We start from the raw sequence: 40778 nt of genomic DNA, 5'->3' as shown, positions 1-40778 counted from the left end.
TACGCTTTTCCTGCCGAGCAATCGGCAGGAAGAAACTTTCTAATACTTTTTATTTTCTTTATCTCAGTATGTTAAGAAATTATGTAACTGATGTTTATAATATATAAACAACATTACAGTAATTGCACAAAGCAATTATAACCTCTTAAGGTGGTTATTGCGGCGGGGCTCACCTCTTCCCATCCCGAACAGAGTAGTTAAGCCCGCCTGCGCAGATGGTACTGCAGTTATGTGGGAGAGTATGTCGTCGCCTTTCTTTATTTGAACCCCAGTCTGAAAAGACTGGGGTTCTTTTGTTTATAGATACCACGTGTTCGCCCTGCGGGCTCGGTTCGTCGCCTTTCTTTATTTGAACCACAGTCTGAAAAGAATGGGGTTCTAAAAACTCTTTAACGAGTGATCCTTACGATCAAACCCAAAATCATGCTAACCGTCATAAACTCAAAGCTACCCATGCGCAACAAAGCGATTACACGGGATTTCTATGTGAACCACTTGGGTTTTCAAGAATTGGGTAGTGCTGACTTTGACGGGTATTTGATGGTGTAAAAAGACACGATTGAAATTCATTTTTTTGAGTTTATAACCTATCTAAATTTAAATATGCATCTGTCTTAAAGGAGATTAATACAAGTATAAGTTTAATAGAAGAGAATACCAAGACGAACTAGGGGATCAATCCCAAAACCTGTGGAGCGATAAAAATTAAGCATAAATATTTGTTAGTCTAAAAAGGAAAAATTCTATATTTCTAACCGCTCTGAATTGAGATCTAAACGCTTTTATTTTAGCATTGAATGACTTAGCCGATGAATTTGTGCTTCTATTATCAAAATAGTTTAATATTGTTTGGTAGTGATTCATTATTGATCTTGAGATTGTATTGAAAGATTTAAAGGTTTAAACCCTGATTGATTTACTTTTTCATGCCATCTAGCGAGCCTTGAAAGACCATTAATTTTATCGGTTGTTCTCTCAAAGATGGTTCTTAAATCTTGAGCTAAGTCATAGGCTTTTTCAATATAGGGATACAATTCAAACAACAACTTGGCACGTTCTGCTTGATTTTCGGACCATTTTGATTTGTTTTTATATAAGAAATAGCGACTTCTTGCCAATAATTGTTTGGCAGTATCATCATTTGCTAATAGTATAGGGTTGTATTTTTTCTTTGATGATTTTGCTTTTTCTATAGCTTTATTCTGGAGGTCAATTGCTTGCCAACGATACTAGATTCTGATTTCTTGTAAAGCTTCTTAAGCTAACTTTTGAACATGAATTTAGCGAAGCGGTATCTCGAATTCCAAAATTTCAATGAAAATATATGAGTAAACCGGTCGGTTACCCTTGTGGCATTTGGAAAGCACATCTTGGCAATTAATGCCATATTTGCTGCCATGTACAATGTAATTTCCGAGACTTGATTGCGTTGTTTTAGAGAGATTTTTTTGATAATTGCAATAACAGTATTGGCTTTAGTTCCGGCAATCATTGCAACTATAGTTCCGTTCTTTCCTTTTGCTGCTTTATTGGTTAAGATAGTATAGAATTCTGCGTTGGAGAGAGAAGTTTCATCAATCGATAAACGTTTGCTTAAGTTTTTTGGAAAAATAAGCCATTGTTTGGCGTGTGATAGTTCATCCCACGTTTTGAAATCACTTAGGAAATCTTTGTATTGATGTTGCAGATTTTTGATACTAACTCCATAGAAAGAAGTAATGGCTTTACAATCATTAGGCTTCGAATCTATTGATCTCTTTTAAAAAATACGCAAACTTTTTACTGATGACGCTGCTAAACAAATTCACGAAAATAGATACGGTGGGCAAATAGCTTGAGGTGATTATGATATTGATATGAGTAGTAGTGTAACTAGTGGCACTTTTGGAGTTAGTAAGGAAATAGACGCTTATAATACACAGTATTAATTTGAGGGTAATATTGAATATTGTACTTGCTAACTTTACCCGCATAAAAGTTAAGAATAAAAGCCTTAATTTTAAATTATGAAAAAGAAAAGGAAAATTTATTTTAATCAACAGTAATAAGTGCCAAAAAATTGAAGTTATTGTCTAAAACAGAATGTTACGCCAATAAAAAACACTTCTTATTAAAAATAGTTGCTAAATTGAATTTATAAAACCAATCAAACGCTTATTTTTGCGCTATGGCAAAGAAAAATACAGACAAAGTTGTCTTTCATCAAATAAAAGTCCTTGATGCTGGTGCAAAAGGCGTATCGGTAGCAAAGGCTCCCGATGGTAAAGTAGTTTTTATCCCGAATGTGGTTCCGGGTGACGTGGTTGATGTGCAAACTTTTAAGAAGCGCAAGGCGTATTACGAGGGAAAAGCAGTTCATTTTCATGAATATTCGGAGCATCGTGTTGCACCTATTTGCGAGCATTTTGGTGTTTGTGGCGGTTGTAAATGGCAGAATATGAAATACAGCCAACAATTGCATTACAAACAAAACGAAGTGAAAAATCATTTGCAACGCATTGGAAAAATAGAACTTCCTGAATTTGAGTCAATTCTTGGTTCGGAAAAGCAATTTTTTTACAGAAACAAAATGGAATTTTCATTTTCTAACAGCCGTTGGTTGACCGAAGCGGAAATTGGCAGCACCGAAGATCTAGGAAATAGAAACGCACTTGGTTTTCATATTCCGAAAATGTGGGATAAAATTCTGGACATCAACAAATGTCATTTGCAAGAAGATCCATCGAATGCCATTAGAAACGAAGTAAGAGACTTTGCCAATGCGCATGGACTGACTTTTTTTAATCCAAGAGCACATGAAGGTTTGCTTAGAACGCTGATGTTGCGAACCGCTTCTACTGGTGAAATCATGATTTTGATCCAGTTTTTCGAAAACGATAAAACCAACAGAGAATTACTTCTGGATCATCTTCACAAGAAATTCCCACAAATCACTTCGTTGCAATACGTTATCAATAATAAAGCCAACGATACTTTATACGACACCGATATTAAATTATATAAAGGAAGAGATTACATCTTGGAAGAAATGGAAGGATTGAAATTCAGTATTAACGCCAAATCTTTTTATCAAACCAACTCTGACCAAGCCTATGAATTGTATAAAATAACGCGCGATTTTGCCGGACTTACCGGAAACGAAATCGTGTATGATTTATACACCGGAACTGGAACAATTGCACAGTTTGTATCTAAGAATGCCAAAAAAGTTATTGGAGTTGAAAGTGTTCCAGAAGCCATTAAAGATGCCAAATTAAATGCGGAACGCAATGAAATTACTAATTGTGAGTTCTTTGTAGGTGATATGAAAGTGGTTTTCAACGATAGTTTTATAGCACAAAATGGACACCCTGATGTGATTATTACTGATCCGCCAAGAGACGGAATGCATAAAGACGTAATTGAACAAATCATGAAGATTGCGCCTGATAAAGTAGTTTATGTCAGTTGTAATTCGGCAACACAAGCGCGTGATTTGGCGTTGATGGATGAGAAATACAAAGTGACCCGGGTACGTCCTGTGGATATGTTTCCACAAACACATCATGTAGAGAATGTTGTACTTTTAGAAAGAAGAAAATAGTGGTCAGTTTGCAGTTTTTAGTATTCAGAACTTAAATTACGGAACACTAAAAACGGCACACTGAACACTGAATAGTATTATATGAAAAAAACATTTTTATTGTTATTGTTTTTCGTTTTCGCTTTCTCCAGTTGTGAGAAAGATGATATTTGTGATGCAAATACCCAAACTACTCCAAGATTAGTGATAGAGTTTTATGATTTTTCAAATCCTTCTGTTCTAAAAAATGTAACAAATCTAAAAGTAGTTGGTGAAGGAATGACGGATGGAATTGTTTTTAATGGTCTCCAAACTACAAGTGCAAATAAGATTTCGATTCCATTGAAAACAGCCAAAACTAGCACCAGTTATAGTTTTACGCTGAACTCTGGAAATCCTAATTCAGCATTGGTTGATGAAGATAATATACAATTTAAGTATACTACACAGGAACTTTTTGTCTCCAGAGCCTGTGGCTACAAAACAATATTCACATTGGATCCAACAAATCCATATACACATACTGATGCAACAACGGCAAATCAAAAATGGATACAATTTATATCGGTTGAAAGAAGTAACATCGAAAATGAAAATGAAATACACATTAAGATCTTTTTTTAGTTTTGGTCTCCTGTTGTCGTTGACTTTGATGCAAGCGCAAGAGAAAACACCTGTGAAAGATAGCACGAAAACTACCCAAACAGATGAAATCATTCCCGAAACTCCATTGCAGCGGGTTGGAATCAATACGGAACCAAAAAATAACGATTCGATTCCCATAAAAACAGATCGCTATGGGATACGTGTAGGAGTTGATTTATTCAAACTGACGCGAGCTTTATACGACCAAAATTATAAGGGAATTGAATTTGTAGCCGACTATAGGTTGACTAAAAAATATTTTTTAGCGGCCGAAATTGGTAATGAAAATAAAACTACAGCTGATGATCGCGTCAATTTTACCACCAAAGGTTCCTACATAAAAGCCGGTTTTGATTATAATGCTTATGAAAACTGGCTGGATATGGAAAATGTGATTTCTATAGGAATGCGCTACGGTTTTAGCACATTTAATCAGGAATTAAACAGCTATCGCATCTACAATGCAAACCCTTATTTTGGTGAAGTCCCGGAAATTGTATCCGGCAAAAAGTTCAGTGGACTATCCGCCAGCTGGATTGAAGTGGTGGCTGGAATAAAAGCTAAAGTATTTGACAACGTATTTATGGGATTCAGCCTTCGATTGAACCGATTAGTAACCAATAAAGAACCGGAAAATTTCTCTAACTTATATATTCCCGGATTCAACAGAACTTATGATGGCAGTTTTGGAGTAGGCTTCAATTATACGGTGACGTATTTTGTCCCTATTTATAAGAAAAAAGTAGCACCTTTTGCAGTCCCAAAAAAGTAGATAAAATATAACCGCCAATTTGCTAATTATTAGTTTTATAAGAATTAGAGATTTAGCGGTCACTATTTTAAAAATTGAATGTCTTAGGATTTCTAAACTATCCTATTTCCTTAATTCCTTTCATCAAAATCCACTTCATGAATAATTTCTCTCCGTCTTTGGTTTTTATCGCATGGAATTTTGGAGATAAAAGTGTTCCTATGACAAATGCAGTTAACGGAATCCATAATCCGGTTAAATTCGTGTAATGTTCCACTACATATCTCGCAGAAATAAATAAAATCGCAAAACATCCCAATTGATATAAGAATGCTCGTATTTGTAATTTAGTCATTTTTTAAGTTTTAAAATTTTAAATTCAAAGGTCGAAAGTAAAAACAGAATACTAGTTTATTCAGCATTATCAGTTGTTACCTGAAACTTTGTTCTTTTACTGCCTTCATACATTTCGTATTTTACCAAACGGGCTTCTAAGCCGGCATTGAAAAGTTTAATTTTTCTGGAAGGTTTTAGCCCTACATATTTCAAAGCTTCCAAGTTTGCTGTAATCATCCAGGCATTCGTGCCAGGATAGTTTTTCTTTAAAGTATCGCCAATGTTTTTATAGAATTCTTCCATGTGAATATCCAATCGCTCATCATACGGCGGGTTGAAAACAATATGAAGTTTCCCTTCGGAAGACTTCTCGGTATCAAAAAAGTTTTGTTCCTCGATAGAAATATACTCCTCCAGATTGGTATTCTTGATATTGTCTTTGGCTTTTTGAACGGCACTTGGTGCTTTATCATAGCCTTTTATGGTGTAATGAAACTCCCTAACGCGTTTTAGTAAACTGTCTGAAATACTATCAAACAAATCATTGTCCCAATCGTTCCATTTTTCGAAAGCAAATTCCTTACGGTTGATATTTGCCGGAATATTACAGGCAATCATTGCTGCTTCAGCCAGAAATGTTCCGGAACCACACATTGGATCTAAAAAATCCGTTTGACCGTCCCAACCAGAAAGCAGTAAAATTCCTGCAGCCAAAACCTCGTTGATAGGAGCAATATTGGTAGCAGTTCTATATCCACGTTGGTTCAACGGATTACCTGATGTATCCAGTGCTACTGAAACCTGGTCTTTATCAATATGAATATTGATTCTCAAATCAGGATGTACTTTATCAATGCTAGGTCGTTGCCCAGTTCTCTCTCTGAACTGATCTACAATTGCATCTTTACATTTTTGAGAAACAAATTCCGTGTGATTAAAATATTCTGAATGCACGGTGGTATCAATCACAAAAGTCTGATTAGCACCAATCAATTTAGACCAATTGACTCCCGAAATTCCTTTGTATAAAGCCTGTTCATTATTAGCCTTGAAAAAATAAATTGGCTTTAGGATTTTCAAAGCCGTGCGCAAAGATAAATTCGCTTTGTACATGAACCCTTTATCGCCTTTAAAACTTACCATTCTCACACCTTGCTCTACGTTTTGTGCACCAAGGATTTGCAATTCTTTTGCTAATATTTCTTCAAAACCAAAAAAGGTTTTGGCAATCATTTTATAATTATTTTCCATTTGCGCCCTTTACCCCTCAAAGGGGAAATTGTTATCGTTATATTCGGCAAAAATACACTAAATTTGCATCAATCGAATTAATTGAAAAAGAATAAATGTCTGCAGCACAAAATCCGCCAACTGAAAACCAACTTAAATCAACTGAAAACTGGTATACTTCCTGGTTTGACACTCCGTATTATCACATTCTGTACAAAGACCGAAACTATAGAGAAGCACAGATTTTCATGGATAATTTGACGCATTATCTCAACTTGCCTGAAAAAGCTAATGTATTGGATTTAGCCTGTGGCAAAGGCAGACACTCTATTTATTTGAATCAATTAGGTTTTACGGTTTTGGGTGCGGATTTATCAGAAAACAGCATTGCTGAAGCTACTAAAAATGCAAATGAAACCCTTCATTTCAAAGTACATGATATGCGGGAACCTTTTGATGAAAAATACGATGCCATTTTTAATTTATTTACTAGTTTTGGTTATTTCGAAAATGACCAAGATAACCTGACTACGCTAATCGCAATCAAAGAAAGCCTATCGGAATATGGATTTGCTGTGATTGACTTTATGAACGTCACCCAAGTTATCGAAACACTGGTTCCCGAAGAAACTAAAACGGTCGAAGGAATCGATTTTCACATGAACCGTTATCTGAAAGAAGGATATCTGTATAAAGAAATTAAATTTGAAGACAAAGGACAAAAGTTTCACTTTACCGAAAAAGTTAAAGCATTAAACCTAAAAGATTTTGAGATGTTAATGGAAGAAGCCGGTATTTATTTGTTAGATATTTTTGGCGATTACAAATTAAAAAAATTCCATAAAACAGATAGTGAACGACTAATCATGATTTTCAAATAGTTGTTGGGTTAATTGGTTAATCGTTTATAAGGTTAATCAAAAAAATAAACCGGAAGAAAATCAACAAATAAACGATTCAACAAAGAATATGAATTACCTTTTACCTTTACTTTCCGTACTTATAGGATATAGTATCGCCTTGGTTTTAAAACCAAAAAATAAAACCAATCTAAAATTACTATTGGCCTTTAGTGGTTCGTTTCTGCTTTCCTTGACCGTAATGCATTTGTTGCCAGAAGTTTATGAAAGTGTAAATCCAACTATCGGACTCTTTATTATGCTTGGAATATTGTTCCAAATTATATTGGAATTTTTCTCAAAAGGTGCTGAGCACGGACACGTACACGGATATGAAACCATGACCCAAATCCCGTGGTTATTGTTTATCAGTCTTTGCATTCATGCCTTTCTGGAAGGATTCCCGGTAAGCCATCATCATGATTTAGCGGTAGGAATTGCCATTCATCATTTGCCTATAGCCATTATTTTGACTACTTTTTTCATCAATTCAAACCTGAATAAAAAGGCTATCTTTTTCTTCATGATCACTTTTGCAGTCATGACGCCGTTGGGAACTGTTCTGTCGGATTATTTGCCTATATTAAATGAGTATTATACTGAAATCACAGCCATTGTAATTGGGATATTATTCCATATCTCTTCCACCATTATTTTTGAAAGTAGTGAAGGACACAAGTTTAACATCGCCAAAGTTTCCATGATCGTGATAGGAATTGCGCTGGCGTATTTTATATAATTTTACAATTTGGGCGTGACCGCAAGGGTCGGGCTATATGTTGCAATCTTTTTTATTCCGCTGTCGCTACATAAAAAAGGATTTCCACTTCTATCCCTCACGCAAGAAATAAATGTACGGGCACCTCGCGAGTTGTCCCTTCAAAAAAAATAAATATGGAATTCAAAAAAACCACCGAGCAATCCTCAAAATACGATCATTTAGAAAAAATGTCGGTTCAGGAATTGCTTTCTAATATCAATCAGGAAGACAAAACCGTTCCGCTTGCCGTAGAAAAAGCCTTGCCACAAATAGAAACTTTAGTGACTGAAATTGTTACCAAAATGAAACTCGGCGGACGATTATTCTACATTGGCGCAGGAACATCCGGTCGTATCGGGATTCTTGATGCATCGGAATGTCCACCAACTTTTGGAGTTCCTTTCAATTTAGTAATCGGGATTATTGCTGGTGGAGATACCGCAATCCGCAAAGCCGTAGAAAATGCCGAAGACAACACAACTCAGGCTTGGATAGACTTAAAAGCTTTCGAGCTAAATGAAGATGATGTAGTTATAGGAATAGCAGCTTCCGGAACAACACCTTATGTTATTGGAGGATTGCAAACTTGCAACGAAAATAATATTACTACAGGAAGTATTTCTTGCAATGCAGGAAGTCCGCTTTCGCAAACCGCAAAATTCCCTATAGAAGTAGTTGTTGGGCCCGAATTTGTAACTGGAAGTTCCCGTATGAAAGCAGGTACGGCACAGAAACTGGTACTCAACATGATCTCAACAGCCACTATGATTCAGCTGGGAAAAGTAAAAGGCAACAAAATGGTCGACATGCAACTGAGCAACAGCAAACTCATAGATCGTGGCATAAAAATGATACTGGGAGAAATTTCTGTTTCCTATAAAGAAGCTGCCGAATTATTAAAAAAACACGGAAGTGTGCGAAAAGCAGTTGATAATTACAAAAAGTAACACTTGTTTTTCAACATATCGATTACCTTTGAAGAGTAAACCTATAAACAAGAAAAATGGCAACCAACAAAGAACTTTTATCTAAAGGAATTAAATATTTGGCAGGTGCTTTGCCTTTGCTGTTTATTGGTCCAATTGTCATTACTAATGCTTTTATGAATCAACACAATGTTTGGCACTATTTAGTTTTAGCAATAGGTATCATTACCTGCATCAGTGCAATGTATTTGATGTATTTGGGACTAAAAACAATTATGAAAAGTTTATTTAATGACTAATGGAAAACCTAATTCACGTTCAAAAAACATTCGAAAAAGTTATTTACGTCGATAAAAAAGTGAATAACAGAGAATTTGAGGATTGCGTTTTTAGAAACTGCGATTTATCCAATAGTGATTTTTCTTATAGCAGTTTCATGGATTGCGAGTTTATTGATTGTAATCTGGCTATGACTAAATTATCCGGAGCAAGCTTAAAAGGGATACAATTCAAAAACTGTAAATTACTTGGAATTCAATTTGAAGAATGTGATGATTTCTTGTTTAATGTCAGTTTTCAGGAATGTGTTTTGGATTATTCTTCGTTTGCCAATAAAAAAATGCCAAAGACAAAATTCATTTCCTGTTCGTTAAGAGAAGTAGGTTTTGTTGGGACCAATCTTACGAGTTCCGTTTTTGACAATAGCAATCTGGATGGTGCTGTTTTTAATAATACGCAATTAGCTGGAGCCGATTTTTCAAAAGCAACTGATTTTAAAATTGATCCCGAATTCAATCCGATGAAAAAAGCAAAATTTTCGACACAAGGAATTATTGGTCTTCTGGACAAATATGATATTAAAATACAATAATCTACTACCCCAGATGGAAGTGAAAACCAAGCAAGGCTTAAAGCTATTTTTTCTTGACTAAAAAGAACGACTAAAAGAAGTTCCTTTTTTGTCAATAGAAAAAAAAATTAAGCCTTGGGAGTTGCAACGCACAGCTGGATTAGGTACTAAAAAAAATAAAAATGAAAAAAATAATATTTCTTCTCCCACTGCTATTGCTGTTGTCTTGTTATACTACAGAGCGCAACTGCAAAGATTTTAAAACCGGAAAATTCAAATTTGAATATGACGTAGACGGTGTTACGAAAACGGCTTTTTTTGAGCGCAACGACAGTATTGAAATTGAGACTTTTGAAGGAAAAACGGATACAGCTTCCATTCGTTGGATCAGTGATTGCGAATATGTACTGCAAAAACTGCATCCTAAAAACATGGCTGAAGAAAAAGCTATTGGTATGAAAATTTTGACTACATCAAAAAAATCGTATACCTTTGAGTTTGGAATGGTTGGTTCTGATGCCAAACAAAGAGGAACAGTAACAAAGATTTCGGATTAAATATTTTAAATCAAACAATTATAACTACATAAAATGGAAGTATTTTTAAATCCTGATGCTTGGGTAGCACTGTTAACATTGACGTTTCTAGAAATCATACTGGGTATTGATAATATCATCTTTATCTCGATTGTTACAGGAAAATTACCCGTTGAAAAACGAAAAAAAGCGACGCAAATTGGTTTGTTTCTAGCCATGTTCATGCGAATTGCGTTGTTATTTGGGATTACACTTCTTATTGCAATGAAAGAACCGTGGTTTAGTGTGGATTGGGGTTGGTTCTCTGCTCATTTTAACGGGCAAGCGATGATATTATTGGCCGGTGGTATATTTCTGATTTACAAAAGTACCAAGGAAATTCACGAAAAAGTAGACCATAAAGGAGAAGAAGAAAAAAATTTAAAAACTTCGGCGGCAAAATCATTTGCTAACGTTATTGTCCAGATTTTGTTGATTGACCTTATTTTCTCCGTAGACAGTATTTTGACTGCTGTAGGCATGACTAACGGACTGGAAGGTGCATTGTATATTATGATTACGGCTGTTTTAATTTCTGTTGGGGTTATGATGCTGTTTGCGGTGCCGGTTGGAACGTTTGTAAACAACAATCCATCTATACAGATTTTAGGTTTGGCATTTTTAATTCTGATTGGTTTTATGCTGATCACGGAGAGTATGCACTTATCCGAAGCAGTATTGGTAGGCCAATCTGTAGGAGTGGTTCCTAAAGCTTATTTGTATTTTGCAATTGCCTTTTCATTGGCTGTCGAGTTCCTAAACATGAAAATGAGAAAGAAAAAATAATTATTTATAAAAAAAAATGCTCCAAATCGGAGCATTTTTTTTATTCTAAACTTAATATTATCTGACCGTCATCATCGCGCTGTATGCCTGAATCGTCAGCATTAGTTTCCCCTTTTACTTCCAATTCTTCCGCAATAATTTCCTCCGGTGCTTCATAAGGCAAAGAGTCCAGCAGGTTTACTTGTTTTAACTTATCAGCGGTTAATTGATTCCCTAGTGCTTTAAATCCTTTGAGTGCAATAAACGACTCTATATCTACAGTTATATTTTCTTTTTGAACGCCTTTCACTTTTGTGAAAACTAATTCAGCTACTGGACGATACTCTGTTGATGCAATTTCAAGATGTGAATTAGCATGTTCTGTAATAAAACTTTCCTCTTTGTTTTCGGTTTCCACCAAAAAGCGTTTGATGTAGTAACGTTCTTTTTCACCATCATAATAAATGGCTGAAATTGGTTTTTTTGGAATCCATTTTTCTAAAACGATCATATCTTCATCGAAATGTGTAGATAATTCTGGTGTAATTACCTTTACTTTTCCGGATTGCGAAAGGATCAAAATTTTATCATTAGGTCTAAATTCGCCTAACAGTTCTCCTCTTCCATCCACATTAAGTCTTTGTACGGTTTCATCAAACCATACTTTTCGAGGCAATAATGTTGAAATTCCTTTTTCTTTTAATTCAATTTTCTTGATTGGATATTTAGTGACTAAATTTCCTTTCGAACCTCTTCCTTTTATAGCTAAACTCGCAAAATCAATGTCGAATTTTAGTTTTTTGACAGTTCCCACCTGACGCAACATAATGGTAATTACTTCTGCCTCTCCGTTTGGATTACAGGAGAAATACACCACTTGTGATCCTGTACTTTCATTCGTCAGATCATACGCTTTGTCTCTAGTCACACCTGAAACATTGAACCGTTTTATATAAGAAGGTCCTGATTTTCCGTCACGGTAAATCGTATTGTAAATGGTCCGTTTATCACTTTTGTCAAAAATGGCAATATGAATGATATCTTTTCCCACAAAGGTTTTGGCATCTACCTTGGTAATTATCATTTTTCCGTCACGCAGAAAAACAATTACATCGTCAATATCAGAACAGTCTGTAACATATTCGTCTTTTTTTAAACTCGTTCCTACAAAACCTTCTTCTCTGTTTACGTACAATTTAGTATTTCTAAGGACTACCTTCGTGGCTTCGATATCATCAAAAACACGAAGCTCAGTTTGGCGTTCTCTCCCTTTGCCGTATTTCTCTTTTAATCGTGTGAAATAGGCTATAGCAAAATCAATCAGATGTTCTAAATCGTGTTTCACTTGTTCAATATCTCCTTCCAGCGCTTGAATTTTATCTTGAGCCTTGTTGCTGTCAAATTTAGAAATACGCATGATTCGGATGTCCAATAAACGCAGAATATCGTCTTCGGTAACGGCGCGCTTCAGGTGTTTAATGTAGGGTTTCAGTCCATCATCTACCGCTTTAATGACGCCTTCCTTAGTGGTCTGTTCTTCAATATCACGATAAATTTTATTTTCGATAAATATACGTTCCAAAGAAAGAAAATGCCATTGCTCCTCTAATTCACTCAACTGGATTTCGAGTTCGCTTTTCAGTAATTGGACCGTTCTGTTGGTCGAAATTTTCAACATCGCAGAGACTCCAATAAACAGCGGTTTGTTGTCTTCAATCACACAGCCTAATGGTGCCACCGAAGTTTCACAGGCCGTAAAGGCAAACAATGCATCAATGGTTTTATCAGGAGAAACACCCGGAAAAAGATGAATTAATATTTCGACCTCAGCAGCGGTGTTATCTTCAATTTTCTTGATTTTGATTTTCCCTTTTTCATTGGCTTTCAAAATACTGTCAATCAAAGTCGTCGTATTGGTCGAAAACGGAATCTGGGTAATTACCAAAGTATTTTTATCTAGCTGACTAATTCTGGCTCGCACACGGATACGTCCACCACGCAATCCATCGTTATAATTGGATACATCTGCAATTCCCTGTGTCAAGAAATCAGGATATAAAGTAAACGGTTTTCCCTTTAATATTTTTATCGATGAATCGATTAATTCATTAAAATTATGAGGCAATACTTTCGTAGAAAGACCTACTGCGATTCCCTCGGCTCCGGAAGCTAATAATAATGGGAATTTAACTGGCAGGTTATTGGGTTCTGCCCGTCTTCCGTCATAGGACACACCCCAATCGGTAATTTTTGGAGAGTACAACACTTCTAAAGCAAATTTAGACAAACGTGCTTCAATGTAACGCGAAGCCGCAGCACCATCACCTGTCAGAATATTTCCCCAGTTACCTTGACAATCAATCAGTAATTCTTTTTGCCCTATTTGCACCATCGCATCACCGATACTCTGATCTCCGTGAGGATGATATTGCATGGTGTGCCCAACAACATTGGCCACTTTATTGTAACGACCATCATCCAGCTCCTTCAAAGAGTGCATGATACGGCGTTGCACCGGTTTAAAACCATCTTCAATAGCCGGTACGGCACGCTCTAATATTACATACGAGGCATAATCCAGAAACCAGTCCTTATACATTCCCGTAACTTTGGTAATGGTATCGTTGCCGTCTTCTTGATTGTCGTAAAAATGCTGGCCTTTCGAGGTTTTTTCTTCAGATTGATTTTCATTAATCGAATTATCTTCTTCCTGACCTTCTGGTAATATGTTATCGTCTTCTTCGTCTTTCATTATCTTGATTCCGAAATTAATTGTATTAAATCTTATCTGCTTAGCAGAATTGTTTTGTATTTGCTAGCAAAAATTTGCTCATTCTTTTCAGGTAAAGTATATTCTAAAACCAAATCACTTTTGTTTTGGCACAGTACAATTCCTATGGTTTTATTTTCATCTTCAAAACGCATTTCTCGGTCATCTTAATTGACATACATTTGCATTTGTCACAAATCTTGGTGTTTTAATTCTCCTATTTTTAAATCAATCAGTATAAAACATTTAAGAATCCTGAATTTTTTTGATAATTTAATTTATTTAAATCTACAGACACTGTCTGCGCTTTTTGAAATTTGAATTCCGCAGTCAGTGATTGCGAATTTCGAATTTCTAAAATCCGGGTCAATGAATCGGATTTTGAATAAGTTATGTAAAATTGTTTTATTTGTTCTAAATTCCGAATCGAAAACCCTTTTCCAAACTGAATAGTCAACTGTTCAGAAAGTCCTTTTAGTAGTTGCTTTCCGCATTCAGCTCGTTCTTTTCCGCTTTGCTCTTCTTCAACAATCATTCTTCCCATTTCAAAATAGGTGTAAACCATTGTTGAATTTACGGTACGTAAAACCTGTTGACGGGTATTTTGCAACAGCGTGACCACTTGAGAAAATAAAATTTTATTTTGAGAATTATTTGGAATTGTATTTTCTTCGTCTTTCATTAAATATATTCTATTGAATAGTAGTTAATTATATTTTTTGTCTTAAAATGCTAAAACGAATATTTTTCTTTACAAATATGCTCTTCTTTTGTGACACTATTTCCATTTTTATCCAACTCTTTTTTTACAACTGTTTCACATTCCTTGTGATCATTGCTCTTTATAATAAAAAAAGTAGCTGAAAAACTGATCACAAATAGTAGGGCAATAAGAATAAGTATTCTTTTTGTAGGCATTTTATAATTATTTAAATTTTCTCAATCACATCTAATTCCACCTTCAAATTCTTGATGATAAATTCCTGTCTGTCCGGCGTATTCTTGCCCATATAGAACGACAATAATTGCTCAATCGAAGTGTTTTTATCCATCATAATGGGTTCTAAACGAATGCTTTCGCCTATGAAATTTTTGAACTCATCCGGTGAAATTTCACCTAGTCCTTTGAATCGGGTAATTTCTGGTTTTGGTTTTAATTTTTCAATAGCATTTCTTCGTTCCTCATCAGAGTAACAATAAATGGTTTCTTTCTTGTTTCTAACCCTGAAAAGTGGCGTTTGCAAAATGTATAAATGCCCTTCTTTTATCAATTCAGGGAAAAACTGCAGGAAAAAAGTAATCAATAACAAGCGAATATGCATTCCATCAACATCCGCATCTGTAGCAATTACGATGTTGTTATACCGCAATTTTTCTAAGCCATCTTCAATATCCAGTGCCGCTTGCAGCAAATTGAACTCTTCATTTTCATATACAATTTTCTTGCTCATTCCATAGGAATTCAAAGGCTTACCACGCAAACTAAAAACGGCTTGCGTATTTACATTGCGCGATTTAGTAATGGATCCGGATGCAGAATCTCCTTCGGTAATAAAAAGCGTGCTTTCCAGATTTTTAGGGTTTTTAGTATCTGGGAGATGCGCCCTACAATCTCTTAATTTTTTATTGTGCAGATTTGCTTTTTTGGCACGATCTGTCGCTAATTTTCGTATTCCGGACAATTCTTTGCGCTCTCTTTCGGCTTGAATAATTTTTCGTAATAATGCTTCTGCGGTTGGTGGATTTTTATGCAAGTAATTGTCCAATTTGGTTTTCACAAAATCGTTTACAAAAGTACGCACGGAAGGCATTCCCGGTTCGGATCCCATGTCAGTTGAACCCAATTTAGTTTTGGTTTGCGACTCAAAAACAGGCTCCATTACTTTGATGCTGATCGCTGTAACGATTGATTTTCGAACATCCGAAGCTTCAAAACTCTTGTTGTAAAACTCCCTGATGGTTTTAACAATTGCTTCCCGGTAGGCTGCTAAATGTGTTCCGCCTTGAGTCGTGTTTTGTCCGTTTACAAACGAATGGTATTCTTCGCTGTATTGGGTTTTGCTGTGCGTCAAAGCAATTTCGATATCCTCACCCTTCAAGTGAATGATAGGATATTCTAAATCCTCAGCATGAATAGTTTCTTCTAATAAATCTTTCAGACCATTTTCTGAAAAATATTTTTCACCGTTGAAAAGAATTGTCAAACCATTGTTTAAGTAACAATAATTTTTGAGCATTTTGATTACATATTCATATCGGTATTTATAATTTTTGAAAATTGCTTCATCTGGAATAAAAGTAACTTTGGTTCCTTTTCGCTTGGTGGTTTCGATAATATCTTCTTCGAGAACAAGGTTTCCTGCTGAGAATTCTGCTGCTTTTTGTTTTTCATCTCTAACGGACTCTACTCTAAAATAATTAGACAACGCATTGACTGCTTTTGTCCCTACTCCGTTCAGACCAACTGATTTTTTAAACGCAAGCGAATCATATTTTCCGCCGGTATTCATTTTGGAAACTACATCAATCACTTTTCCCAAAGGAATTCCACGTCCATAATCCCTGACCGTAACGGTTTTATCTTTGATAGTGACCTCGATTGTTTTTCCAGCACCCATAACAAATTCATCGATACAGTTATCGAGTACTTCTTTCAGCAGAATATAAATTCCGTCATCTGAAGAGGAGCCGTCGCCTAATTTTCCGATGTACATTCCGGGACGCATGCGAATATGTTCTTTCCAGTCGAGTGACCGAATGTTGTCTTCGGTATATTGATTTTGATCGGACATTGTAGGTTTTGTGGATTTGGTGCTAATGTAGTGTAATTCGATAAAATTTAAAACAGGAAGTCATCAAAGTTATTAAGAATGATATTGACAACCGATTTAGAATTAACGATTTTAGATTGCAGATTTCAAATTGAAATTGATTTTTGATATTCGAATTTAAAAAATCTTGATAATCTCTTTCAACTGATTGTCTAATTCAGCATTAGAAATCTTATTATTTATCACATCAAAATTAGCCTCAAAACTAGGTAATGAAAAAGTTGCTTTTATGTTTCCGCCATAAAAGGGGAAAGCCTTATTTGCAATTCCCAAAACGCTTGCTCCGCCTCTGGCTCCGGGAGAAGTAGCCATCAATAACATGCGTTTTTCCTGAAAAACCTTCGCATTTATTCTGGTACACCAGTCAAAAACATTTTTGAAAGCGGCAGAATAATTTCCGTTATTTTCCGCCATGGATACCACTAGAATATCAGCAGTGGCAATTTTAGCCAGAAATGATTTTGCTAATTCATGCTGACCAATTTCTTTTTCTATATCGACGGTAAATATCGGCATTTGGAAATCATTTAAATCCAGCACCTCAACTACTGCATTTTCAAAAAGATTCGCTGCGTAAGTCGCTAATTTTTTGTTGATCGAGTTTTTGCTGGGGCTTGCGCCAAAAGCGATTATTTTCATGATACTTTATTTTGACTAAAAGTACTAAAAATTGGTTCAGCTCCAAAATAATTAGCCACAGACTGACCCATTTTGAAAACAAAGATGAAACTATGAAATCTGATATTTGCAAAATTAATTTTACCCCAGAGTGAAACGGAAAGCATTTTTCTGATCAATCTCATTTTTTTCTTGACATAAAAGAGCAACCAGCGGAAGCTCCTTTTTTTGTCTTAGAAAAAAGAGATTGTTGGGGAAATATTACTTCACTAAACTTTTATTTTAATTGGAGTTCAGTGAACTTCGTTTGAAGTTGAAAGCTGGATTGGGTACAAAAAAGTCGAAAGCTAATACTAACTTTCGACTTTATGACTTTGGATATTATGACTTATTTACACGTTGAATCTAAAATGCATCACATCACCATCTTTTACGATGTATTCTTTTCCTTCTACTTTGAATTTCCCGGCTTCTTTACATTTAGCTTCGGAACCGTAATGAACAAAATCTTCGTATGCAATCACTTCGGCGCGGATAAATCCTTTTTCGAAATCAGTGTGAATTACTCCTGCAGCTTGTGGCGCAGTTGCCCCAACATCTATAGTCCAAGCACGAACTTCTTTGACACCTGCTGTAAAGTAAGTTTGTTGTTTCAATAATTTATAAGCTGCACGTATCAAGACTGAGGCTCCGGGTTCGCTTAAACCCATATCTTCCAGAAAAACCTGACGCTCTTCGTAGCTTTCTAATTCGGTAATATCAGCTTCAGCACCAACCGAAAGAATAATTACTTCCGCATCTTCATCTTTGACCAATTCCCGAACCTGATCCACATATTTGTTTCCATTTACTGCTGAGTTTTCATCAACATTACATACGTATAAAACTGGTTTTGCTGTAATTAACTGAAACGCTTCCATCAAAACCTCTTCATCATTGTTTTGAGGAATTACTATTCTAGCTGATTTTGCCTGAAGCAATGTTTCTCTGATTCGGTCTAAAAGAGCTTTTTCGGTTTGTGCTTCTTTATTTCCCGTTTTAGCGGCACGATTTACTTTTTCTAAGCGTTTTTCAACATTTTCTAAGTCCTTCAACTGCAACTCGATGTCTATGGTTTCTTTGTCGCGGATAGGATTTACATTTCCGTCAACGTGAACAATGTTATCGTTATCAAAACAGCGCAAAACGTGGATGATCGCATTACATTCTCTAATGTTTCCAAGGAATTGATTTCCTAAACCTTCCCCTTTACTAGCTCCTTTTACTAATCCTGCAATATCAACGATATCGACAGTTGCCATTTGCACGCGTTCTGGTTTTACTAATTCTTCCAGTTTTTCCATTCTGGAATCCGGAACATTTACAACACCTATATTGGGTTCGATGGTGCAAAAAGGAAAGTTGGCACTTTGCGCTTTTGCATTGGATAAACAATTGAATAATGTTGATTTTCCAACATTTGGTAATCCTACAATTCCTGCTTTCATATGTAGATAATATTTATTTTTAATGGAGTATAGTATCGTCACTTTTGCTGTTTTTAAACAGATTTCATCACGATTTTGTAATGCTTTTTTTGAATGACACGCTAAACGTAAAATTTAGTAGCTACCGCTAAAAGTATGCAAAGATAAGATTTTAAAAATGTTTAAATAAGTAAAATTTCAGATTAAACGTGTCTGAAATATTTTTTATAAAAAAACGAAAAATTTACTAATATTTTGTTAAAAAAAATTATATTGCGATCGATTTAAAACCAAACCAAAAATCAAACAAAACTTATTATGAGAAAATTTGCATTATTATTATTTCTATTAAACATCTCGTTTCTTTTTGCACAAAAAGAAGTCTCGGGTGTTGTAAAAGAAAACACCGGGAATGCTTTGCCTGGTGTAAACATTGTTGAAAAGGGTACTCAAAATGGGGTTTCTACTGATATGAATGGAGCATACAAGATAAAAGTTAAAGACGGGGCTACTTTAGTTTTTAGCTATGTAGGTTTTGCTAAATTAGAAAAAGCAGTTACAAGTGCTGTGCTGAATGTTGTCTTATCAGAAGAAGGCGGACAAAATCTAAATGAAGTTGTAGTTACTGGAAGCAGAACTGCGCCAAGAAGTAATACCACATCAGCATTACCTATTGATGTTATTTCTGCAAAGGATTTAGCCTCAACAGGGCAAGCTTCTTTTGACAAAGCTTTACAATACAAGATTCCATCGTTCAACACCGTTCAGACTCCGGTAAATGATGCAACTTCATTACTGGATCCGTATGAGATTAGAAACATGGGACCGAGTAGAACGTTAATCCTTATCAACGGGAAACGTAAAAATTTAAGTTCTTTACTTTATGTACAAACCTCTCCGGGACGTGGTGAAACAGGTGCTGACATCTCTGCTATTCCTACTGATGCAATCGAAAGAGTGGAAATACTTCGTGATGGTGCATCGGCTCAATACGGTTCTGATGCAATTGCTGGGGTAATGAATATTATCTTAAAAAAAGGAACACGTGACGGATCAGTAACAGTAAGAAGTGGAATGACTTCTGCTGGTGACGGCGAAATGCTAGGTGTAAGTTTAAATAATGGAACAACGGTAGGAGAAAAAGGATTTATAAATTATACTATTGATTTTTCGAAAGTTAATTTATCTAACAGACCAGGGACTGTAGATGCCGCTGGTGAAGCAGCAGATTTTGGGGCTTCTCTATCAGACGTTCAGGCATTTTTAGCTAAAAAACCAGATGCAGGGAATATTAATGGTTCACCTGAAACTGCTGCTGCAAAATTCTTAGTAAATGGTGGAAGTGAATTAAGCGAAACATCTCAATTGTATTACAATGCCGCTTATGTTTACAAAAAAGTAAATTCATTTGCTAACTACAGAACTCCATATTGGATAACATTAGCATCTGCACCTTATTTGAAAGACTTATTTGGTGACGGTACTGCAGCTTCTTACCAAGGATATGTTCCTACTTTTGAAGGGGATTTAAATGACTATAACGGAACATTAGGTTACAAATCAACTAAAAATGACTGGAATACTGACGCGAGTATTACTGTAGGTGGTAACACCCAATCATATACTGTAAACAACTCACAGAATAGATCTAACATTGTAGATGGAAATGGTGCTCAAGTTTACAGAGACAACAGCCCAATATCATTCAAACCAGGAGGGACTGCTTTCAATCATATTGTAGGAAACTTAGATGTCTCTAAAATATTATCTGACAAAGTTAGTATTGGTTTTGGATCTGAGATGAGAACAGAAACTTTTGAAGTAATTGAAGGAGATAAAGCATCTTGGGACGGCATGGGAGCTGATTCATTTGCAGGTAATCGACCTGAAAATTCAGGATCATGGAATCGTTATAATTTAGGAGCTTATTTTGACCTTGCTTATGATGTGACCAAAGATTTCTTAATTAATGGTACTGTTCGTTATGAAGATTATAGCGATTTCGGTGGTGCAACAGTTTGGAAATTAAGTTCTAGATATAAATTTTTAGATGACAAAATTACATTAAGAGGGTCTATTTCTACTGGATTTAGAGCACCTACATTACACCAAATCTATACTCAAAAATCGCAGTATTCATTCCTTCCTGGACAAGGAATTCAAGTTAGTGGAATTATAAATAACGTTTCACCACAAGCACGTAAATTAGAAATTGATCCGCTAGATGCTGAGAAATCAACAAATATCACTATCGGAATTGGAGCAAAACCAACGAAAAATTTTAATTTCACAGTAGATTACTATAACATTAAAGTGGAAGACAGAATCGTTTTAGGTGACAGAAAGGATACTGATTTTGGAAATGTAGCTTGGTTTGAAAATTCATTTGACTCTAGAACTTCAGGTTTAGATGTAGTTGCTAATTACAACAACCTTCTATTGGGATCTGGAAAACTTGGATTCAATTTATCTGGAAATATTACTTTTCAAAATGAAAGAATCTCACCTGTAAAAAAAGACAATTTTGGACCTATACTTGAATCTTTAATGTTTACTTCAAGACCTGAAACAAAATGGATTTTAGGAGTGAATTATGAAATTGGAAAATTTGGTTTCTCCATTAACAACACTTACTTTGGAAAAAGTACCTTTAATCAAGATGGCTTAGCTACAAATGATCCGAATGCTCCAGTTGGCTCTGCAAATTATTTAAAAGCTAATTTAAAAACGGAGTTTATTCCAAAAGTTATTACTGATTTAGGAGTTACTTTTTCTGCTACCGAAAAATTAACTTTGGCATTGAATGTAAACAACTTATTGAATGTACTTCCTGAATGGAAATTTGTAGCAGAAAATGCTAAGGGTGTAGAACTTTTAAACGATCCTGCTCAAGTAAAAAATCAGTCTAACTTGATTACTTTCAACCAACGTTACTCTCAAATGACGTATGATGGATACCACTTTAGCCAATTAGGAACAATGTTTAATTTATCATTAAACTATAAATTCTAATTTAAGTATTTAATTAATTATAAAGGGCTGTCAATCGACAGCCCTTTTTGGTACTAATAATTAATAGAACAAAGGATTATTTTTGTTTTATTAAATTGATTTTTAGGTATTTAATTCGCATTTATGTAGTTGCACGATAGCTCAAAAAAATCAATTTTTGGGCCTTTCATCAAGTGAAAAATATTTTTTTGTCTGCTCCTTAAAAAGAGGTAGTTCCACAGGTTTCTCCTTTTTAAAATATAAACAAAAAAGGCTACTCATGTATCCGATTTAGAAAGATTAGAGAAACTATTTTCTTTGACAATCATTGCTTTTGTATGGTGTTATAAAATTTGTGACTATTTAGATGAAAACATCCAAATAATAATAAAAAAAAACATGGAAGAAGAGCAGTAAACGTTTTTAAATATGGATTTGATTACTTGTCAAAATTTATTTTAACAGGATTTAAGTTTTTAGAAAACAATCTGTTTTACTTTTTGTCATGTACTTAACTAAATGATCCTAAAAAAAACGGCGTTTAAAGGAACTGTAAACGCCGTTTGATTTTATATAAAAGAAATTAGTTATCGAATTGCGTTTATATATTCCTCGATTTTACCGGTACCATTTTCAGTTAAATGCTGAATGAAAGCGCTTCCTATAATTGCTCCTTTGGCAAATTGAGTGGCTTGATTAAAGGTTTCCTTGTTATTGATGCCAAAACCTACTACTTGAGGGTTTTTCAGATTCATCTTGGTAATGCGTTTGAAATAGTCTTCTTGAACGCTTCCAAAACCGGATTGTGATCCTGTAACGCTCGCGGAACTTACCATGTAAATAAATGCATCAGATACACTGTCAATAAAGTTGATGCGCTCGTCAGAAGTTTGTGGTGTAATTAAGAATATATTTTTCAATCCGTATTTCTCGAAAGTTAATTTATATTCATCTGCATAGACATCAACCGGAAGATCGGGAATGATTAACCCGTCAATGCCAATCTCCGCACATTTCTGGCAGAAATTCTCGATTCCGTATTGTAACATTGGGTTGAAATACCCCATAATCACTAAAGGAATAGATACTGTTTTACGAATGTCTTTTAATTGGTAAAACAAAACTTGTGTCGTCATTCCGTTGTGCAATGCTTGTGTGGAACTAGCTTGAATCGTTGGTCCATCAGCCAATGGATCACTGAACGGCAATCCTATTTCAATCATATCCACCCCGCTTTTTTCTAAATCCTGGATGATTTGTACGGTATCGTTAAGGTTGGGATATCCTGCCGAGAAATAGATGGAAAGGATCTTCTTAGTGTCTTGTAGTTTTTGATTTATTCGGTTCATTGTCGTATTTTTTTATTCTATTTTAGGATCTTTTTTACCTTGGAGTTTTAATTGGAATGTTTAGATAGCGGCGCTGTACGCCCAAGCTTTTTGGTCGGATTGCAAATGCACTTCAACACGTTTGTAATGCAATCCTTCGTACAAATCCGTTTGGCGAAGTTCTTGTGAAGAAACGGAATACACCATTCCGTTGATGGTGTCTTCCGGTTTTTGGGTTTCTGTAATAATGGGGTAGTGCACTAATCCAAATTCTTCTTCAATTTGGATTTCTTTTATGATGTAACCAATTAGTGTTTGAGGCGTTCCCTCAAGAATACGTCCAAAAAGATCTTTTTGTATGTCCACATTTTGTAAGCTGCCGTAAGCGAATAATTTTTCCATAGTTTCTATTTTTAAAATGTGAATTGAACGTCATTTTTATGTTGTTGGGTTTGCGTTAAGGATTACTTCACTAAACTCTTATTTTTTATTGGAGTTCAGTGAACTTCGTTTGCAGTGAAAATCCTTTTTCGTCTCGTTTTTTAACGAGATAAAAAAGAGTGCAGTGAAAATCCTGACCTCGCAGTAACGTTAGTGGAAGCGAGGGAACGCCCCTAAATAATTTCGGGATAAACCCTAAAAAAATGAGGGTCAAATCAACTATAATTTAAAATAATCAATATAAGTATTCAAATCCTTATCGCCACGACCGGAAAGATTGATGACAACAATATCATCTGCTTTGAATTTCATTTGGTCGAGAACGGCAAAGGCATGTGCACTTTCGATAGCGGGGATCAGTCCTTCCATTTGGGATAATTTTAACCCCCATTGCATGGCTTGATCATCCGTTATGGAGATGAATTGTGCTCTGCCAGTAGCGAATAAATTAGCGTGCATAGGACCTACGCCTGGATAATCCAATCCTGCCGAGATGGAATATGGCTCGGTGATTTGACCATCAGGAGTTTGCATCAACAAGGTTTTACTACCGTGAATAACGCCTACTTTCCCTAATGCCGATGTAGCAGCACTTTCGCCTGAATCGACTCCTAATCCTGCTGCTTCGACCGCAATAATAGTCACGTCTTCATTATCCAGAAAATGATAATAGGCTCCGGCAGCATTGCTACCACCACCTACACAGGCAATCACATAGTCAGGGTTTTCACGACCTTCTTTTTCCAATAATTGTTCTTTAATTTCCTTAGAAATAACACTTTGGAAACGCGCCACCATATCCGGATAAGGGTGTGGTCCTACGACGGATCCAATGATATAATAGGTGTCTACAGGATTGTTAATCCAGTCGCGAATGGCTTCGTTTGTGGCATCTTTTAAGGTTTTTGATCCTGAAAGCGCCGGACGCACTTCGGCACCCAACATTTTCATACGAGCTACATTTGGCGCTTGACGTTTGATGTCAATTTCACCCATATACACGATGCATTCCAGTCCCATTAACGCACAAACAGTTGCTGTTGCTACGCCATGTTGCCCGGCACCGGTTTCGGCAATGATACGTTTTTTACCCAAACGTTTGGCTAATAAAATTTGTCCAATGGTGTTGTTCACTTTATGCGCGCCAGTATGACATAAATCTTCTCTTTTTAGGTAGATTTTAGTGTTGTATTGTTCTGATAACCGTTTTGCAAAATAAAGAGGCGTAGGGCGACCAACATACTCTTTAAGCAAGGCATCAAATTCAGCCTGAAATTCAGGCTCAGCTGTAATTTTTAAATAATTTTGACGTAATTCTTCCACATTTGGATATAACATTTCAGGAATGAAGGCGCCTCCAAATTCTCCGTAATAGCCTTTTTCGTTAACGTTGTATGACATAGTTTTATTTTTTTATTTTATTATCTGTAGAGACGTACTGCAGTGCGTCTTTACACAATTGTATGTTTTTTAAACCGGGTTCTATCTCAAATTTACTGTTTACATCAATGGCGTAAAGCGGTAAATTGGTTTTCGAAATTTCATTTATAGCGCTCATTTCATCAATTCCGATTCCACCACTCAAGAAAAACGGTTTGCTTGAGGGATACTTTTCTAATACTTTCCAATTGAATGTGATTCCGTTGCCTCCGGGTAATTTTCCTTTGGTATCAAAAAGAAAATAATCACAAACGGTTTCAAACGGTTTTAGTTCCTCAAAATCAAAAGAATCATCAACAGAGAATACTTTTATAATATCAATTTTACGATCAATTTTATTTTTTAATTCCTGGCAAAAGGCAACGGATTCGTGACCGTGCAATTGAATGGCCTGCAAATCGTGTTTATTGGTTTTCGCCAAAATAACTTCGGTCCTTTCATTGACAAAAACTCCTACTTTTTTAATTGATTTTGGTAAATTTGGAATCACACCATCAAAATATCGAGCCGATTTCTCCCAGAATATAAATCCCATATAATCGGGTAGGAACGACCCTATTTCGATTATATTATCGGGATATTTCATGCCGCAAATTTTTATCCCCACCCCAGCCCACCTCGAAGAGGAGGGAGTCGAAGCGTCTTGATGGTCTGTTTGTTTTTTCATTTCCAGTTTTTTTTTTAATTCAATCCTTTTAGAGTTTTGAACCTTAACAGGGTTGTTTTATAGTTGGCTGATAAATTCGGTTGCAGCTTTACCTGCATTATCAGTTTTCATAAAGTTTTCTCCAATCAGGAATCCTTTATATCCGAATGGTTTTAATTCCTTAATCGCTTCAACTGATGAAATCCCACTTTCGGAAATTTTTACAAAATCATTTGGGATTTGCGCTGCTAATTGCTTGCTGAAATCCAAACTCACTTCGAATGTTTTTAGATTGCGATTGTTTACACCAATCATATCTAAGGTAGGCATAATCGATTTTTCCAGTTCCTCTTGATTGTGTACCTCCAGTAAAACTTCTAGTCCTAAACTTTTGGCAAATTCAGACAAGGATTTGATTTCTTCTCTGGTTAAAATTGCTGCGATAAGTAGAATTAAATCGGCTCCGTATGCTTTGGCTTCCAATATTTGATAGTCATCAACAATGAATTCTTTTCTCAATAATGGTATATTTACTGTGGCTCTTGCCAAAAGTAAATCGTCTAACGAACCACCAAAATATTTTCCATCTGTCAACACCGAAATCCCGCAAGCACCTGCATTTTCATATCCTTTGGTTACTTCTTCAACAGTAAAACTATAATTTATTGCTGCTTTGGAAGGCGAACGGCGTTTGTGCTCCGCAATAATTCCGGATGTACTGTTTCGTAAATTATCACTCAAAGAAATAGTTTTTTTTTCAAAGAAAACGGAAGCTTCCAATTGTGAAACAGGTATGATAGATTTCTTGAGAATGACTTCTCTTTTTTTGTCAACTATGATTTTATCTAAAATATTCATTTATTTTTTTGTTTAAAGTTTTCTTTGTTCAAGGTTTAAAGTTGTTCGAAATGCAAACAACTTTAAACCTTGAACTTCAAACTATTTTTATTTACTTAAATCTTTCAATTTCTTCAAAGCTACAAGTCCTTTACCGGATAATAAACTTTCTTTCGCTATTTGAAATCCTTCTAAAGGAGAACATTTTGTAACAGTCGCAATTGCCATGGCCGCATTGGCACAAATCACATTATTTTGTGCTTCAGTTCCTTTTCCGGAAATGATATCAGTAAACATTTGAGCAGATTGTTCTATAGTTTTCCCTCCTTCGATTTCGCTTTGCAGCAAAAGGCGAACACCAAAATCTTCCGGATTTATCATGCCTTCCATGGAGCTGGTAATCGTTTTTGTAGGTCCCGTCAAGGACACTTCATCATAGCCGTCAAGCGAATGCAGGATGGTAAAGTTCACATCAGTATTTTGATATAAATACGCATACATTCTGGCCATTTCTAAATTAAACACTCCTACTAATTGATTTTTAGGAAATGATGGATTTACCATGGGACCCAGCATGTTGAAGAATGTTTTAACCGCCAGTTCTTTTCGAATAGGTCCTACGTTTTTCATCGCTGGATGAAATAATGGAGCATGTAGAATACAAATTCCCGCTTTATCAATACTTTTTTCTAAGAAATCAGAATCGTTGCTGAATTTGATTCCTAGTTTCTCCATTACATTACTCGAGCCAGAAATAGAGGATACTCCGTAATTACCATGTTTAGCTACTCTTATTCCGGCTCCGGCAACTACAAAAGAAGCCAGAGTTGAAATATTGAATGTGTCTTTCCCGTCACCACCAGTGCCACATAAATCAATGGTATTGTAGGCGGATAAATCCACACGAATGCACAGTTCTAATAATGCTTCACGAAAACCGGCTAACTCTTCAATGCTGATGCTTCGCATCATATACACGGTAAGGAAAGCAGCTATCTGACTGGTGTTGTAACTTCCGTAGGAGATATTAACTAATACGTTTTTTGCTTCTTCTTTCGAAAGCATTTCGTGGTTGATTAATCGGTTTAATATATTTTTCATTTTTATATATGTCTTAAAGTTGAAAGTCTTAAAGTCTTAAAGTCTTTCGACTTTGTGATATTTGACTTTATGACTAATTTTTAACCCAATTCTCCAATATCTTTTTCCCATTTGGAGTCAACACACTTTCGGGATGAAATTGTACACCACGGACATCGTATGTTTTGTGGCGCAATGACATTACCTGCCCGTTTTCATCAAAGGAAGTTGCCTCTAGAACATCCGGTAAATTGGCATTAACTACCCAGGAATGGTACCGCCCTACTTCAAATTCCTTTCCTAACCCTTCAAATAAAAGCTCATCATCAACAACAGTTTTTACATTAGTGGCCACACCGTGGTAGACTTTTTCTAAATTAGAAAGTGACCCACCGTAGACTTCACCTATTGCTTGTTGGCCTAAACATACCCCAAAAATACTTTTTGTAGGGCCATATTTTTGAATCACTGCTTTGAGTAACCCCGCTTCATCCGGAATTCCGGGTCCCGGCGAAAGAAGAATTTTATCGAAAACGGCAATTTCATCAATATCAAATTCATCGTTTCTATAAACGGTTACTTCGCAATCTAAATCTTCCAGATAATGCACTAAATTGTAAGTGAAACTATCGTAATTATCTATAACTAGTATTTTTTTCATTTTCCTCCCCCAACCCCTCCGAAGGAGGGGAGTACCTATTGGGGTAAATAGGTTTTTTAATTGTTATTTTTATTTACAACTTCATAAGTTGCTAATTTTTTTACATTTGGCTCCCTTTCCTTCCCTTCCCTTCGGGGAGGGTTGGGGAGGGGATTTATATTGTTTCTGCTAAATCCAAAGCGGCATTTAAGGCCCTCAATTTATTATATACTTCCTGCATTTCGCTTTCTTCATCTGAACTGGCTACAATTCCGGCGCCGGCTTGAGAATGCAATTGATGGTTTTTACTAAGGAAAGTCCGAATCATAATCGCATGATTAAAATTGCCTTCAAAATCCATAAAACCTATAGCACCACCATAAAAATTACGATTTGTTTTTTCATACTCCTCAATCAGTTGCATGGCTCTGTGTTTGGGAGCGCCACTCAATGTTCCAGCTGGAAAAGTATCGGCTACAACCTGCATTGTAGAAGCTTTTTCATGTAAATGTCCGGTTACTTTTGAAACTAAGTGAATGACATGTGAGAAAAACTGCACCTCCCTGTATTTCTCTACATTCACATTATGACCGTTGCGGCTCAAATCATTTCGGGCTAAATCCACCAACATCACATGTTCACTATTTTCTTTTTTATCAATGGATAGCTCTTTGGCAAGAATGGCATCTTTTTCATCATCTCCCGTTCTTTTAAAAGTTCCTGCAATAGGATGAATTTCAGCTTTACGGTCTTTAACAATAATTTGGGCTTCGGGCGAAGAACCAAATATTTTGAAATCACCGTAATCAAAAAAGAATAAATAAGGCGAAGGATTAATGCTTCTCAATGCTCTATATACATTGAATTCATCGCCCTTGAACCCTTGTGTAAATCGTCTGGACAAAACCAATTGGAACACATCACCTCTAAAGCAATGTTTTTTGGCTGAAGCCACATTATGTTTGAATTCTTCGTCGGTTAAATTTGAAAATCCTTCTCCTTGTTTCGAAAATTTATAAGAAGCAATATTTCGGGATTGTAATAATTGTTCAATTTCTGAAATGTTATTTTTACCATCTAAACTATGACAAAAAATATAGGCCTCATTCTTGAAATGATTAATAGCAATTATGTTTTGGTACACGGCATAATACACATCAGGAATGGTATTGCTATTTTCTTTTTTGGCAATAGACACTTTTTCAAAGTAACGAACAGCATCGTACGAAATATATCCAAAAAGTCCATTATTGATGAATTTAAAATCGTTTTTCTCGGATTTGAATTGACCTGAAAATTCTTGAATTACTTGCGGGATATTGGTGTTGGCATCAATTTCAATTTTCTCAAAACTCCCATCAGGAAATGTTTTGTAGATGATTTCATTTTCTATTTTTATGGAAGCAATCGGATTACAACAAATGTAGGAGAAACTATTGTCATTACCATGATAGTCGCTGCTTTCCAGTAGTAAACTATTTGGGAATTTATCACGAATTTTGAGATATACGCTGACAGGAGTTATCGTATCTGCCAGGATTTGTTTGTATTTGGTATTTAATATCAAAGTTTTCATTATGTTTTTATTATTTGATAGCAACAGGATGTATCCTGTGCGTTCTAATTTATAATTTGAAACAAAAAAAGGCCTGTCGTGATGACAAGCCTTTTATATTTATAGTTTTAATAATACTATAGGAGCTTAGTTCACGACGACTGACGTAAATTGTTCCACCACCAAGTATTGTTTAAAATTGTTTTCATGTTACAAAGATAGAAATGAAATTTGATTTTTCAAAAACATTAGGCGTTAAATAAGTTGAAAGGTAAAGTTTTTTTGTTAAATAAATATGCAGGCTAGAATTATTAAAAATAAAACCCCAACAATTGCTTGTTGGGGTTTGAAAACAAAATGTACTGAAATTTAGAATTTCAAAGCAACAGCTAAAGTAAATTCGTCTGAGATTGCTTTGTCTCCAAGGTTGTCAAAGAAACTTCCGGAACCGTATTTGATATCATATTTTGTTCTATCAATTATTACAGTACTTGAAGCTGTATTTGCGGTTGTGGTTAAATCAAAAGTAACTGGTTTCGTAATTCCTTTAATTGTTAAATCTCCAGTTATTGTATACACATTAGGCGCTTTAGTTACTAGTTTTTTGAATACTAGAGTTGCTGTTGCAAATTTTTCAGTTCCAAAAAAATCTTCTGATTTCAAGTGGCCTTCTAATTTTTCTTTGCCTTGACCTGCTTTTAAATCTGTTGCCAAAAGTGAGCTCATGTCTACGTTGAAGGTACCGCCAACTAATTTTTTTCCTTTAAAAACTAATGCGCCATCTTTCAGGTTGATTGTTCCTTCATGTTGTCCCGTTACTTTTTTTCCTGTCCAGTTGATGGTGCTTTTTGCAACATCAACTTTTTTAGTTTGGGCTGTTACAGATACCGCAGATAAAACTACTACTAATGCTAATGCGATTGATTTGAATTTTTTCATGTGTTTGAGTGTTTAAATTTGAATTTGATTAATAATTATAATGTGATAAATAATTCTTCGTTTGATTTTCTAACTTTTTTGTTGTGTTGTGTTGCATCTTCCTCGTGTCTGTAGCCAATAGTTGCTATTAAAGTGGCATTTAATCCTAATTTGTCCAGACCTAATATTTCATTAACCTCGGAGGGAACAAAACCTTCCATAGGTGTAGCATCAATTTTAAGTTCAGCAGCGGCGTTCAATAAATTTCCTAAAGCTAAATACGTTTGTTTTGCCGTCCAGATATTTCGCATTTCTTCGGAAAGTGACGTAATGTTTTTGATTACCAGCTCTTGATATCCCTTCATACTTTCTAAAGGAATTTGTCTGGTTTCACTGGTGTTTTTAAAATAATTATCGATTCCAGTTGTGCCAAAGTTAATTTCATTAGCAAAGATAATTAAGTGTGATGCCTCTACAATTTGTGATTGTCCCCAGGCCGATGGTCTAATTTTAGCTCTTAATTCAGGATTTTCAACAATTATGACTTTGTAAGGTTGCAATCCGTAGGAAGAAGAACTTAAACGGATTGCTTCTTTTAGAATGTTTAAATCTTCATTGGATATTTTCTTGGTGGCGTCAAATTTTTTGGTGGCGTATCTCCAATTTTGGTGATCTAAAAAGGTGTTCATATTGTATATACTATTTATTGGTTTCTGTATTTTTCTAATAATTGATTTAATTGAATGATTTCCTCTGCACTCAAATTTTTTGAGAAAAACCGTTCGTGCGCTATAACTTTAGGATCTAATACTGCTAGAACATCTAATCCTTTTTGTGTAATCAGAACTTCTATTTTACGTCTGTTTTCAGGACACACTTTTCGAGTGACAAACTCTTTCAATAGTAGTTTGTCAACTAATCGGGTGGTGTTGCTGGTCTTGGCTAACATTCGCTCCTGAATAGCCCACATATTTGCAGGATTTCCTTTTTGCCCTCTTAATATTCGAAGTACATTGTATTGTTCTCCTGATATTTCGTAAGGTTTTAATAATTCATTAAAGTTTTCTGTAATTACATTTTGTGTGTACAACACATTAAGGATAATTTTTTTTGAATTATCCATTGGTATAGTTGTTTTTAAAATTTCTTCAATTTTCATATTTGTATATATGTAATTTGTTGGTACAAATGTAACACTTTTTATAGTTGTATATACAAATGTTTATTTTTTTTGTTAATTATTTTTTAAGTGCTATACAGGATACTGGTTTGTGCAAATAAAAATAAGGCAAACACTAGCCGCACCCAGCGCATAATATGCCAATTTGTAAATAATGTTTTCATTTTTTGTCTCTAAAAAAGGAATCTGAATTTAGTTCTTTATTTTTTTGATAGCGTACTTTTCGTCATAAGCAGTCACTTCCTGTAATGTTTCGGTTGTAATTTCCTTTTTACTCACAAGTAGTACATCGGCAAAATTACTGCTGATGCTTACATTTAAAACACCGTTAATTGCCAGTAGTTTTTCTATAAGTTTTTCCATACAGTCGCTATCTGTAATGCCTTCCAGCTCATATAAATTCACAACAACCTGACTGTTTTTTTTTAATTCGATAAACAACTCTGAATTTGCTCTTGGTGCAATTGAATCTTTAGACACATCTATTTTCAAAAAGTCAAAAGCACCTTTGAAAATCAGCTCATATTCTTCTTTGTTTCCGCCAAAAGGAGGTCCGGATTCAAACGTTCTATTGAATAATAATCCCGCCAGAATTCCTTCTTCAGCCAAGAGTTGATGCATTTTCCAAACGTATTTCTGGCGCATTGTAGGAGGCAAAGCGCAGAAAAAAGTTTGCTCAATAATCAAATCATACTTTCCCTGATGTGCAAAGAAATCGCCTAAAACAATCTTAATAGAAGGGTTGTTTTTAAATTTTTCTTTTAAAGCTCTAACAGGTGTTAGAGCAATATCAATAACGGTAACATTTGTAAATCCATGCTCCAGAAGATATTCCGCTTCGTAGCTGTTGCCACAACCGGGAATCAAAACACGACTGTTTTTAGTAATTATAGTATTGATATACCTTTGTAAGGGCGGAGATACTTGGCCTAAATCCCAACCGGTTGTTTTGGTTTTGTATTGTGTTTCCCAATAGGCTTGGTCCAGCGGTTCGTTGTTAGAAATGACACAACATTTTAGATGCTCCATAATTTTATTTTTTTGAAATAGCCATTACTTTGAAACAGCCGTTGTCATTGAAATTATTTTTATTTCAAAATTTTGCTTTGGCAAACGAAATCTGTTTTAGGAGCAGTCGTTTTTGCAATAGCATTAAAACCGCCTTCAATTTCAGTAAAATTTCTAAAACCCCGCGCTTCCAGTATTGAAGCCGCAATCATACTGCGGTATCCACCGGCACAATGCAGGTAAAAATGGGCTTTAGGATTTATGTCTTTGATCCATTCATTAATAGCTGCTAATGGCTTGCTGTAGGACTCCTCAACATGCTCTGCGGAGTATTCACTTTCTTTCCGAATGTCGATTACTTTGCTTTGGCCAATTTTTACTTCCTTGGCAAATTGTTCTGCAGTAATTCTATGTACGGTATCCATTTCTTTTCCTGCTTTTGCCCAGGTATCAAAACCACCAGCCAGATGCCCCATTAAGTTGTCAAAACCCACACGGCTCAAACGCGTAACGGTTTCTTCCTCTTGTCCCGGTTCACAAACAATCAGGATGGGTTGTTGCACATTGGCAATTAAAGTGCCTACCCAAGGAGCAAAATCACCATCGATACCAATGTTTATGGATTGCGGAATAAATCCTTTGGCAAATTCCCCATTTTTCCGAGTGTCCAATAATAAAGCTCCGGTTTCTTCAGCGGCTACTTCAAATTCAGAAGGGGAAAGCGCACGCATTCCCAGATTCAAAACGTTTTCAAAACTTTCATATCCTTTTTTGTTCATTGCCACATTCATACCAAAATAAGCTGGCGGAGGCAATAAACCTTCGGTGACTTCATGAACAAATTCAGCTTCCGTCATATTCGCACGCAACGCATAATTGGTCGCTTTTTGGTCGCCAATGGTCGAAACGGTTTCCTTGCTCATGTTTTTTCCACAGGCACTTCCTGCACCGTGAGCAGGATATACGATGACGTCGTCTGCCAAGGTCATAATCTTTGTTCGTAAAGAATGAAATAAAGTTGTGGCCAGCTGTTCCTGGGTCATGTGTGCCGCTTTTTGGGCTAAATCCGGTCTTCCCACATCACCAATGAACAAGGTGTCACCGGAGAAAATGGCATGGTTTTTTCCGTTTTCGTTTATCAATAAAAAAGTGGTGCTTTCCATGGTATGTCCCGGCGTGTGTAGTACTTTTATTTTGATGTTTCCAATGCTGAATTCCTGTCCGTCATTTGCAGAAATGCATTCAAATTCACATGTTGCATTTGGGCCATAAACGATAGGAACACCAGTTTGACGGCTTAAATCTATGTGACCGGAAACAAAATCAGCGTGAAAATGAGTTTCAAAAATGTATTTTAATTGCACACCATCTCGTTCTAATCGATCCAGATAGGGCTGGGTTTCCCGTAACGGGTCAATAATGGCTGCTTCTCCATTTGATGTGATATAATAGGCGCCTTGTGCTAAACATCCGGTATATATTTGTTCGATTTGCATGATTGCGTTTTTTTAATTTATTGGTATAAATGTACTTCTGTTTTTTAGGATAAACGGTAACAATTGCTACATTCTGTTTTTTTAATTCAGGAGAAATTCTTTGATAATAATATACATTCCCATAGCTAACACAAACCAACCAAAAGCCGGCTTTAGTTTTGCGCCATCGATTTTTTTAGATAAATAGGTGCCAATGAACAGTCCCAGGATGGCAATTGCCGAAATGGTAAAAAGCAGTCTGAAATTGATGCTGATACCGTTTAACACATCGCCGCCAAAACCAATTAACGAAGTAATAAAGATAATCAATAAAGAGGTGCCAATAGCTTGTTTCATAGGTAAATTTGCAAAGAAAAGCAATGCTGGAATAATCAAAAAACCACCACCGGCACCTAGAAAACCAGTGAGAAAACCTACTAATAGTCCAATGAGGGCTATCTTGCTGAAATTGTCTTTTTGAAGAGTTTTTTTTGGTATTGCCTTTTTGATCATCGATACGGATGTGGCTATCATAAGACACGCAAACACAATGAGAATCAAAAGATTTTTTGACACTTCAAAATGGTGTAGTGTAAAAATAACGGACGGAATTTTTGGTAACACAATTTCTCGTACAAAAAGTAAAGAGAGGAGAGAAGGAATCGCAAAGGCAAGTGCTGGTTTTATTTTTAAATTACCAAGTTTGTACTGGCTGTAGCTCCCAATCATAGCTGTTATTCCGACTATAAATAACGAATAACTGGTGGCTAATTCCGGATTGATATTAAAGAGATATACCAGTATGGGAACGGCAAGTATGGATCCGCCACCGCCAATTAAACCCAAAGAAAGACCAATAATAATAGAAGCAAAATAGCCTAAATATTCCATCGTAACATTTTTTTGAAGCTCTGATTTTAAAAATAGTTGCACAAAAACACCGCTTCAGTGCGTAAATTTTATTTTAACAGTTCAATGTTATTGCGGTGTAAGGCCACTATGCCGCGTTGCTCCATTTTTTTTAACAAACGCGAAATTACTTCTCTTGAGGTATTGAGCTCTGAAGCGATTTCTTGATGGGAGAGTTTCAATTCTTTACAACCACACACATCGGCATGGCGTTTTAGATAAAATTCCAATCGCTCATCCATCGCCCGGAAAGCAATGCTGTCAATGACTTCGAGAATCTCCTCAAAACGACTTCTGTAGGTATCAATTACAAATTCATACCAGCTGCGGTGTTGCATCATCCACTTGTCCATCAAGAGTAAGGGCAAGAGGATTAGTTCGACATCTTCAACGACTTTAGCCATGATTTGGCTTTTTTCATTTTTGGTGGCACATATCATTGAAATGGCACAAGCCTGACCGGGTTGCAAATAATACATGAAAAACTCTCCTCCATTTTCATCTTCGCGATAGACCTTAATTTTTCCACGGATTACCAATACAGTATTTTTTATGTACTGTCCGGTGCGCATGATGACATCACCAGTTTTGAAAGATTGTATCGCAGCATTTGCATCCACATCTTTGACTAGTTCAGTAGAAAAGGAAGGAAATATTTTTTTTATGGAATCAAGCATTTTTATTTTTTTCTATATTCTGCCTTGTAAAAGTAGTGTAAATAACTCAAAAAACAGACCGTTTTTCAGACTATAACAGTGTACAAACCTTTGATTTATGGCTTGTTGTCTATGGATTTAATAGACTATTTTTAATAAGAATTCAAGCCTTAGTTTTAGTTTGTTGATGTTTAATGTTTTGCGAAAACGATTTTTCAATAAAAATATCTAATTAACAATTGTTACGTTTATTGTTTGGTAAAAACGTTGTATTTTTACAAAAAACATCATTATGAATTTAACACAAGAAGATTGGATTTCTCAATTTGAAGCGGATGAAAATGCAGTAATTCTAGACGTGAGAACCGAAGATGAATTTAGCGAAGGCTATATTGCCAATGCCATCAATATTGACATTCACAGCGGCCAGGATTTTGTAACTGAAATAGAAGCTTTGGACAAAAACAAAAAGTATTATGTGTATTGTCGATCCGGAATGCGAAGTGCAAAAGCATGCGAAATAATGAATCAGCTTGGTTTTGAAAACGCCTACAACTTAATAGGCGGAATTATAGAATGGGATGGAGAAGTAGTAGCTCCATAAAACGCAAAGAGGGTAACACCTCTTTTTAGTATTTAAATTACAGGTTTTACTACTTTTTGTGTGGGTTTAATTAGAAATCACACTACTTAGGGAATCCCTTTTTTGCCATTAAGCTTAATTAACGTAATGTTTTAATGCTGGTATTATTAAGTCTTTATTTTGCAAATCAGTATAGAGTGCAATGCATACCGATTTCGTGGCAGAGCCAAATTATAAATATAATATCTATTTTTATGAATGTAGTACCAGAAGAATTTCAAATTAGCACTTTATTAAATCAAGATACGTACTTAATTGATGGAGAATTAAAAAAATGGAACGGTCAGACAACTCCTGTTTTTTCAACAATTTCGTCTACGGATGAATATGGTCCAACTATTTTAGGCTCTATCCCGTCTATGGGGGAAACGGAAGCTCTAGAAGCGGTAAATGCAGCCAATGCAGCGTATAATAACGGTCAAGGATTATGGCCTACGATGAAAGTGGCGGATCGGATAAAGTGTATGGAAAACTTTGTTACTCAAATGAAAACGACCCGTAAAGAAGTAGTTAAACTATTGATGTGGGAAATAGGAAAATCATTGAGTGATTCTGAAAAAGAATTTGACAGAACTGTAGAATATATATATGATACTATTGACAGTTTAAAAGAATTGAACAGCCGTAGTGCTCATTTTTCTAAAGTTCAGGGAGTAAACGCTATGGTTCGTAGAGGACCGCTTGGAGTTGTTTTATGCCTTGGGCCTTATAATTATCCGTTGAATGAGACTTTTTCGTTACTCATTCCGGCATTGATCATGGGGAACCCGGTAATTTTTAAACCGGCAAAACATGGTGTGCTGTTGATCTCCCCTTTATTAGAAGCTTTTAGAAGCAGTTTCCCAAAAGGAGCCATCAATATTGTATACGGTCGCGGACGTGAAGTGGCTTCGCCAATAATGAAATCCGGTAAAGTAGCTATTTTGGCTTTGATAGGAAACAGTACCTCAGCGATTGCATTACAAGACCAGCATCCTAATAAAAACAGATTGCGTTTGATCCTAGGTTTAGAGGCGAAAAACCCTGCGATAGTTCTTCCGGATGCTGATTTAGACTTGGCCATCCAAGAGTGTATTGCCGGTTCTTTATCGTTCAATGGACAGCGTTGTACGGCTTTGAAAGTATTGTATGTGCATGAGTCTATTGTTGAGGAGTTCAATACGCGTTTTGCTGCCAAAGTGGATGCATTAGTTTTTGGAAATCCGTGGGATGCCTCCGTGTTTCTGACGCCTTTACCAGAAAAAGAAAAACCAGCTTACATTCAGGAATTGATTGATGATGCTACTAGTAAAGGAGCTGCTATAATTAATGAAAAGGGAGGACAACATTATTCTAATTACATCTTTCCAGCGGTTTTATTTCCAGTAAATAAAGAAATGCGTGTGTATCACGAAGAGCAATTTGGTCCTGTGGTGCCTATTATTTCTTTCAAAGACATTCAGGAACCTTTGAATGATATGGCCGAATCGAATTATGGGCAACAAGTAAGTTTGTTTGGAAAAGACATTCAAACTATTGCACCACTTATTGATGCTTTGGTGAATTTAGTGTGCAGAGTAAACCTGAATAGTTCTTGCCAAAGAGGTCCGGATGTTCTCCCGTTTACAGGACGAAAAGATTCAGCAGTAGGAACATTGAGTATTCATGATGCGCTGCGCTCGTTCTCAATTAGAACCTTTGTAGCATCTAAAGACAATGCCTATAACAATGCTATTTTACAGGAATTATTGAGCAGTAAAGAATCTAATTTTATTAATACCGATTATATTTTATAATCTTTTATAATCAAAAAAAGCCGTTTTTTTTTGGACTTAACATTCCTCTTTGAAATATATTTTAGAATTTTAAACGACATATTTCAAAACATCGCGTGCTAATAGCGCCATAAAATAGTAGAGTCTATAGAATTAATACCCGATGGACAAATCCTTATTTAGGTGAAATTATCTAAAAAGTTTAAAAAGAAACTTTATCTTTATACTCTTGTCGAGGTGTAATTATTAACTAAATATTTACTTACATGAAAAATCTAATCCTTTTTTGTTTACTGTTAGCTTGCTTTGGGTTCGAAAGTTGTAAAAAAAATCAAAATCTTAACGCTACAGATGCTGCCCGAACCCAAGCTGAAAAGCCAATAAACGTTCAGTGTTATAAAGCTTTGTTTGAAAAAGATACCATTGATTTAGAAATCAGCACTTTGCAAAACGGAAAAATTACAGGAAACATGGTGATGAAGATTTTTAACATGCCCAAAAAAACTGGAAAAATCAACGGCGAATTCCGAGGCGATACATTATTTGCTGACTACTCGTTTATTCAAGGAACTTATGATAAAATAACGTATAAAAATCCATTGGCAATGTTAAAGAAAGGGAACGAACTCATTTTAGGTAATGGAAAAATCGAAACTTATTTAGGAGCTTCTTATTTTGTGAAAGGAGTACCTATAGATTTTGATAATGTGAAATATAAATTTATAAGTGTTGATTGTGTTGGTGAAAAATAATTAATTCAACAGCCTAAAAAGTATTTCTTAAAATATCAAAAGGGCAATTCCTGCAAACAAGATTTAAATAATATAAGTATCTCTTAATCAAAGTGGTAAAGAGATACTTATGTTATGTTATGTTATTTTTGTAAGGATATAAGTTTTTCGGCAATTTTTAGAAGATCTGTTTCGTTTATTTCAGGTAATGGTGCCAAAGGATACAATTGTTGTCCGGGACGTGCCGTAAAGGCACCTCTCCAACCTGCCCAAATTGCACCTGCAATATCCCAACCATGAGCTGCAACCATCAAACATTCGTTGGGTTTAACTCCCATTTTTTGCGCTGCCCAATTATACACAGCAGTATCTGGTTTGTATTTGCCTACTTCTTCAACACTTAAAATTTGATCAAAAAATGCCGTTAAGCCCGCATTTTTAAATTGAGTTTCAACGCCTTTGGTTGATGAATTTGTTAAGGCAACTAATGTATAACCAGCATTTCTTAATGCTGCTAACGCTTCTTTTACTTCGGGATGAGGTGGTAAAGAGGTTATACTGCTTACGGCTACTTTAGCTTCCGCTTCTGTTAAAAGAATACCTTGATTCGCAGCTACCATTCTTAAAGCAGCAGCTCCAATAGTACCAAAATCTGTATACTGACCACCAACTGTTGTTACTAAAGAATAGTGCAACATGGTAGTAAACCAAAGGGCAGTTAAATCTTCTCGATTTCCTAAGGCTTGACCAATACTTTTTTTTATGGCTCCTAAATCCAATAAGGTTTCATTTACATCAAAGAATACTACTTTTGGTGCTGTCATAATTTTTAATTTAGTTTTATATGGGCTTTCATTTTGTTCGATAATAAAAGAAGCCAAATGGATCACTTTTTAATCGAAATTATATTTTTTTGTCGGGTTTTATCTGATCAATAGTAAGTAACAATCATTGTGTAATGGCATGTTTTAAAATTAGACAAAAGGAAGTAATAAATTGATTTTAAAATACTATTTTTAAGTATTTCTTTGAGAGATCTTTTGTTTTAGTTCTTCTTTTTTGAACCACTTATGATTCTAGAAATCAATCCTTGTTGGTTCGTGAATTCAGAAAAGAAAATACTCGCCAAGTGAATTACGATGAAGGTCAATAAATAATAAATGGATAGGACATGTATATCTTCCATTGATTCCTTTCTGTTTTCTGGACCCAAAACAATGATTAAACCGGTGATTAGTGAAATTGCCACGCAAGCATAAAAAACTAAATACGTCCAATAGTGAATTTTTTCTTTAAATGCTAATCCTTTGGAAAAGGGATTGGAGAATTTCATCTGTCCAAAAAAGGGAAGCGCCAATCGGATGCTGTACAGCCCTACTAACGCATAACCAATATATATGTGCCAATCCCACATGGGTTTTCTTATTTTTTTAGCAAGCAAAATAAGCTGATCCTGGGATAGGGATTGATCTGTGGTTGAAAGATATTCTTGCATGATCAGTGCGACATTATTTTTGTTCATCCAGGTCATTCTAAGAAATATAGTAATAAGCATTAGCGTC

At 35.5% G+C, this 40778-nt stretch carries 41 protein-coding genes, 1 rRNA gene and 1 pseudogene (1 of these 43 cut by a window edge); 16 read left to right on the top strand and 27 right to left on the bottom strand.

All coding sequences use genetic code 11. The features are described from left to right. Positions 1–146: 146 nt before the first annotated feature. Positions 147–256, top strand: a 5S ribosomal RNA gene (gene rrf, locus EKM01_RS10370). A 167-nt stretch (positions 257–423) separates the two neighbouring features. Further along, positions 424–549, top strand: a complete 126-nt coding sequence (locus EKM01_RS14840) for a hypothetical protein (protein WP_317125163.1) — start codon at positions 424–426, stop codon at positions 547–549. A 156-nt stretch (positions 550–705) separates the two neighbouring features. Here the strand turns inward: EKM01_RS14840 and EKM01_RS10360 are convergent. Further along, positions 706–1687, bottom strand: a pseudogene (locus tag EKM01_RS10360) (transposase). A gap of 480 nt (positions 1688–2167) precedes the next feature. Here EKM01_RS10360 and rlmD point away from each other — a divergent pair. The 3 genes from rlmD (at position 2168) to EKM01_RS10345 (ending at position 4979) form a co-directional block, all read left to right on the top strand. Then, positions 2168–3583: a 23S rRNA (uracil(1939)-C(5))-methyltransferase RlmD gene (rlmD, locus tag EKM01_RS10355; RefSeq protein WP_126768214.1), complete on the top strand. Its 1416-nt coding sequence runs from the start codon at positions 2168–2170 to the stop codon at positions 3581–3583. 81 nt (positions 3584–3664) lie between these two features. Then, positions 3665–4186, top strand: a complete 522-nt coding sequence (locus EKM01_RS10350; RefSeq protein ID WP_126463076.1) for a DUF6452 family protein — start codon at positions 3665–3667, stop codon at positions 4184–4186. Then, positions 4158–4979, top strand: a complete 822-nt coding sequence (locus EKM01_RS10345) for a DUF6048 family protein (RefSeq protein ID WP_126576376.1) — start codon at positions 4158–4160, stop codon at positions 4977–4979. Before EKM01_RS10350 ends, EKM01_RS10345 begins: the two co-directional genes overlap by 29 nt. A 97-nt stretch (positions 4980–5076) precedes the next feature. On the opposite strand, the gene EKM01_RS10340 is transcribed toward EKM01_RS10345, so the two are convergent. Both EKM01_RS10340 and EKM01_RS10335 read right to left on the bottom strand, forming a co-directional pair. Continuing rightward, positions 5077–5313, bottom strand: a complete 237-nt coding sequence (locus EKM01_RS10340) for a hypothetical protein (RefSeq protein ID WP_126463073.1) — start codon at positions 5311–5313, stop codon at positions 5077–5079. A gap of 56 nt (positions 5314–5369) precedes the next feature. Then, positions 5370–6545 carry a class I SAM-dependent RNA methyltransferase gene (locus tag EKM01_RS10335; protein WP_126463071.1) on the bottom strand — a complete coding sequence of 392 codons (1176 nt, stop codon included), beginning with the start codon at positions 6543–6545 and terminating at the stop codon, positions 5370–5372. Positions 6546–6640: 95 nt separating this feature from the next. Between EKM01_RS10335 and EKM01_RS10330 the strand changes: the two genes are divergently transcribed. The 7 genes from EKM01_RS10330 (at position 6641) to EKM01_RS10300 (ending at position 11320) form a co-directional block, all read left to right on the top strand. Then, on the top strand, positions 6641–7405 hold the full coding sequence (locus EKM01_RS10330; RefSeq protein ID WP_126463070.1) for a class I SAM-dependent methyltransferase: 765 nt from the start codon (positions 6641–6643) through the stop codon (positions 7403–7405). 88 nt (positions 7406–7493) lie between these two features. After that, the gene (locus EKM01_RS10325) at positions 7494–8162 is read left to right on the top strand and encodes a ZIP family metal transporter (RefSeq protein WP_126562967.1); all 669 of its coding nucleotides are present in this window, start codon (positions 7494–7496) and stop codon (positions 8160–8162) included. A gap of 155 nt (positions 8163–8317) precedes the next feature. Continuing rightward, the gene (gene murQ / locus EKM01_RS10320; protein WP_126553539.1) at positions 8318–9130 is read left to right on the top strand and encodes an N-acetylmuramic acid 6-phosphate etherase; all 813 of its coding nucleotides are present in this window, start codon (positions 8318–8320) and stop codon (positions 9128–9130) included. A 56-nt stretch (positions 9131–9186) separates the two neighbouring features. Then, positions 9187–9408, top strand: a complete 222-nt coding sequence (locus EKM01_RS10315) for a DUF6095 family protein (RefSeq protein ID WP_126463064.1) — start codon at positions 9187–9189, stop codon at positions 9406–9408. Then, positions 9408–9980, top strand: a complete 573-nt coding sequence (locus EKM01_RS10310) for a pentapeptide repeat-containing protein (RefSeq protein WP_126553541.1) — start codon at positions 9408–9410, stop codon at positions 9978–9980. Before EKM01_RS10315 ends, EKM01_RS10310 begins: the two co-directional genes overlap by 1 nt. A 161-nt stretch (positions 9981–10141) precedes the next feature. Next, positions 10142–10516, top strand: coding sequence for a DNA topoisomerase IV (locus EKM01_RS10305; protein ID WP_126463060.1), 375 nt, complete (start codon positions 10142–10144; stop codon positions 10514–10516). 33 nt (positions 10517–10549) lie between these two features. After that, positions 10550–11320 carry a TerC family protein gene (locus EKM01_RS10300; protein WP_126463058.1) on the top strand — a complete coding sequence of 257 codons (771 nt, stop codon included), beginning with the start codon at positions 10550–10552 and terminating at the stop codon, positions 11318–11320. 40 nt (positions 11321–11360) lie between these two features. On the opposite strand, the gene EKM01_RS10295 is transcribed toward EKM01_RS10300, so the two are convergent. The 7 genes from EKM01_RS10295 to ychF form a co-directional block, all read right to left on the bottom strand. Next, entirely contained in the window at positions 11361–14051 is a 2691-nt protein-coding gene (locus tag EKM01_RS10295; RefSeq protein WP_126768211.1) for a DNA gyrase/topoisomerase IV subunit A, read from the bottom strand. 32 nt (positions 14052–14083) lie between these two features. Beyond that, entirely contained in the window at positions 14084–14224 is a 141-nt protein-coding gene (locus EKM01_RS14835; RefSeq protein ID WP_231507362.1) for a PDDEXK nuclease domain-containing protein, read from the bottom strand. Positions 14225–14301: 77 nt separating this feature from the next. Beyond that, positions 14302–14751 (bottom strand): DUF1016 N-terminal domain-containing protein, encoded by a 450-nt coding sequence (locus EKM01_RS10285; RefSeq protein WP_126768208.1) that lies wholly within the window; start codon positions 14749–14751, stop codon positions 14302–14304. A gap of 50 nt (positions 14752–14801) precedes the next feature. Then, the gene (locus EKM01_RS10280) at positions 14802–14987 is read right to left on the bottom strand and encodes a hypothetical protein (RefSeq protein ID WP_126553547.1); all 186 of its coding nucleotides are present in this window, start codon (positions 14985–14987) and stop codon (positions 14802–14804) included. A gap of 11 nt (positions 14988–14998) precedes the next feature. After that, a complete protein-coding gene (locus EKM01_RS10275) occupies positions 14999–16861 on the bottom strand; it encodes a DNA topoisomerase IV subunit B (protein WP_126463051.1) in 1863 nt (620 codons plus the stop codon). A 156-nt stretch (positions 16862–17017) separates the two neighbouring features. Beyond that, positions 17018–17539 (bottom strand): NADPH-dependent FMN reductase, encoded by a 522-nt coding sequence (locus EKM01_RS10270; RefSeq protein WP_126768205.1) that lies wholly within the window; start codon positions 17537–17539, stop codon positions 17018–17020. Positions 17540–17910: 371 nt separating this feature from the next. Beyond that, positions 17911–19005, bottom strand: coding sequence for a redox-regulated ATPase YchF (gene ychF / locus EKM01_RS10265; RefSeq protein ID WP_126463046.1), 1095 nt, complete (start codon positions 19003–19005; stop codon positions 17911–17913). Between the two features lie 297 nt (positions 19006–19302). Here ychF and EKM01_RS10260 point away from each other — a divergent pair, with 297 nt between their 5' ends. Further along, a complete protein-coding gene (locus EKM01_RS10260) occupies positions 19303–21996 on the top strand; it encodes a TonB-dependent receptor (protein WP_126768202.1) in 2694 nt (897 codons plus the stop codon). Between the two features lie 566 nt (positions 21997–22562). On the opposite strand, the gene trpA is transcribed toward EKM01_RS10260, so the two are convergent. The 15 genes from trpA to EKM01_RS10185 form a co-directional block, all read right to left on the bottom strand. Next, on the bottom strand, positions 22563–23324 hold the full coding sequence (gene trpA, locus EKM01_RS10255) for a tryptophan synthase subunit alpha (protein ID WP_126576371.1): 762 nt from the start codon (positions 23322–23324) through the stop codon (positions 22563–22565). Between the two features lie 60 nt (positions 23325–23384). Then, the gene (locus EKM01_RS10250) at positions 23385–23705 is read right to left on the bottom strand and encodes a gamma-glutamylcyclotransferase family protein (RefSeq protein WP_126576370.1); all 321 of its coding nucleotides are present in this window, start codon (positions 23703–23705) and stop codon (positions 23385–23387) included. Between the two features lie 258 nt (positions 23706–23963). Next, positions 23964–25145: a tryptophan synthase subunit beta gene (trpB, locus tag EKM01_RS10245; protein WP_126463038.1), complete on the bottom strand. Its 1182-nt coding sequence runs from the start codon at positions 25143–25145 to the stop codon at positions 23964–23966. Positions 25146–25149: 4 nt separating this feature from the next. Next, positions 25150–25851, bottom strand: coding sequence for a phosphoribosylanthranilate isomerase (locus EKM01_RS10240; protein WP_370274308.1), 702 nt, complete (start codon positions 25849–25851; stop codon positions 25150–25152). A 57-nt stretch (positions 25852–25908) separates the two neighbouring features. Then, on the bottom strand, positions 25909–26688 hold the full coding sequence (gene trpC / locus EKM01_RS10235) for an indole-3-glycerol phosphate synthase TrpC (protein ID WP_126463036.1): 780 nt from the start codon (positions 26686–26688) through the stop codon (positions 25909–25911). Positions 26689–26775: 87 nt separating this feature from the next. After that, complete coding sequence (trpD, locus tag EKM01_RS10230) at positions 26776–27768, bottom strand: anthranilate phosphoribosyltransferase (RefSeq protein WP_126553557.1); 993 nt, start codon at positions 27766–27768, stop codon at positions 26776–26778. Positions 27769–27841: 73 nt separating this feature from the next. Continuing rightward, complete coding sequence (locus tag EKM01_RS10225) at positions 27842–28408, bottom strand: aminodeoxychorismate/anthranilate synthase component II (RefSeq protein ID WP_126463032.1); 567 nt, start codon at positions 28406–28408, stop codon at positions 27842–27844. 154 nt (positions 28409–28562) lie between these two features. Beyond that, positions 28563–29963: an anthranilate synthase component I family protein gene (locus EKM01_RS10220; RefSeq protein ID WP_126768200.1), complete on the bottom strand. Its 1401-nt coding sequence runs from the start codon at positions 29961–29963 to the stop codon at positions 28563–28565. Between the two features lie 348 nt (positions 29964–30311). Further along, positions 30312–30881 carry a YceI family protein gene (locus tag EKM01_RS10215; RefSeq protein WP_126768197.1) on the bottom strand — a complete coding sequence of 190 codons (570 nt, stop codon included), beginning with the start codon at positions 30879–30881 and terminating at the stop codon, positions 30312–30314. A gap of 35 nt (positions 30882–30916) precedes the next feature. Then, positions 30917–31549: an NAD(P)H-dependent oxidoreductase gene (locus EKM01_RS10210; RefSeq protein WP_126562960.1), complete on the bottom strand. Its 633-nt coding sequence runs from the start codon at positions 31547–31549 to the stop codon at positions 30917–30919. A gap of 14 nt (positions 31550–31563) precedes the next feature. Beyond that, positions 31564–32019, bottom strand: a complete 456-nt coding sequence (locus EKM01_RS10205) for a MarR family winged helix-turn-helix transcriptional regulator (protein ID WP_126768194.1) — start codon at positions 32017–32019, stop codon at positions 31564–31566. A 213-nt stretch (positions 32020–32232) separates the two neighbouring features. Continuing rightward, positions 32233–33069, bottom strand: a complete 837-nt coding sequence (locus EKM01_RS10200; RefSeq protein ID WP_126562959.1) for a methyltransferase domain-containing protein — start codon at positions 33067–33069, stop codon at positions 32233–32235. A gap of 59 nt (positions 33070–33128) precedes the next feature. Next, positions 33129–34544, bottom strand: a complete 1416-nt coding sequence (locus tag EKM01_RS10195; protein ID WP_126768191.1) for a rhodanese-like domain-containing protein — start codon at positions 34542–34544, stop codon at positions 33129–33131. A gap of 81 nt (positions 34545–34625) precedes the next feature. Beyond that, positions 34626–35414 (bottom strand): sulfite exporter TauE/SafE family protein, encoded by a 789-nt coding sequence (locus EKM01_RS10190; RefSeq protein ID WP_126463018.1) that lies wholly within the window; start codon positions 35412–35414, stop codon positions 34626–34628. A gap of 68 nt (positions 35415–35482) precedes the next feature. Continuing rightward, the gene (locus EKM01_RS10185) at positions 35483–36109 is read right to left on the bottom strand and encodes a Crp/Fnr family transcriptional regulator (RefSeq protein ID WP_126463016.1); all 627 of its coding nucleotides are present in this window, start codon (positions 36107–36109) and stop codon (positions 35483–35485) included. Between the two features lie 271 nt (positions 36110–36380). Here EKM01_RS10185 and EKM01_RS10180 point away from each other — a divergent pair, with 271 nt between their 5' ends. The 3 genes from EKM01_RS10180 to EKM01_RS10170 all read left to right on the top strand — a co-directional run bounded on the left by EKM01_RS10180 (position 36381) and on the right by EKM01_RS10170 (position 39237). Next, positions 36381–36692, top strand: a complete 312-nt coding sequence (locus EKM01_RS10180; RefSeq protein ID WP_126463014.1) for a rhodanese-like domain-containing protein — start codon at positions 36381–36383, stop codon at positions 36690–36692. Between the two features lie 233 nt (positions 36693–36925). Then, positions 36926–38506: an NADP-dependent glyceraldehyde-3-phosphate dehydrogenase gene (locus tag EKM01_RS10175; RefSeq protein WP_126768189.1), complete on the top strand. Its 1581-nt coding sequence runs from the start codon at positions 36926–36928 to the stop codon at positions 38504–38506. Positions 38507–38751: 245 nt separating this feature from the next. Continuing rightward, positions 38752–39237, top strand: coding sequence for a hypothetical protein (locus EKM01_RS10170; RefSeq protein ID WP_126463010.1), 486 nt, complete (start codon positions 38752–38754; stop codon positions 39235–39237). Between the two features lie 122 nt (positions 39238–39359). Here the strand turns inward: EKM01_RS10170 and EKM01_RS10165 are convergent, their stop codons facing one another. Both EKM01_RS10165 and EKM01_RS10160 read right to left on the bottom strand, forming a co-directional pair. Further along, positions 39360–40040, bottom strand: coding sequence for a haloacid dehalogenase type II (locus EKM01_RS10165; protein WP_126463008.1), 681 nt, complete (start codon positions 40038–40040; stop codon positions 39360–39362). 221 nt (positions 40041–40261) lie between these two features. After that, positions 40262–40778 carry the 3' portion of a cytochrome b/b6 domain-containing protein gene (locus tag EKM01_RS10160; protein ID WP_126562957.1) on the bottom strand. 62 nt of this gene lie beyond the right edge of the window, so 517 of the gene's 579 nt are visible here — the last part of the coding sequence; its start codon lies off the right edge, out of view — the gene reads right to left on this strand; its stop codon occupies positions 40262–40264.

Source organism: Flavobacterium sp. RSP46, assembly GCF_003984825.1.
Taxonomy (GTDB): Bacteria; Bacteroidota; Bacteroidia; order Flavobacteriales; family Flavobacteriaceae; genus Flavobacterium.
This window is presented reverse-complemented; position numbering and strand designations above follow the sequence as displayed.

What these genes read in the sequence shown, in the direction of transcription:
- EKM01_RS14840 (WP_317125163.1), top strand. Translation starts at nt 424, where the DNA reads ATGCTAACCGTCATAAACTCAAAGCTACCCATGCGCAACAAAGCGATT.
- rlmD (WP_126768214.1), top strand. Translation starts at nt 2,168, where the DNA reads ATGGCAAAGAAAAATACAGACAAAGTTGTCTTTCATCAAATAAAAGTC.
- EKM01_RS10350 (WP_126463076.1), top strand. Translation starts at nt 3,665, where the DNA reads ATGAAAAAAACATTTTTATTGTTATTGTTTTTCGTTTTCGCTTTCTCC.
- EKM01_RS10345 (WP_126576376.1), top strand. Translation starts at nt 4,158, where the DNA reads ATGAAATACACATTAAGATCTTTTTTTAGTTTTGGTCTCCTGTTGTCG.
- EKM01_RS10340 (WP_126463073.1), bottom strand. Translation starts at nt 5,313, where the DNA reads ATGACTAAATTACAAATACGAGCATTCTTATATCAATTGGGATGTTTT.
- EKM01_RS10335 (WP_126463071.1), bottom strand. Translation starts at nt 6,545, where the DNA reads ATGGAAAATAATTATAAAATGATTGCCAAAACCTTTTTTGGTTTTGAA.
- EKM01_RS10330 (WP_126463070.1), top strand. Translation starts at nt 6,641, where the DNA reads ATGTCTGCAGCACAAAATCCGCCAACTGAAAACCAACTTAAATCAACT.
- EKM01_RS10325 (WP_126562967.1), top strand. Translation starts at nt 7,494, where the DNA reads ATGAATTACCTTTTACCTTTACTTTCCGTACTTATAGGATATAGTATC.
- murQ (WP_126553539.1), top strand. Translation starts at nt 8,318, where the DNA reads ATGGAATTCAAAAAAACCACCGAGCAATCCTCAAAATACGATCATTTA.
- EKM01_RS10315 (WP_126463064.1), top strand. Translation starts at nt 9,187, where the DNA reads ATGGCAACCAACAAAGAACTTTTATCTAAAGGAATTAAATATTTGGCA.
- EKM01_RS10310 (WP_126553541.1), top strand. Translation starts at nt 9,408, where the DNA reads ATGGAAAACCTAATTCACGTTCAAAAAACATTCGAAAAAGTTATTTAC.
- EKM01_RS10305 (WP_126463060.1), top strand. Translation starts at nt 10,142, where the DNA reads ATGAAAAAAATAATATTTCTTCTCCCACTGCTATTGCTGTTGTCTTGT.
- EKM01_RS10300 (WP_126463058.1), top strand. Translation starts at nt 10,550, where the DNA reads ATGGAAGTATTTTTAAATCCTGATGCTTGGGTAGCACTGTTAACATTG.
- EKM01_RS10295 (WP_126768211.1), bottom strand. Translation starts at nt 14,051, where the DNA reads ATGAAAGACGAAGAAGACGATAACATATTACCAGAAGGTCAGGAAGAA.
- EKM01_RS14835 (WP_231507362.1), bottom strand. Translation starts at nt 14,224, where the DNA reads ATGCGTTTTGAAGATGAAAATAAAACCATAGGAATTGTACTGTGCCAA.
- EKM01_RS10285 (WP_126768208.1), bottom strand. Translation starts at nt 14,751, where the DNA reads ATGAAAGACGAAGAAAATACAATTCCAAATAATTCTCAAAATAAAATT.
- EKM01_RS10280 (WP_126553547.1), bottom strand. Translation starts at nt 14,987, where the DNA reads ATGCCTACAAAAAGAATACTTATTCTTATTGCCCTACTATTTGTGATC.
- EKM01_RS10275 (WP_126463051.1), bottom strand. Translation starts at nt 16,861, where the DNA reads ATGTCCGATCAAAATCAATATACCGAAGACAACATTCGGTCACTCGAC.
- EKM01_RS10270 (WP_126768205.1), bottom strand. Translation starts at nt 17,539, where the DNA reads ATGAAAATAATCGCTTTTGGCGCAAGCCCCAGCAAAAACTCGATCAAC.
- ychF (WP_126463046.1), bottom strand. Translation starts at nt 19,005, where the DNA reads ATGAAAGCAGGAATTGTAGGATTACCAAATGTTGGAAAATCAACATTA.
- EKM01_RS10260 (WP_126768202.1), top strand. Translation starts at nt 19,303, where the DNA reads ATGAGAAAATTTGCATTATTATTATTTCTATTAAACATCTCGTTTCTT.
- trpA (WP_126576371.1), bottom strand. Translation starts at nt 23,324, where the DNA reads ATGAACCGAATAAATCAAAAACTACAAGACACTAAGAAGATCCTTTCC.
- EKM01_RS10250 (WP_126576370.1), bottom strand. Translation starts at nt 23,705, where the DNA reads ATGGAAAAATTATTCGCTTACGGCAGCTTACAAAATGTGGACATACAA.
- trpB (WP_126463038.1), bottom strand. Translation starts at nt 25,145, where the DNA reads ATGTCATACAACGTTAACGAAAAAGGCTATTACGGAGAATTTGGAGGC.
- EKM01_RS10240 (WP_370274308.1), bottom strand. Translation starts at nt 25,851, where the DNA reads ATGAAAAAACAAACAGACCATCAAGACGCTTCGACTCCCTCCTCTTCG.
- trpC (WP_126463036.1), bottom strand. Translation starts at nt 26,688, where the DNA reads ATGAATATTTTAGATAAAATCATAGTTGACAAAAAAAGAGAAGTCATT.
- trpD (WP_126553557.1), bottom strand. Translation starts at nt 27,768, where the DNA reads ATGAAAAATATATTAAACCGATTAATCAACCACGAAATGCTTTCGAAA.
- EKM01_RS10225 (WP_126463032.1), bottom strand. Translation starts at nt 28,408, where the DNA reads ATGAAAAAAATACTAGTTATAGATAATTACGATAGTTTCACTTACAAT.
- EKM01_RS10220 (WP_126768200.1), bottom strand. Translation starts at nt 29,963, where the DNA reads ATGAAAACTTTGATATTAAATACCAAATACAAACAAATCCTGGCAGAT.
- EKM01_RS10215 (WP_126768197.1), bottom strand. Translation starts at nt 30,881, where the DNA reads ATGAAAAAATTCAAATCAATCGCATTAGCATTAGTAGTAGTTTTATCT.
- EKM01_RS10210 (WP_126562960.1), bottom strand. Translation starts at nt 31,549, where the DNA reads ATGAACACCTTTTTAGATCACCAAAATTGGAGATACGCCACCAAAAAA.
- EKM01_RS10205 (WP_126768194.1), bottom strand. Translation starts at nt 32,019, where the DNA reads ATGAAAATTGAAGAAATTTTAAAAACAACTATACCAATGGATAATTCA.
- EKM01_RS10200 (WP_126562959.1), bottom strand. Translation starts at nt 33,069, where the DNA reads ATGGAGCATCTAAAATGTTGTGTCATTTCTAACAACGAACCGCTGGAC.
- EKM01_RS10195 (WP_126768191.1), bottom strand. Translation starts at nt 34,544, where the DNA reads ATGCAAATCGAACAAATATATACCGGATGTTTAGCACAAGGCGCCTAT.
- EKM01_RS10190 (WP_126463018.1), bottom strand. Translation starts at nt 35,414, where the DNA reads ATGGAATATTTAGGCTATTTTGCTTCTATTATTATTGGTCTTTCTTTG.
- EKM01_RS10185 (WP_126463016.1), bottom strand. Translation starts at nt 36,109, where the DNA reads ATGCTTGATTCCATAAAAAAAATATTTCCTTCCTTTTCTACTGAACTA.
- EKM01_RS10180 (WP_126463014.1), top strand. Translation starts at nt 36,381, where the DNA reads ATGAATTTAACACAAGAAGATTGGATTTCTCAATTTGAAGCGGATGAA.
- EKM01_RS10175 (WP_126768189.1), top strand. Translation starts at nt 36,926, where the DNA reads ATGAATGTAGTACCAGAAGAATTTCAAATTAGCACTTTATTAAATCAA.
- EKM01_RS10170 (WP_126463010.1), top strand. Translation starts at nt 38,752, where the DNA reads ATGAAAAATCTAATCCTTTTTTGTTTACTGTTAGCTTGCTTTGGGTTC.
- EKM01_RS10165 (WP_126463008.1), bottom strand. Translation starts at nt 40,040, where the DNA reads ATGACAGCACCAAAAGTAGTATTCTTTGATGTAAATGAAACCTTATTG.